Origin of the sequence: Photobacterium gaetbulicola (assembly GCF_003025515.1) — a bacterium.
In the GTDB taxonomy this organism is placed as follows: domain Bacteria; phylum Pseudomonadota; class Gammaproteobacteria; order Enterobacterales; family Vibrionaceae; genus Photobacterium; species Photobacterium gaetbulicola.
On record NZ_PYME01000002.1, the window covers coordinates 1 to 57,671 of the forward strand.

51 protein-coding genes and 1 pseudogene (1 of these 52 running past the window's edge) are annotated in these 57,671 nt (G+C 52.3%); 30 read left to right on the forward strand and 22 right to left on the reverse strand.

All coding sequences use genetic code 11. From position 1 onward, the window contains the following. Positions 1-124 precede the first annotated feature (124 nt). Both C9J03_RS27265 and C9J03_RS01575 read left to right on the forward strand, forming a co-directional pair. Positions 125-313: pseudogene (locus C9J03_RS27265) on the forward strand (hypothetical protein); the annotation flags it as partial. Further along, the gene (locus C9J03_RS01575) at positions 288-836 is read left to right on the forward strand and encodes a lipocalin family protein (RefSeq protein ID WP_044623847.1); all 549 of its coding nucleotides are present in this window, start codon (positions 288-290) and stop codon (positions 834-836) included. The pseudogene C9J03_RS27265 and the gene C9J03_RS01575, both read left to right, overlap by 26 nt. Before the next feature lie 84 nt (positions 837-920). Here C9J03_RS01575 and serC read toward each other — a convergent pair whose 3' ends face one another. Beyond that, positions 921-2,003, reverse strand: a complete 1,083-nt coding sequence (serC, locus tag C9J03_RS01580; protein ID WP_044623848.1) for a 3-phosphoserine/phosphohydroxythreonine transaminase — start codon at positions 2,001-2,003, stop codon at positions 921-923. A 197-nt stretch (positions 2,004-2,200) separates the two neighbouring features. Then, positions 2,201-4,831, reverse strand: coding sequence for a DNA topoisomerase (ATP-hydrolyzing) subunit A (gyrA, locus tag C9J03_RS01585; RefSeq protein WP_044623849.1), 2,631 nt, complete (start codon positions 4,829-4,831; stop codon positions 2,201-2,203). 490 nt (positions 4,832-5,321) lie between these two features. On the opposite strand from gyrA, the gene C9J03_RS26580 reads away from it, so the two are divergent. From C9J03_RS26580 to yfaE, 6 genes are all read left to right on the forward strand, one after another. Continuing rightward, positions 5,322-5,468 carry a hypothetical protein gene (locus C9J03_RS26580; protein ID WP_162845538.1) on the forward strand — a complete coding sequence of 49 codons (147 nt, stop codon included), beginning with the start codon at positions 5,322-5,324 and terminating at the stop codon, positions 5,466-5,468. 328 nt (positions 5,469-5,796) lie between these two features. Beyond that, positions 5,797-6,504: a bifunctional 2-polyprenyl-6-hydroxyphenol methylase/3-demethylubiquinol 3-O-methyltransferase UbiG gene (ubiG, locus tag C9J03_RS01590; RefSeq protein WP_044623850.1), complete on the forward strand. Its 708-nt coding sequence runs from the start codon at positions 5,797-5,799 to the stop codon at positions 6,502-6,504. A 235-nt stretch (positions 6,505-6,739) separates the two neighbouring features. After that, a complete protein-coding gene (locus C9J03_RS01595; protein WP_044623851.1) occupies positions 6,740-7,402 on the forward strand; it encodes an HAD family hydrolase in 663 nt (220 codons plus the stop codon). A gap of 398 nt (positions 7,403-7,800) precedes the next feature. After that, positions 7,801-10,068, forward strand: coding sequence for a class 1a ribonucleoside-diphosphate reductase subunit alpha (nrdA, locus tag C9J03_RS01600; RefSeq protein WP_044623852.1), 2,268 nt, complete (start codon positions 7,801-7,803; stop codon positions 10,066-10,068). Between the two features lie 48 nt (positions 10,069-10,116). After that, positions 10,117-11,250 (forward strand): class Ia ribonucleoside-diphosphate reductase subunit beta, encoded by a 1,134-nt coding sequence (nrdB, locus tag C9J03_RS01605; RefSeq protein WP_044623853.1) that lies wholly within the window; start codon positions 10,117-10,119, stop codon positions 11,248-11,250. Next, a complete protein-coding gene (gene yfaE, locus C9J03_RS01610) occupies positions 11,247-11,534 on the forward strand; it encodes a class I ribonucleotide reductase maintenance protein YfaE (protein WP_044623854.1) in 288 nt (95 codons plus the stop codon). Before nrdB ends, yfaE begins: the two co-directional genes overlap by 4 nt. Positions 11,535-11,605: 71 nt before the next feature. Here the strand turns inward: yfaE and C9J03_RS01615 are convergent, their stop codons facing one another. Next, on the reverse strand, positions 11,606-12,826 hold the full coding sequence (locus tag C9J03_RS01615) for a CinA family nicotinamide mononucleotide deamidase-related protein (protein ID WP_044623855.1): 1,221 nt from the start codon (positions 12,824-12,826) through the stop codon (positions 11,606-11,608). A gap of 542 nt (positions 12,827-13,368) precedes the next feature. On the opposite strand from C9J03_RS01615, the gene C9J03_RS01620 reads away from it, so the two are divergent. From C9J03_RS01620 to C9J03_RS01630, 3 genes are all read left to right on the forward strand, one after another. Continuing rightward, positions 13,369-14,574: an aromatic amino acid transport family protein gene (locus tag C9J03_RS01620; RefSeq protein WP_044623856.1), complete on the forward strand. Its 1,206-nt coding sequence runs from the start codon at positions 13,369-13,371 to the stop codon at positions 14,572-14,574. Positions 14,575-14,806: 232 nt separating this feature from the next. Continuing rightward, positions 14,807-15,724 (forward strand): DUF3943 domain-containing protein, encoded by a 918-nt coding sequence (locus C9J03_RS01625; protein WP_044623857.1) that lies wholly within the window; start codon positions 14,807-14,809, stop codon positions 15,722-15,724. Between the two features lie 184 nt (positions 15,725-15,908). Then, a complete protein-coding gene (locus C9J03_RS01630) occupies positions 15,909-17,903 on the forward strand; it encodes a putative bifunctional diguanylate cyclase/phosphodiesterase (protein ID WP_044623858.1) in 1,995 nt (664 codons plus the stop codon). Between the two features lie 100 nt (positions 17,904-18,003). Here C9J03_RS01630 and C9J03_RS01635 read toward each other — a convergent pair whose 3' ends face one another. The 3 genes from C9J03_RS01635 to cysB all read right to left on the reverse strand — a co-directional run bounded on the left by C9J03_RS01635 (position 18,004) and on the right by cysB (position 21,016). Continuing rightward, positions 18,004-18,732 (reverse strand): sulfite exporter TauE/SafE family protein, encoded by a 729-nt coding sequence (locus C9J03_RS01635; protein ID WP_044623859.1) that lies wholly within the window; start codon positions 18,730-18,732, stop codon positions 18,004-18,006. Further along, complete coding sequence (locus C9J03_RS01640) at positions 18,733-19,920, reverse strand: methyltransferase (RefSeq protein ID WP_044623860.1); 1,188 nt, start codon at positions 19,918-19,920, stop codon at positions 18,733-18,735. It abuts the gene before it with no gap. Between the two features lie 121 nt (positions 19,921-20,041). Beyond that, positions 20,042-21,016 (reverse strand): HTH-type transcriptional regulator CysB, encoded by a 975-nt coding sequence (cysB, locus tag C9J03_RS01645; RefSeq protein ID WP_044623861.1) that lies wholly within the window; start codon positions 21,014-21,016, stop codon positions 20,042-20,044. 318 nt (positions 21,017-21,334) lie between these two features. Between cysB and C9J03_RS01650 the strand changes: the two genes are divergently transcribed. Both C9J03_RS01650 and miaE read left to right on the forward strand, forming a co-directional pair. Further along, entirely contained in the window at positions 21,335-22,096 is a 762-nt protein-coding gene (locus C9J03_RS01650) for a hypothetical protein (protein ID WP_044624568.1), read from the forward strand. Between the two features lie 151 nt (positions 22,097-22,247). Further along, positions 22,248-23,036 carry a tRNA isopentenyl-2-thiomethyl-A-37 hydroxylase MiaE gene (miaE, locus tag C9J03_RS01655; protein WP_044623862.1) on the forward strand — a complete coding sequence of 263 codons (789 nt, stop codon included), beginning with the start codon at positions 22,248-22,250 and terminating at the stop codon, positions 23,034-23,036. 59 nt (positions 23,037-23,095) lie between these two features. Here miaE and topA read toward each other — a convergent pair whose 3' ends face one another. After that, a complete protein-coding gene (gene topA, locus C9J03_RS01660) occupies positions 23,096-25,741 on the reverse strand; it encodes a type I DNA topoisomerase (RefSeq protein ID WP_044623863.1) in 2,646 nt (881 codons plus the stop codon). A gap of 665 nt (positions 25,742-26,406) precedes the next feature. On the opposite strand from topA, the gene C9J03_RS01665 reads away from it, so the two are divergent. Beyond that, positions 26,407-26,655 carry a YciN family protein gene (locus C9J03_RS01665; RefSeq protein WP_039468105.1) on the forward strand — a complete coding sequence of 83 codons (249 nt, stop codon included), beginning with the start codon at positions 26,407-26,409 and terminating at the stop codon, positions 26,653-26,655. Between the two features lie 75 nt (positions 26,656-26,730). On the opposite strand, the gene C9J03_RS01670 is transcribed toward C9J03_RS01665, so the two are convergent. Together C9J03_RS01670 and sohB are read right to left on the reverse strand one after the other, a co-directional pair. After that, positions 26,731-27,147, reverse strand: a complete 417-nt coding sequence (locus C9J03_RS01670) for a DUF805 domain-containing protein (protein ID WP_044623864.1) — start codon at positions 27,145-27,147, stop codon at positions 26,731-26,733. 26 nt (positions 27,148-27,173) lie between these two features. Next, positions 27,174-28,235 carry a protease SohB gene (gene sohB / locus C9J03_RS01675; protein ID WP_044624569.1) on the reverse strand — a complete coding sequence of 354 codons (1,062 nt, stop codon included), beginning with the start codon at positions 28,233-28,235 and terminating at the stop codon, positions 27,174-27,176. A gap of 155 nt (positions 28,236-28,390) precedes the next feature. On the opposite strand from sohB, the gene C9J03_RS01680 reads away from it, so the two are divergent. Continuing rightward, the gene (locus tag C9J03_RS01680; protein WP_039458352.1) at positions 28,391-29,152 is read left to right on the forward strand and encodes a YciK family oxidoreductase; all 762 of its coding nucleotides are present in this window, start codon (positions 28,391-28,393) and stop codon (positions 29,150-29,152) included. A gap of 88 nt (positions 29,153-29,240) precedes the next feature. Here C9J03_RS01680 and rluB read toward each other — a convergent pair whose 3' ends face one another. The 3 genes from rluB to rnm form a co-directional block, all read right to left on the reverse strand. Further along, a complete protein-coding gene (gene rluB / locus C9J03_RS01685) occupies positions 29,241-30,311 on the reverse strand; it encodes a 23S rRNA pseudouridine(2605) synthase RluB (RefSeq protein WP_039458354.1) in 1,071 nt (356 codons plus the stop codon). A 167-nt stretch (positions 30,312-30,478) separates the two neighbouring features. Next, positions 30,479-31,099, reverse strand: a complete 621-nt coding sequence (locus C9J03_RS01690; RefSeq protein WP_039458357.1) for an L-threonylcarbamoyladenylate synthase — start codon at positions 31,097-31,099, stop codon at positions 30,479-30,481. Between the two features lie 23 nt (positions 31,100-31,122). Further along, positions 31,123-31,989 (reverse strand): RNase RNM, encoded by an 867-nt coding sequence (rnm, locus tag C9J03_RS01695; protein ID WP_044623865.1) that lies wholly within the window; start codon positions 31,987-31,989, stop codon positions 31,123-31,125. Positions 31,990-32,306: 317 nt separating this feature from the next. On the opposite strand from rnm, the gene C9J03_RS01700 reads away from it, so the two are divergent. The 12 genes from C9J03_RS01700 (at position 32,307) to gspS2 (ending at position 43,535) form a co-directional block, all read left to right on the forward strand. Beyond that, entirely contained in the window at positions 32,307-33,320 is a 1,014-nt protein-coding gene (locus C9J03_RS01700) for a bifunctional 3-deoxy-7-phosphoheptulonate synthase/chorismate mutase (RefSeq protein WP_044623866.1), read from the forward strand. Next, complete coding sequence (locus C9J03_RS01705) at positions 33,317-34,900, forward strand: anthranilate synthase component 1 (RefSeq protein WP_044623867.1); 1,584 nt, start codon at positions 33,317-33,319, stop codon at positions 34,898-34,900. Before C9J03_RS01700 ends, C9J03_RS01705 begins: the two co-directional genes overlap by 4 nt. 10 nt (positions 34,901-34,910) lie before the next feature. Further along, complete coding sequence (locus tag C9J03_RS01710; protein WP_044623868.1) at positions 34,911-35,510, forward strand: aminodeoxychorismate/anthranilate synthase component II; 600 nt, start codon at positions 34,911-34,913, stop codon at positions 35,508-35,510. Positions 35,511-35,556: 46 nt separating this feature from the next. Further along, positions 35,557-36,567 carry an anthranilate phosphoribosyltransferase gene (gene trpD / locus C9J03_RS01715; protein WP_044623869.1) on the forward strand — a complete coding sequence of 337 codons (1,011 nt, stop codon included), beginning with the start codon at positions 35,557-35,559 and terminating at the stop codon, positions 36,565-36,567. Positions 36,568-36,569: 2 nt separating this feature from the next. Beyond that, on the forward strand, positions 36,570-37,940 hold the full coding sequence (gene trpCF, locus C9J03_RS01720) for a bifunctional indole-3-glycerol-phosphate synthase TrpC/phosphoribosylanthranilate isomerase TrpF (protein WP_044623870.1): 1,371 nt from the start codon (positions 36,570-36,572) through the stop codon (positions 37,938-37,940). Between the two features lie 12 nt (positions 37,941-37,952). Continuing rightward, a complete protein-coding gene (gene trpB / locus C9J03_RS01725; RefSeq protein ID WP_039458377.1) occupies positions 37,953-39,143 on the forward strand; it encodes a tryptophan synthase subunit beta in 1,191 nt (396 codons plus the stop codon). Further along, positions 39,143-39,952: a tryptophan synthase subunit alpha gene (trpA, locus tag C9J03_RS01730; protein WP_044623871.1), complete on the forward strand. Its 810-nt coding sequence runs from the start codon at positions 39,143-39,145 to the stop codon at positions 39,950-39,952. The genes trpB and trpA overlap by 1 nt, the downstream gene beginning before the upstream one ends. Before the next feature lie 301 nt (positions 39,953-40,253). Further along, positions 40,254-41,528: a dicarboxylate/amino acid:cation symporter gene (locus C9J03_RS01735; protein ID WP_039458381.1), complete on the forward strand. Its 1,275-nt coding sequence runs from the start codon at positions 40,254-40,256 to the stop codon at positions 41,526-41,528. A gap of 111 nt (positions 41,529-41,639) precedes the next feature. Then, positions 41,640-42,179 (forward strand): septation protein A, encoded by a 540-nt coding sequence (locus tag C9J03_RS01740; protein WP_044624571.1) that lies wholly within the window; start codon positions 41,640-41,642, stop codon positions 42,177-42,179. Positions 42,180-42,193: 14 nt separating this feature from the next. Then, positions 42,194-42,589, forward strand: coding sequence for an acyl-CoA thioester hydrolase YciA (gene yciA / locus C9J03_RS01745; protein ID WP_039458384.1), 396 nt, complete (start codon positions 42,194-42,196; stop codon positions 42,587-42,589). Positions 42,590-42,821: 232 nt separating this feature from the next. After that, positions 42,822-43,121, forward strand: coding sequence for a YciI family protein (locus C9J03_RS01750; RefSeq protein ID WP_044623872.1), 300 nt, complete (start codon positions 42,822-42,824; stop codon positions 43,119-43,121). Positions 43,122-43,145: 24 nt separating this feature from the next. After that, positions 43,146-43,535 carry a type II secretion system pilot lipoprotein GspS-beta gene (gspS2, locus tag C9J03_RS01755; protein ID WP_039458388.1) on the forward strand — a complete coding sequence of 130 codons (390 nt, stop codon included), beginning with the start codon at positions 43,146-43,148 and terminating at the stop codon, positions 43,533-43,535. A gap of 208 nt (positions 43,536-43,743) precedes the next feature. Here gspS2 and C9J03_RS01760 read toward each other — a convergent pair whose 3' ends face one another. From C9J03_RS01760 to C9J03_RS01775, 3 genes are all read right to left on the reverse strand, one after another. After that, entirely contained in the window at positions 43,744-44,682 is a 939-nt protein-coding gene (locus tag C9J03_RS01760) for a class I SAM-dependent methyltransferase (RefSeq protein WP_044623873.1), read from the reverse strand. Between the two features lie 506 nt (positions 44,683-45,188). Next, on the reverse strand, positions 45,189-45,875 hold the full coding sequence (locus C9J03_RS01770; protein ID WP_044623874.1) for a TIGR01621 family pseudouridine synthase: 687 nt from the start codon (positions 45,873-45,875) through the stop codon (positions 45,189-45,191). A 174-nt stretch (positions 45,876-46,049) separates the two neighbouring features. Then, positions 46,050-47,483: a sodium-dependent transporter gene (locus C9J03_RS01775; protein WP_082060654.1), complete on the reverse strand. Its 1,434-nt coding sequence runs from the start codon at positions 47,481-47,483 to the stop codon at positions 46,050-46,052. 376 nt (positions 47,484-47,859) lie between these two features. Between C9J03_RS01775 and cls the strand changes: the two genes are divergently transcribed. Further along, positions 47,860-49,317, forward strand: a complete 1,458-nt coding sequence (gene cls / locus C9J03_RS01780) for a cardiolipin synthase (RefSeq protein WP_044623876.1) — start codon at positions 47,860-47,862, stop codon at positions 49,315-49,317. A gap of 173 nt (positions 49,318-49,490) precedes the next feature. Here the strand turns inward: cls and C9J03_RS01785 are convergent, their stop codons facing one another. The 5 genes from C9J03_RS01785 to C9J03_RS01805 all read right to left on the reverse strand — a co-directional run bounded on the left by C9J03_RS01785 (position 49,491) and on the right by C9J03_RS01805 (position 53,857). After that, positions 49,491-50,336 carry a nitrilase-related carbon-nitrogen hydrolase gene (locus tag C9J03_RS01785; RefSeq protein ID WP_044623877.1) on the reverse strand — a complete coding sequence of 282 codons (846 nt, stop codon included), beginning with the start codon at positions 50,334-50,336 and terminating at the stop codon, positions 49,491-49,493. Between the two features lie 72 nt (positions 50,337-50,408). Then, complete coding sequence (locus C9J03_RS01790; RefSeq protein ID WP_044623878.1) at positions 50,409-51,296, reverse strand: glycine betaine ABC transporter substrate-binding protein; 888 nt, start codon at positions 51,294-51,296, stop codon at positions 50,409-50,411. A gap of 20 nt (positions 51,297-51,316) precedes the next feature. Further along, positions 51,317-52,048 (reverse strand): ABC transporter permease, encoded by a 732-nt coding sequence (locus C9J03_RS01795; RefSeq protein ID WP_044623879.1) that lies wholly within the window; start codon positions 52,046-52,048, stop codon positions 51,317-51,319. A 3-nt stretch (positions 52,049-52,051) separates the two neighbouring features. After that, a complete protein-coding gene (locus C9J03_RS01800; protein ID WP_044623880.1) occupies positions 52,052-53,173 on the reverse strand; it encodes an ABC transporter ATP-binding protein in 1,122 nt (373 codons plus the stop codon). Between the two features lie 27 nt (positions 53,174-53,200). Then, positions 53,201-53,857 carry an ABC transporter permease gene (locus C9J03_RS01805; RefSeq protein ID WP_039458410.1) on the reverse strand — a complete coding sequence of 219 codons (657 nt, stop codon included), beginning with the start codon at positions 53,855-53,857 and terminating at the stop codon, positions 53,201-53,203. 407 nt (positions 53,858-54,264) lie between these two features. Here C9J03_RS01805 and C9J03_RS01810 point away from each other — a divergent pair, with 407 nt between their 5' ends. Continuing rightward, a complete protein-coding gene (locus C9J03_RS01810) occupies positions 54,265-54,762 on the forward strand; it encodes a putative pterin-binding protein (RefSeq protein WP_052260584.1) in 498 nt (165 codons plus the stop codon). A gap of 12 nt (positions 54,763-54,774) precedes the next feature. Continuing rightward, a complete protein-coding gene (locus tag C9J03_RS01815; RefSeq protein ID WP_044623881.1) occupies positions 54,775-55,923 on the forward strand; it encodes a GGDEF domain-containing protein in 1,149 nt (382 codons plus the stop codon). Positions 55,924-56,043: 120 nt separating this feature from the next. Here the strand turns inward: C9J03_RS01815 and yiaY are convergent, their stop codons facing one another. Together yiaY and C9J03_RS01825 are read right to left on the reverse strand one after the other, a co-directional pair. After that, complete coding sequence (gene yiaY, locus C9J03_RS01820) at positions 56,044-57,192, reverse strand: L-threonine dehydrogenase (RefSeq protein ID WP_044623882.1); 1,149 nt, start codon at positions 57,190-57,192, stop codon at positions 56,044-56,046. Between the two features lie 353 nt (positions 57,193-57,545). Next, positions 57,546-57,671 carry the 3' portion of a lytic polysaccharide monooxygenase gene (locus C9J03_RS01825; protein ID WP_052829818.1) on the reverse strand. It continues 1,383 nt past the right edge of the window, so only the last 126 of its 1,509 coding nucleotides appear in the window; its start codon lies beyond the right edge, outside the window; the stop codon is at positions 57,546-57,548.

Sequence of the window (57,671 nt, forward strand, 5' to 3'; positions counted from 1 at the left end):
AACCCCATGAAGCTGGAATACGTTTTTCGCTAAGTCGATACCGACAGTTGTCATCGTCATGCTCGTTCTCCTTTCCCGCAGTTACCGCCATAGTAGACGGCTGAGAGAGGGGCGACCATTCCATTATGATGGCCATGCTACGTTTAATGCAGGATACGGTTGTGGGCTGGTGATCGTTGAGCGAATTTGCGAACGTATGGGATGGGAGTTTACCCCCGTCGACGACAGCGCGAAATTCACCACCACATTGGTCTTCACTTCCCCACCTCAGGCAAGGAGCGAGGAACATGGTAAGCATTTTGGCGCGGTGTAATTTATCCAGGCTAACTTTAGCAGGGCTATGGGTGCTACTGTCGGGCTGTACCGGGATGCCGCCGTCGATCGAGCCCGTGTCACCGTTTGATGTACAGCGCTACCTCGGTACCTGGTACGAAATCGCGCGGCTCGACCATAGCTTCGAGCGTGGCCTCAGTAATGTCAGTGCCGTCTATAGCCGCAATGATGACGGCTCGATAACGGTACTCAACCGAGGGTTTGATACCGAAGAGCAGCAGTGGCAGCAAGCCGATGGCCGGGCGGTGTTTGTCGATGACGATAGCCAGGGCCACCTCAAGGTCTCTTTCTTCGGCCCCTTCTACAGCAGTTATGTGGTGTTCTTTCTCGAGCCGGACTACTCCGTTGCCCTCGTCAGCGGCTACAGCACTGACTATCTGTGGTTGCTAGCCAGAGAGCCCGTATTGGATCAGACACAGGTATCCCGTTACGTCGCGATTGCTGACAAGGCCGGGTTCGACACCGATAAACTGATCTATCCGAGGCAATCTCGCCATCCGTGATGACAAAAAGCACGCTGCAAATACAAACAAAGCCGCTATTCGCGGCTTTATTCGTCATTAGCGATAGCCCGTTAGACACGGCGACTAAGCATTCTCCAGCTCGAATTGCTTCATGAAATCGACCAATGTCTGAACACCTTCGATCGGCATCGCGTTGTAAATCGAGGCACGCATACCGCCGACTGCGCGGTGGCCCTTCAGCGCTTTCAAACCGGCGGCATCCGCTTGCTCCAGGAACAAGGCATCCAGTGCTGGATTCTTGAGCTGGAACGGTACATTCATCAATGAGCGATTGTCCGGGTGGACATCGTTGCGGTAGAAGTCCGACTGGTCGATGTAGTCATACAGTACATCGGCCTTGGCGATATTGCGCTGCGCCATGGCTTCCACACCACCGAGCTCCTTGAGCCACTTGAACACCTCGCCAGCCAGGTACCAAGCAAAGGTCGGCGGGGTATTGAACATCGACTCTTTGTCGACCTGCACGCTGTAATCCAAAATGCTCGGCAGGATAGATTTCGCCTTACCGAGCAAGTCATCACGCACAATCACGATGGTCAGGCCAGCAGGACCGATGTTTTTCTGCGCCCCGGCATAAATGACACCGTACTTCGACACATCGATAGGGCGAGACAGGATAGTCGACGACATATCCGCCACAATAGGCTTGTCCGTTACCGGCAGATCGCGGATTTCAATACCATCAATGGTTTCATTGGGGCAGAAATGGACAAAGGCAGCATCGCCAGACAGTGGCCACTCGGCCGCTGGCAGGATCGCTTTCTTGCCGTCGCGATCGCAGGTGATATCAACAATGTTCGGCTGGCAGTATTTCGCCGCTTCCTCGGCGGCGCTGTGCGCCCAGTAGCCTCCATCCATATAGTCGGCGCTATCTGCCTCACCCAACAAATTCATCGGTACCGCTGCAAACTGGGCACGAGCACCACCATGGCAGAACAAGACATGGTAGTTGTCAGGGATGGACAGCAGGTCGCGCAGGTCTTGCTCGGACTGTTTGGCCACCGCAATGAACTCCTTGCCGCGGTGGCTGATTTCCATCACCGAGGTACCAAGATCATTCCAATCAACAAGTTCTTGTTGGGCCTTTTTCAATACGTCTGCCGGGATCATCGCTGGGCCGGCGCAAAAGTTATAAACGTTGTCCATGGTGTAAGACGTGCTCCTGCTGGAAAAACATAAGGTTGTGGTCAAAGTTGTGACTTAGGTCTGTTTTACACCTTTATAGCGGTGCTGAAAAGAGGCTAAGGGAAATTAGTCTGGCTTTGCCTTGCCGGTGAGCTTCGGACATAAAAAAACGCAGCCTAGAGGCTGCGCTTTTGTCAGAGTAACTAACTACTTAGTTATTACTGCTCAGAAGAGTCGTCTGCTTCGCTGTCGGCAGCTGGCGTTTCGCCCTCTGCTGGTGCTTCACCTTCGACCAGTTCCGCATCTTCGATAAGCTCGTCTTCTTCCGGCTCGTCGATACGCTGCAGACCAACAACCTGCTCGTCTTCTGCGGTACGGATCAGGGTGACACCCTGAGTGTTACGGCCGACACGGCTCACCTCAGCCACGCGGGTACGAACCAGCGTACCACCGTTGGTGATCATCATGAACTCGTCGCCGTCTTCGACCTGAACAGCACCAACTACGCTACCGTTACGCTCAGAGACCTTGATAGAGACAACGCCCTGGGTCGCACGGCTCTTCGCTGGGTACTCTTCCAGCTCGGTACGCTTACCGTAGCCATTTTCGGTTACGGTTAGAACGTCGCCTTCGTTGTGCGGAACAATCAAGGAGACAACCTTGTCGCTTTCAGCCAGCTTGATACCGCGAACACCCGCCGCCGTACGGCCCATGCCACGCACCTGCTCTTCAGAGAAGCGAACAACCTTACCGGCTTTCGAGAACAGCATGATGTCATCGCTGCCTTCGGTGATATCCACACCGATCAGCGAGTCACCGTCACGAAGGTTAACGGCGATGATACCTGCGCTACGAGGACGGCTGAAGTCAGTCAGCGGGGTCTTCTTAACGGTACCGTCAGCAGTCGCCATAAAGATAAACTTGTCGGCTGCGTATTCCTTCACTGGTAGGATAGCGGTAATACGCTCACCTTCTTCCAGCGGCAGGATATTGACAATCGGCTTACCACGGGCGGTGCGGCTTGCCAGCGGCAGCTGGTACACCTTCAGCCAGTACATACGGCCGCGGCTTGAGAAGCATAGAATCGTGTCGTGGGTATTGGCCACCAGCAGACGCTCGATGAAGTCTTCATCCTTCATGCGCGTTGCCGCTTTACCTTTACCACCACGGCGCTGTGCTTCGTAGTCGCTCAGAACCTGGTACTTAACGTAACCTTCGTGAGAAAGGGTGACAACCACGTCTTCCTGGTTGATCAGATCTTCCAGATCGATGTCGTGGCTTGCTGCGGTGATTTCAGTACGGCGAACATCATTGAACTGCTCTTTAACCAGTTCAAGTTCTTCGCGGATCACTTCCATCAAACGCTCAGAGCTTGCAAGGATGTGCATTAGCTCAGCGATTTCTTCCAGCAGCGTTTTGTATTCGCCAAGGATTTTCTCGTGCTCTAGACCAGTCAGCTTGTGTAGACGAAGGTCCAGAATCGCTTGTGCTTGCTGTTCGGTCAAGTAGTACTGACCGTCGCGGATACCGTATTGCTCTTCCAGCCATTCTGGACGAGCGGCATCAGTGCCCGCACGCTCAAGCATCGCGGCAACGTTGCCAAGATCCCAACCGCGTGCAACCAGGCCAGCTTTCGCTTCTGCCGGGGTCGGCGCGTTTCTGATCAGCTCGATGATTTCATCGATGTTGGCCAGTGCCAGTGCCAAACCTTCAAGGATATGGGCACGTTCACGGGCTTTGCGTAGTTCGTAGATAGTACGGCGAGTCACCACTTCACGTCGGTGGTTCACGAAGCACTTCAACATCTCTTTCAGGTTGAAGGTCTTCGGCTGGCCGTTGTCCAGTGCCACCATGTTGATACCGAATGTGGTCTGCAACTGGGTCTGTGCGTAAAGGTTGTTCAGCACTACCTCACCCACAGCATCACGCTTACACTCGATAACAATGCGCATACCATCTTTATCAGATTCGTCGCGCAGGGCACTGATCCCTTCTACCTTCTTGTCTTTCACCAGCTCGGCGATCTTTTCGATCAGTCGGGCTTTGTTGACCTGGTATGGGATTTCAGTAACAACAATGGTCTCTTTGCCATTCTTGTCAGCTTCAATTTCCGCTTTCGAACGCAGGTAGATCTTGCCGCGGCCAGTCTTGTAGGCATCAACGATACCCTTGCGGCCACTGATCATCGCGGCAGTCGGGAAATCGGGACCCGGGATGTATTCCATCAGCTGATCAATGGTGATGTCTTCATCATTGATATAAGCCAAGCAACCATCGATCACTTCACCAAGGTTGTGAGGTGGAATATTCGTTGCCATACCAACGGCGATACCCGATGAACCGTTAACCAGCAGGTTCGGGATCTTCGTCGGCAGTACCGCAGGGATCTGCTCGGTACCGTCATAGTTAGGAACGTAATCTACCGTCTCTTTGTCCAGATCAGCCAACAGTTCATGGGCGATCTTGGCCATACGTACTTCGGTATAACGCATTGCCGCGGCAGAGTCGCCGTCAATCGAACCGAAGTTACCCTGACCATCTACCAGCATGTAACGAAGAGAGAAAGGTTGCGCCATACGTACGATGGTGTCGTAAACCGCGCTATCACCGTGCGGGTGATATTTACCGATTACGTCACCAACCACACGGGCAGATTTTTTGTATGCTTTATTCCAGTCATTGCCCAGTACGTTCATCGCGAACAAGACGCGACGGTGTACCGGCTTAAGGCCATCACGCACATCAGGAAGAGCACGACCCACGATAACTGACATCGCGTAGTCGAGATACGAGCCTTTCAGCTCTTCTTCAATGTTTACGGGCGTGATCTCTTTTGCAAGATCGCTCATGGAGCCAATATCCCTCAGGTAATTTCTGTCGTATACGTATACCAAACGGCATAGTTAGCGCTAAAACGGGCTGAGAGCCAGCCTAAGGCGATATCTATAACGTCTGGTACCATACGTGCAAGGTGCGAGAATATAGCATATTTCAGCCCAGATAGGCACACCTTTCACCATTATGTTGTGAGTAATTTAGCGGATTGGAAAAAAATCGAAAGCACTTATCTTAGTATTACCGTTCTGACAGCCTGTTTTTTGCTCAAAGCCTGTTTTTTATTACTTTTCTCACTTTTTATGCCAACCACACCAAATTGCAACCAATTGTAAATTATTGACCAAGATCGGAAATGCACCACTTCTCTATGACCCTGACCAAAAGCTGAACAAAAAACTGATCATTATCAATTTTGCTTCTATGCATTTAGGTACAATTAACCCGCAAGAACAAAATCTAAGATTTCAAAAATCACGAATTAGCAGTTAAGCGAGGTCAATTATGTTAGGCAGAGTAATCACCACATTAGGCATGTGTATCATCGGCGGCAAATATCTTCTTATGCTCATCATCGCAGGTATTGCAATGGCTACAGGCGGTGCACAGCCTGATATGATGCAGCTAGCCATGATAGAACCAGCTGAGTAATCCTTATGCAAACACGGAACGTTTACCAGGCTTAGAAGCGAAATGCGAAGTTAGCGCAAACAGCTCCTAAGCCTGAATTGTTTTAGGGACAGCAAAAGTTTTTTACTTCCCCCTTTTCAGCGCTGTTCTTCCTTCACCGCCCGGCTACCGCATTCTCTATTCTGTCGCTCTACTTTCTCCGGAGCGGCAGCGGCACATTAAGCCTGCCCTCCTCCACCCATTTTCAACAACACCACCATAACAAGACAATAAATTATTGCTAATACCTGCACCTTATAGAGGCTTAGGGTTATAATGCCGCTATCAGAAAGGAATATGGCAAAGATACATGACCAAGCAGTTGAATGTAGACCCAGCTGAAATCAGCAAATTCGAAGAAATGGCATCCCGTTGGTGGGATTTGGAAGGCGAATTCAAGCCGCTGCACCAGATCAACCCACTGCGTCTCAACTATGTGCTAGATAAAGCCGAAGGCCTGTTTGGCAAAAAAGTATTGGATGTCGGTTGCGGCGGTGGCATTTTGGCCGAGAGCATGGCGGTCGAAGGTGCCGAGGTTACCGGCCTTGATATGGGCAAGGAGCCATTGACCGTGGCCCGCCTGCATGCACTCGAAACCGGCACCAAACTCGAGTATGTCCAGCGCACAGCCGAAGAGCACGCCGAGCTGCACCCTGAGACCTATGATGTCGTGACCTGCATGGAGATGCTCGAGCACGTACCCGATCCGGCTTCGGTGATAGCCTCCTGCGCCAAAATGGTCAAGCCTGGCGGCCATGTTTTCTTCTCGACCCTCAACCGCAACTTTAAATCATACCTGTTTGCCATTGTCGGTGCCGAGCAATTACTCAAGCTGGTTCCCAAAGGAACGCACGATCACGAGAAATTTATCCGACCGTCTGAGCTGCTGGATATGATCGATGCCACCCCGCTACAAGACCGCCATATTACCGGTCTGCACTACAACCCGCTCACCGACCGTTACTGGCTCGGCAACAATGTCGACGTCAACTATATCGTCCATACCATCAAGCTGTAGCCATAGGTGATAGCCAATGCCCCTCGCTAGGGTATCTCGACCCTAGCGAGCTTGATGCTATTCCTGCGCCCTCCTTCCCATAGCCTCCCGCCAGTTTACCGTTGATAGCGCCGCATGCCTGGCATGGGATAATTATGACAATTAGCTGCTGGGATCGCTTTTTCGCCGGTCGCCATGTATATACTCATGGTAGATACATTAAAGCCCGCTGTTTTTGATACAAGGACATGTAGCTATGACAACCAAGAAAAAAGCGATTTTGTTCGACCTCGACGGCACCTTGCTTGATACCGCCCCGGATATGGCCGATGCCGCCAACCGGGTTCTCGCCGACTACAACCGGCCTCCGCTGTCAGAACAACAAATCCAAGCCAATACCAGCATGGGGGCCAAGGGGTTGCTGACCGCAGGGTTTGGAACGATTCCCGAGCACCTCGATTTTATGGCGCTCAGAGCGGAGTTCTTACGCTATTACCAAGAAAAAATCTGCGTCAACACCTCGCTCTACCATGGGGTAGCAGCCTTGCTGGAGCAACTGGAGGCGCGAGACGTTGCCTGGGGTATTATGACCAACAAGCCCGGTTTCCTGACCGATATGCTGCTGCCTTTCTTCCCTCCCTTGCTTCGTGCCCAAACTATTGTCTGCGGTGATACCCTCGCCGTCGCAAAGCCTCATCCTGAGCCGCTGCTCCACGCCAGCAAACTGTTGGGGATCGATCACCGAGACTGTATTTATATCGGTGACATCGAAAAAGACATGATCGCCGCCAAAGCCGCCAATATGACCGGTTATGTTGCCGGGTGGGGCTACATAGGCGACGAACACTCGCCATCAGACTGGCACGCCCGCGGTATATTGAATCACCCGAGTGATATCATCACCGTTATCTGCGACTGAAACGTGCTACTAACTAACCAAGAAATAACCAAAAAATATGAAGTTTGTCAGCACGTCCAACGCCTGCAAAAAATCAAGGATTTTTTTTTTGCAGGCGTTTTTGTTGGCCTTAAAAAATTTTGATTTTTGCTATGATATTGTCATACCTGCGCAAATCAGTTAGTAGGCACCAACTTAATTTTATGAATCCCCATGTTATCCACAGCCGGTTAAAAATTACCGTCTTGCATTACCCTGCCCTCACCACTATCTTGTAACACTACAAGCTCAACACCCCAATATGTAGTGTTTTAATCAGCAATCAGAAACCTAACAAAGATCACAATCTTTGCTAACCTTATTGCTAAAACTTACAAAAAAGCACTGCTACTGATGGAAATCTGGGAAAACGACCAAAAATGAATCAACAGCTCACTGTTACCAAGCGTGATGGACGCAAAGAAAGTATCGATCTAGACAAAATCCACCGAGTCATCACTTGGGCCGCCGAAGGCCTAGAAAACGTCTCGGTGTCTCAGGTCGAACTCAAATCTCACATTCAGTTCTATGAAGGGATCAAAACTGAAGATATCCACGAAACCATCATTAAAGCAGCAGCTGATCTGATCTCTGAAGAAACGCCGGACTACCAGTATCTGGCAGCCCGTCTGGCTATCTTCCACCTGCGCAAAAAAGCCTACGGCCAGTTCGAACCACCAAAGCTGTATGACCACGTCACCAAGCTTGTTGAAAAAGGCAAGTACGACAAGCATTTGTTGGAAGACTACAGCAAAGAAGAATTTGATCTGATGGATAACTACATCGATCACTGGCGTGATATGAACTTCTCTTACGCTGCCGTTAAGCAGTTGGAAGGTAAGTACCTGGTTCAGAACCGTGTAAGCGGTGAAATCTTCGAAAGTGCCCAGTTCCTGTACATGATGATCGCCGCTTGCCTGTTCGGCAAATACCCGCGCGACACCCGTATGGACTACATCAAGCGCTTCTACGATGCCGTCTCCCAGTTCAAGGTGTCACTCCCGACACCGATTATGTCGGGTGTTCGTACCCCAACTCGCCAGTTCAGCTCATGTGTTCTGATCGAGTGTGACGACAGCCTGGATTCGATCAACGCAACATCAAGCGCTATCGTGCGTTACGTGTCTCAGCGTGCCGGTATCGGCATCAACGCTGGCCGTATCCGAGCCCTGGGCTCAGAGATCCGAGGTGGTGAAGCTTTCCACACCGGTTGTATCCCGTTCTACAAGTACTTCCAGACTGCGGTTAAGTGCTGTTCTCAAGGTGGCGTACGTGGCGGTGCCGCCACGTTGTTCTACCCAATGTGGCACGGCGAAGTGGAGTCCCTGCTAGTACTGAAGAACAACCGTGGTGTTGAAGAAAACCGTGTCCGTCACATGGACTACGGCGTACAGATCAACAAACTGATGTACACCCGCCTGATCAAGGGCGAAAACATCAGCCTGTTCTCTCCATCTGACGTTCCGGGCCTATACGATGCCTTCTTCGCAGACCAAGACGAATTCGAGCGCCTGTACGTGAAATACGAGCAGGACAGCAGCATCAAGCGCAAGAGCATCAAGGCGATCGAGCTGTTCTCGCTACTGATGCAAGAGCGTGCTTCAACCGGCCGTATCTACGTACAGAACGTCGACCACTGTAATACTCACAGCCCGTTCGACCCAAGCGTGGCACCAATCCGCCAGTCTAACCTGTGTCTGGAAATTGCACTACCGACCAAGCCACTGAACAACGTGGAAGACGAAAACGGTGAAATTGCCCTGTGTACGCTATCTGCGTTCAACCTTGGCGCAATCGACTCACTGGACGACCTTGAAGAGTTGGCTGATTTGACCGTACGTGCGCTGGATGCACTGCTTGACTATCAGGATTACCCACTGCCTGCAGCTTACCGTTCAACGATGAACCGCCGTACTCTGGGTGTAGGCGTGATCAACTTCGCTTACTACCTGGCGAAGAACGGTGTTCGCTACTCTGACGGCAGCGCAAACAACCTGACCCACGAAGCGTTCGAAGCGATCCAGTACTACCTATTGAAAGCGTCTTTGGGGCTAGCGAAAGAGCAAGGTGCATGTCCGGCATTCAACGAGACTACCTACGCTCAGGGTATTCTGCCTATCGATACCTACAAGAAAGATATTGATAAAGTATGCACTGCCGAGCTACGTTACGACTGGGAAACGCTGCGTGAGGAGATCAAGACCCACGGCCTGCGAAACTCAACGCTGTCTGCACTGATGCCATCAGAGACATCTTCGCAGATCTCGAATGCCACCAACGGCATCGAACCACCACGTGGTTACGTATCGGTGAAAGCATCGAAAGACGGTATCCTAAAGCAAGTTGTGCCTGAGTACAGCAAGTACAAGGACAACTACGAGCTGCTATGGAATATCGGCAGCAACGACGGTTACCTGCAGCTGGTTGGTATCATGCAGAAATTCATCGACCAGGCGATTTCGGCAAACACCAACTACGACCCGAGCCAGCAGCCAGGCGGAAAAGTGCCGATGAAACTGTTGCTAAAAGACCTGCTAACAGCGTATAAACTCGGCGTGAAAACCTTGTACTACCACAACACCCGTGACGGCGCTTCTGATAGCCAGGGCGATGTGGGCGCAGACGACTGCACAAGCTGCAAGATTTAATGATTTGAAACGGTGGGAGCTTCGGCTCCCATTGATGTTGAGGATAAGATGGCATACAGCACTTTCTGTCAAACCAATAACGACCAACTAAAAGAGCCAATGTTCTTTGGCCAGCCTGTCAACGTTGCGCGTTACGACCAACAAAAATTTGAGATTTTCGAAAAGCTGATCGAAAAACAGCTTTCCTTCTTCTGGCGTCCAGAAGAAGTGGATGTGTCCGGCGACCGTATCGATTACAACAACCTGCCGGACCACGAGCGCCACATTTTTATCAGCAACCTGAAGTACCAGACGTTACTGGATTCAATCCAGGGCCGTAGCCCGAACGTCGCGCTGCTGCCGATTGTCTCTATCCCTGAGTTGGAAACCTGGATTGAGACCTGGTCTTTCTCCGAGACGATCCACTCGCGCTCATACACCCATATCATCCGTAATATCGTTAACGATCCGGCGGTTGTATTCGACGATATCGTCGGTAATGAGCATATCATCAAGCGTGCTGGCGATATTTCCAAGTACTACGATGCTCTGATCGCCGCAACCAACGATTACCACCGCTTGGGTGAAGGTAGCCACACCATCAATGGCGAAACCATCACGGTCAACCTGCGAGACATCAAGAGAAAACTCTACCTTTGCATGATGTCGGTGAATGCGCTGGAAGCGATCCGCTTCTATGTTAGCTTCGCCTGTTCGTTCGCGTTCGCCGAGCGTGAATTGATGGAAGGTAACGCGAAAATCATCAAGCTGATCGCCCGTGACGAAGCGCTTCACCTAACCGGTACCCAGCATATCCTGAACCTGCTGCGCACCGGCCAGGACGATCCTGAAATGGCGGAAATTGCCCAGGAGTGCAAGGAGGAGTGTTTTGCCATCTTCCGCGATGCTGCCGAGCAGGAAAAAGAGTGGGCTGAGTACCTGTTCAAAGACGGTTCGATGATCGGCCTGAACAAAGACATCCTGTGCCAGTATGTTGAGTACATTACCAACTTGCGTATGGCTGCTGTTGGCCTAGAGCACGCCTACCCTGGTGCGACACAGAACCCGATCCCTTGGATCAACTCTTGGCTGTCATCTGACAACGTCCAGGTTGCCCCTCAGGAAGCCGAGATCAGTTCTTACCTGGTTGGCCAGATCGACAATGATGTCAGCGCCGATGACCTAGGTGACTTCGAGCTATGAGCCGAGTCGCCATTCGCGTCAATGGTATTGAGGTTCACGGCAACAGCCGTGAGCCTCTGCTCACCCAATTGGAAAAAGCGGGTTTTCAGCCTGAATACCAATGCCGTAACGGTATGTGCGGCGCCTGCCGCTGCAAATTGCGATCCGGCGCGGTCGACCAGCAAGACTCGATGGCGTTTATCGCCCCCAACGAAGTACTGGCCTGTTGCTCAGTGCCCAAAAGCAATGTCGAGGTCGAGTTCGATTACCAACTGCAACAGCAAGCACGACAAGCCAACCTTTGATCCCCGCCTTAAGGGGGCTTATCTCCCAGACAACGGCCGTACCCGCCCAGCCGATACCCAATAGATAGCAATCAGTTTTTATTTTCTATCTGCGCGATACGCTGCAGTGATTCCGAATGGCCAAACACCGGTTTTCCTTCCAGCCAGCGACGGAGCATGTCGAGGCCGAGGGCAGCCAACACATGGCGGTGATCACGCTCGGCATAGCGGCGTTTGGTCGTCACTTGCTGCGCCCATTCCCCTTCGGGAGTCACCAATGCCACCACCACAGCACCGTCTTGCCCGGTCCCCACAGCCAAACCAATATCCGCTTGATTTTTCTCCCGAGCAGCCTGCGCCAGTGACAAAGCAGCCTCTAGCGGTAACTTGGCGGTATGCTCAGGAGCATCATCTCGCCCCAACACCCAGGACTGCGCGATTTGCTCTGCAAATCGTATGTCATCATGCAGCCAACTGGTCAGAAAACCGCCGGTATAGTGCTCGGCTAGCGCAAGCGAATACCCACTTTTTTCAATGAGCTCGCCAACCGCCCCCAGCAAAGGCTGGTTATGGCCAACCAGGTTATCACCTAGCCGGCTGGCAATGACTGCCACCAATGCCCCGGTTTGTCGGTGCTCTGGCGGACAGAACACCTTCACTTCAATAAACGGGATCGCTGAGCGGTAACCTAGCTCAAAGCCTTCTGGCAGCGCAATGGGTTGCAACGACTGGCCAATGACCGATTCCGACAAACCAAACGTGTACAGCCGAACACATTCCCTGGCACTGGTGGAATAACTTTCCTCCAGCCGCGGCAAGACTTGCTCATGGGTCATTTTCTTAAACTCGCTTGGCACGCCGGGGGTAAAGAAAACCCAGGCCCGGTTAATCTGCATCGCAAACCCGCAGGCAGTGCCGATAGGGTTATCCAAGACTTCCGCCCCCTCCGGCAGCATAGCCTGCTTGAGGTTGGTCTCGGGCATCTCGCGCCCCAAATTGGCATATTTCTGTTCCATTGCTTCGACCCACTCGTCGACCAACGCCAGCCCAACGTTGGCCGCAATAGCTGCGGCTTGAGCGGTCAAGTCATCGGTTGTCGGCCCCAAACCGCCATTGACAATCACCACATCGGCAGTGAGGCTGCAATGCTCAATTTCTGTCGCCAAAACCTCAAGCTGATCGCCCACCGTAGTCCGCCGCAACAGAGGGAAACCGCGCTGAAAGAACAGTGCCGACAACCAAGCGGCATTGGTGTCAGTAATATCGCCGTGAAGCACTTCTTCACCCGTACTTATCATTGCTACTTTCAGCATATCTGCTCCTGTGATATCACCGGCGGCAGCCTTGCTCACTGACCAAAGGTGCCACGTATCATTATTCTTACTTCACCCGACTTGCTATTACCGTAAAGGCTTTCCAACTGGCAACTCCAACGGATACTGCTTATTCAAGCATATCTCCTGCTATTTCAGCACGTTATTTTTCACCAAGATCATCCGATGCCGGACATTATCGCATCAAGACAGAATAAAACGCCACAACCGTAAACATTACATTACACCAAAAAACACAAAAGTTGACAGTCATATCCAATCGCTATATTGTTCACAACCAGAGGTAAGCCTTACCAAAAGGCTTTAAACCGCCATTTATTACTACTGGAATTGAATTAAGCCATGAAAAAACACCCAACAAGCACTTTCTATCGATAGCCGCAATGGCTAAGTAGTGTGTAAACAAAAAATGACACCTCATTGCCATTGTGGCCCTCTTGATGGATGAAAAGGGAGTAACCACAGGTGCAAACACCGCCTCCCGAGCACAAACCTATTGAATACTCGGAGCAATTAACCCCATGTCTATGAACAAGACTTTCGGCAGTATGCTGATCATCGCCGGTACAACCATCGGCGCAGGCATGCTAGCCCTTCCCCTGGCCTCGGCCGGACTTGGCTTTACCACTGCCACCTTGATCATGTTCGGTATTTGGTCATTGATGACCTACACCGCACTGTTAATGTTAGAAGTGCATCAGTACGCCGATCACCAAGCCACACTGAACTCACTGGCCCGCGATCTACTTGGCAAAAAAGGCCAGTTCCTGGCCAATTTTGCCGTATGCTTTCTGATGTACTCGCTGTGTGCGGCGTACATTGCCGGCGGAGGTGGTCAACTCAACGACAAACTCAATAACTGGGTAGGGTTGGAAGTCTCGGCACAGACCAGCACCGTATTTTTTACTCTGGTGATTGCCAGCATTGTGGCGATAGGTACTCACTCGGTCGATATGGTTAACCGAGTACTGTTTACCCTGAAGGTGATTGCCTTAGTGGTCATGCTTAGCTTGCTGGCGCCAAATGTCGAAGGCGGCTACCTGGTCAATATGCCGGTTGAAAAAGGCCTGATCATTTCGGCACTGCCCGTCATCTTTACCTCGTTTGGTTTTCACGGCAGTATTCCATCTATCGTGCGCTACATCGGCTTGGATATCAGAGCCCTAAAAAAAGTGATGATCATTGGCTCATCGCTACCATTACTGATTTACATTTTCTGGCAGCTCACAAGCCAAGGCGTACTTAGCCAGCAGGATCTGATGGCGAGCAACAGCCTAGGGGCATTCATCGCCACATTAAGTGAAATGCTACACAACCCGATGGTTAGCCAGTCTGTCTCAGTGTTCGCTGACTTGGCATTGGCGACTTCGTTCTTGGGTGTCAGCTTGGGTCTGTTTGATTTTGTCGCCGACAGCTTTAAGCACAACGATAAAAAGCATGGCCGGCTACAAACGGCAGCGATGACATTTGTCCCACCACTGGCTTTTGCTTTGTTCTACCCGCAAGGTTTTATCACGGCGCTAGGCTTTGCAGCTATCGCTCTGGTGATCTTGGCAATTTTCCTACCCGTGGCCATGGTCAGTGCCCAGCGTAAGCAGCTCAAAGCGGCAGATGGCTACCAGGTAGCCGGTGGTAAGCCCGCCCTACTTGCTGCAACCGGGGCCGGTATCCTCATTATTACCGCCCAGCTTCTGCAGATGGCAGGCGTGATCCCGGCAGTAGGATAACAGCTGTCCCAGCGGCAAGCGTCTTCGCTTGCCGCTCGCAGGCCTTACACCTGAAAATAAATTGAACAAAATAATTTATTCTGGCAATCATTCATATAAATTGGTGTTTTTTACAATTTTTTTGCACAAACTTGTGCGATTTTAATCCATAGCCACTAGGAATTTTTTATCATTTCAGTGATACTTCCCACACTTTTTATCCTATCCACCTTGATCTATTGCGGAGCGTATCTTGCGCACTTCACTTCTATCAACTCTAGCCTTGGGGATTGCCGTTAGCACCCCCGCATTCGCATGGAATGAGAATGCCGACTTGGGTGCTTACCAGCAGCACACCTTTTTAAACAGCTATGCGACCCAGCCAGCTCAGCAGCTGGGATTTGCCAACGAATACCAGTACGCAGCCATGGATCAAGGACTGACGCTGCAAGCTGCGCTCGCCGAACCGACGACCTACAATTTGCCGAAACATTTATCCGTCGCGCCGGAAAAAGATTGGGATTACCTACTGGAGCAGTCATACACCATTTTTGGTTTGAGCGTTGCAACCGTCGGGTTGATGACCCTGTTGCCCGAGAGTGTCACCAACTGGGACCCAGAAGATACCAACTTAAGTGGCTTGGGCAGAAAGTGGTGGGACAATGTTAAAGCCGGGCCCGTGTGGGACAAAGACGATCACTACCTGAACTACATCATGCACCCATACTTCGGCGGTGTTTACTACACGGCAGCCCGCCATTCCGGGTTTAACGAGTGGGAGTCATTCCTGTATTCGGCCACCATGTCGACGTTCTTCTGGGAGTACGGGGTGGAAGCCTTTGCCGAAGTCCCATCCATCCAGGATATCATTGTCACACCGCTATTCGGTGCGGCGGTGGGTGAGTGGATGTTCCAGACAGAAATGGAGATCACCGCCAATCGTGGCAAAGTCATGGGTTCAAAAACCATGGGCGACGTCAGCCTGTTCCTGCTCAACCCTGTTGGCCATATCCACTACTGGGTAACTGACTGGTGGCGAGGCGACGCCGATGTCAGCCTCACTTACACACCGTGGTTCGGCAATACCGAGGCCGCCAGCTTCGCCCTTGATGCCGGGGCTGCTTACGATCCGGTCTTCGTAGGCCTAGAACTAAAACTGGCCCTGCAGTAAGCAAAAATGACGGATAGCAAAAAAGTGCGACCTCTATCGCCTTTTTTGCTATTTTTCAAGAAATTACATATTTTATTTCATATTTCGTGAAGAAGTGTCACGATTTTATACCGCATGCATATTTAGAACGCCGTTTTTGATATAGCATCTGACAAATATCACAATAAATAACAAAGCCTTGGTGATGAACCAAAATTTTTCTCTGTTAGAGTTCCTGCAGATACCTGTATGGATTTTCGATATTCACCAAAAACGCATTCTCTGGGCAAACTCCGCCGCATTGCCATTGTGGGAAGCGAAAAGTACCGACGAACTCACGGCCCGTGATCTCAGCCTAGACATGTCCGAAGCAGTTGATGCCATACTGGATGGTTACCTCAGCCGTTTTCAGCAGGGTGAGAAAATCAAGACCTGGTGGTACTTCTCACCTAACGATGTCATTAAAAAAGCATTATGTTATTTTTCAGGCATGCCTGGTCCTGATGGCAATACTGTCATGCTGGTCGAGGTGATCGCTGAAGAAGCCAGCCTACGCCGTGAACTGGCGTTCTCAGGCAGCTCAAACCTCGCCTTGCTGTTCGATGAAAGCGGTCACCTGATCAGTGCCAACAACTCTTTTACCCACTCTTTTGGTGAAGATCTCAAAGATTTGGCCAGCTTTTTAGGTGATGCCCAACTAGCTGATAAATGGCTCGCGGCGGCCCGCCATGAAGGGATTCTCAAAGCCAAGCGCCTGTGCTGGACCGGAAAAAGCCACCACTGGCTCAATATCGACGGCAAGTGGCTCACTGATAAGCACCAGTTACTCCTGAGCTTGATCAACATCAGCCAAGAAAAAGAGCAACTCCACAAAGCCAAATACAATGCCGAGCATGATTTTCTGACCGGGCTCCTCAACCGCCGCGGTATCACCAACGCCATTGTCGAAAACCAGCACAGTCAGCATCCCTATAGCCTATTATTCCTCGATATAGATGGCTTCAAACTGGTCAATGATACCTACGGCCATGCCATTGGTGACAAACTGCTGCGGGCCATCGCCATCCGCTTGCAAGAAGAGGTGAAATTCAAGGGATTACTGGCGCGATTTGGCGGCGATGAATTTATCGTTCAAGCTGAGCACCGGAATATCGAGAACTCGGCAATGTTTGCCAAGCAGCTGATCAAAGCCCTTAACCGTCCTTTTCACCTCAAAGAGGTAGGCGAACTATCCATTGGTTGCAGCATCGGCACCTCAGACTACCCGTCTGATGCCAAGGATATCGAAACCTTGGTAACCCAGGCGGATATGGCTATGCACCGTGCCAAGCTGCGCGGGCGCAACCGCAGCCATCACTTCTCGCCCGATATGGCAGATGCTCTCTATCGCAAAATGACTCTGCGTCACCACCTGACACTGGCCCTGGAAGCAGACGCTTTCGAACTCTACTACCAGCCGATAGTTGATATTAAGTCGAAATCACTCAAAGGTTTCGAAGCCCTGATCCGCTGGCACGACGAGGAGCTGGGGCAAGTCTCCCCCGGCGAGTTCATCCCGTTGGCCGAAGAGACCGGCCAAATCGTCCCGCTGGGTAAATGGATTCTCAAAACGGCCTGTAAGCAACTGGCATTATGGCGGGAGAAATATGGCAAGGCGTTTATTATGAGCGTCAACCTTTCCCGCGCCCAGCTACAATCGAGTCTAGCCCCCACCATCGAAGGATTGCTCAATCGCTACCAGATCCCCCCTTCGCAGCTGGCCTTGGAGCTCACCGAGTCCACCATGCTGCAGGAGTACGATGAAGCCAAGCAATGCCTCGATGATCTGGCCTCTCTGGGCATAGAGCTTTATCTCGACGACTTCGGTACGGGCTACTCTTCCTTGTCGCAGCTGCAGGATTTGCCTATCAGTACCGTTAAGCTGGATCAGAGCTTTGTCCAGGGGGAACATAAAGGCAGCCAGGCCATTATTGAGGCGACCCAGGCTATCTGCGAAAAACTGGCGCTCAAAGTGGTGGCTGAAGGTGTCGAGACCGAAGCGCAACTGCGTTACTTGCAGCAGTGCCGCTTCGACTTCTGCCAAGGCTACTACCTTGGCCGCCCAATGCCAGCCCATGAGCATGAGGATCGCAATTTCTCATTGCTCAACACTATTCCGGAAGCCCCTCTACAAGAGCAAAAGCCAGAGGTGGTGCAGTAGTATTTCGCGCCTGCCAAATTAGTAATAAGGCCAGTCAGTGACTGGCCTTATTACTGTTTACCACCTTGTGCACAAGGATTGTCCAAGCCTTCCCGTGCCGCTAGACAAATTTCGGTGCCATTCCCTGCCAAATGGCAATCACCCCAGAGACCGAGCACAGCACCAGCAAGGCATAGCGCAGCCACTCGGCCCGGATCAAATGCTGGATCCGGTAGGCAAACAAACTGGCCAAGATAGGCGCAGGCATGATCATCATGCCGTATTTGAAATGCCACCAGCTAAAGTGCCCTGTCGCGGTCAGGGCGAGCAACGAAAGGATGCTGCTAAAGGTGAAATAGCCCGCCAGATTGGCCCTGAGCTTGCCGGCCTCGGCATGTTGCAGTACCAGAGCCATAGGCGGACCACCGATGGCCGTTGACGTCCCCATCAGACCCGAGGCAAACCCAGCCCAAAACAAAGCCTTCGGCGTTGGCCTGATCCTCACTTTGAGCAAACTGATCACCACCGCCAGTAAGACCCCAGCGCCGAGCACCAAGGCCAGCGACTCGGCAGTGATATACAGTAACAACCCCCCAGCAACAATCGTCCCCGGTACCCGGCCAACAAATGCCGCTCCCAACCCGCGAAACGACACCTGAGAGCGGTACTGCCACATGTTGATCAATGCCAGTACCAAGCCAACCAGGGTAATGGTGCCAGGCACAAACCGGGGCTCAAAGAAATACACAATGGGTGCGGCAACAATGGCCATACCGAACCCCACGGTACTTTGCACAAAGCACCCAGCCGCCAGGGCCATAGCGCAATAGACTAATGTGCTGGTATCCATTTAATCCTGTCGCTCCGCATGAATCATAATATTACGTGGGGTAGTTGGCTTGTCGCAGAAAGTTCCGACCGTCACTGTATAGCCCGCCTCTTCCATAAAGCATGCCCGGTCATAAACCAGCCACATCTCCAAAGGTCGGCGGAACAGCTGGCGCAGCAACTCCAACCGCTCGACCCAGTCAAAGCGCTGCTCACCGACACGCTGCCAATGGGCATAGTCAATCGTATCCGGCAGTACCACCCCTTTTTGCTCTGCAGCCCAACGGCAGAAAGCCTCAAAGCCCTCATTGAACAAGGCCTTCTGGACATTGGGGACCGGCAGGTAATCGTCTTGCCCGGTCACGCAGCGTTGCAGGCTGTCAAAGCCAAGTCGGAAACTCACCTCAACAAAGCGGAGATTTCGAACTCGGTTGCCCGCGGTCACCGTCTCCTGCAGCGGCAGCCGGAGATCATGCTTGCTCAGTATTAATTCGCTTTGTTGCGCCAGCGTCGACATCGGCTGGTAGGCTCGCGCCCGGATAAGGTGATAACAGCAAGGGGAAACACTGACTGCTTGCCCCCGGCACTCGGCCACGCGCTGCAACAACGAGACGTGCAGATCCCCACAGGCATGCAAAGCAACCGCATGCTGCTTGGATAAAATATATTTGCCGCTCTGCGGTGAAAACGCATCGCCATGGACGAAGGTCATCGGCAGCCCCAGCTTCCGGGCGGCTGCATCACCGCTGTCACACAGTGCCTGCTGCCATTCCAGGCTGGTTACCGGCGTGTTGTGCGTCGCGGCCAGCACCCTTCCGAGAAACCCTTTTCCGGCGCACCACTCCAGCCATGGCAGCGACAATGCCGGCAGTACGCCGTTGAACGCCTGCAGCTGCTGCCATTTGCGGCCCGGGATCCCAGCTTCGAGACCTCGGGGCGTAGCACGCTCGACCTGAGGCAGAGCCTCAAGCGTGGCCAATTGGTGCATCGCGGCAGCCTGCGGGATCCAACGGCTCAGTGCCCCCGCGAGCAAGCCGGCATCCTGCCGAAATAGGGCGAGTTGCTGTTCATCCAACCCCAGCAGCCATTGTGTTAATACGGGGTGACGCTGCTCCCATTCGGACTGCGACGTGGAAAAGGGCATAAACTGCCACCATTCACGGGTATCCGTCAGTAGGCGATCAAGTTGGGAAAAACGCGGGGCGTGCATGGTGTACTCTTGGGTTAATCAGACAGCCCGATATTGTAAACCTAAATAGAGCAAATGGGCAGAAAGAGACCCTTTCAAGATAAGAAACAAACAGGCTGCCGAATAGCAGCCTGAGAAGGGGCTACTTCACCGGCAGCGGCATGTTGGCGAACATGGCCTCGATTTCGGCATTGGTTTTCAGCGCCACCGCCTGATCGACCACTTCCCGAGTCAGGTGCGGGGCGAAGCGCTTGATGAAATCGTACATGTAGCTCCGCAGGAAAGTCCCTTTCTTGAAACCAATCTTGGTGGTGCTGGCTTCAAAGATGTGGCTGGCGTCAATCGCCACCAAGTCACTGTCTGTTGCCGGATCCATGGCCATGCTGGCTATCACCCCAACCCCAATACCCAGCCGCACGTAAGTTTTTATCACATCCGCGTCGGTTGCGGTGAATACGATTCGCGGGGTTAAGCCCGAGCGATTGAAGGCACTGTCAAGCTCCGAGCGCCCGGTAAACCCAAACACATAGGTGACCAGCGGGTATGCAGCCAGATCATGGATGGTGATCTCCGCTTTCTGAGCCAATGGGTGATCGGCCTTGACCACAATCGAGCGGTTCCAGTGGTAACAGGGCAGCATGATCATATCCTGATACAGGTGCAGCGCCTCTGTCGCGATGGCAAAATCGGTGGTGCCTTTGGAGACCGCCTCGGCCAGTTGGCTCGGTGTACCCTGATGCATGTGCAAGGTCACTTTGGGATAACGGGCAGTGAAGCCCTGGATCACCGGCGGCAGGGCATAACGTGCCTGGGTATGGGTGGTCGCGATATTTAACGTCCCAATTTCTGGATGGGTATGCTCACCCGCCACCGACTTAATGCTATCGACCCGGGCCAGGATATCACGGGCAATTTTGACAATTGACTCCCCTGCGGGTGTCACCTGGGTCAAATGCTTGCCGCTTCGCTCAAAAACCTGCACCCCCAGCTCATCTTCCAACAGCCGGACTTGCTTACTGATCCCGGGCTGGGAAGTGTACAAGCTCTCTGCCGTGGCAGAAACGTTCAGGTTATGGTTAACAACCTCTACGATATATTTAAGTTGCTGTAGTTTCATGGTCCTGCCTAATGATCGTCCGTTATCATCTGTACCCCAGCCTTGTAGTGATGCCCGGCGCAGTTCTGTGCGGGGTTATATAACATTATGTTATATAACTTATAGACCGAGTTTCCCAGCATCGTATGTCAAATTTTCAGCCGTTAAGCGACATTTCACACAAAAAGGCATGGTTCTCTACGCTCGCCCGTACGTTTGCGCCGAAAAACTCGCCGGCTCCCGGACAGATCTCCGAGAAAGCGATTTCGCCGCTATGACCCTTTATCGATATGGTGTATCTTATAGGGCTTGATGTAAGCACGGATGGTCTTCTACCCCATGAGCATGCCACTAATTATTGGCCTGGTAAGCCTGTTGCTGATCTTGATCGTTGGCTACAACATCATTATTCAGTACCGACAGAAACTCGAAAGCACAAAGCAACAGGAATTAGCAAAATTCATCGCCATTATTGATGCAACCGAAGAGTTGATCAGTAACGCTCACCACCTTCCCTACAGTAAGGATCTGCTGGTCTGCCTAAACAAGCGGGTGCTGTTCTCGCTTCAGGCCATGAAGGAAACGGACCCATCGGATAAGTCACTACCGCAGCGAATTACCAATGTCACCGAGCAAATCGGCCAGCTCCAAGCCAACTACTCTCAGGCAGATGTGGCTAGCTTCAAAGTGCCGAGTACCGACAAGCAAGCGCTTGGCATGCTTCAGCTTGTCAAGCGACTGAAAAATGTCATCAAGAGCGAGCACAGCAAAGGTCGGATGCCGACCCAGGCCTTTGTCACCGAGAATGCCCGACTCGAAGGTATCCAGCTGAGGATCAATATCGAGAACGTGATCAAGCGCGCCAATGATGCCCGCTTAAAAAGACAGCTAGGTACAGCCAAGCAGTTGCTGAAAAAAGGCATTGATGTGTTATCAAGCAAAAATGACGACTATGCCAACCAGGCCCGCGAGAAGCTGCAGAAGATGCTGCAAGACGTTGATAGCAGCCAAAACATGAGCCACGAGCAGCAGCGCCAGCAGATGATTGATAAGGAGCAAGACGAGCTTGATGTCCTGTTCCAGCCCAAGCGCAAATGGTAACGCTGTTTGCGATATGGCAAGCAGGCTGAGACGCGCTCCAGAGACCAGGCCACCGTTACGGTGGCCTTTGTTTTTTTGGCGATTGGCACTTTCATCCCCACCGTTGGTATACTGGCTGAATATCAACAACAAGACTCAACAAACCTAACCGATGAATACAAGCCAACAGATGATCGACACGCTGCTGGAACCGATCAAGCGGTTCCTGCACTGTGAGACCCCAGACGCCTGGATCGACCAAGCCAAACAGCCACAAAACCTCACCGCGCTGCTGGTTGACCACTGCAACTGCGAACTGAAAGCCAGCCAGACTGCCATGTTTTTGATCCGCAAGTATGCGGTCGACGCCGACAGCGGAAAAGCGTTGCTGGAATGGGCCAAGCCATACGAGGAGTTCGTCTATGGTATCGAGCGAGATACCCGCAACTTTCACGGCAAGAAAAACGGTCTGGCCGCCGAGCTGAAACCCAAGGCTGATTTCGCCCACGGCCAAGAGCTCATCGACAAGATGGTTCGCCTGATCAAAGAAGAGTTCCACCACTTTGAGCAGGTACTGGACATTATGGGCAACCGCGGTATCCCCTACTCCAGCCTACGTGCCGGCCGCTATGCCAAAGGCCTGATGAAGATTGTACGCACCCATGAGCCAGGAACCTTGATTGATAAGCTGATCATCGGCGCCTACATCGAAGCCCGCTCCTGCGAGCGTTTTGCCAAGCTGGCCCCGTACCTCGATGAGGAGCTGAAGAAGTTCTATGTGTCCCTGCTGCGCTCCGAGGCCCGCCATTACCAAGACTACCTCAAACTGGCCGAGCAAATCGCAGGCGTCGATATCAGCGAGCGAGTCAAAGCCATTGGCGCGCGCGAGGCGGAGCTCATCAACAGCCCCGACGACAGCTTCCGTTTCCACAGCGGTGTGCCGGCATTCGCTATCGCTTGAGGCGATTGGCCTATAGCCATAGACTAGAAAACAAAAAACCGCCTGTCGGCGGTTTTTTATTAATCCTCAGCTTTTTCTTTCTTCGGCTTCTTGCGCTTATCGGTAATTTCCCACTTACCGTCAATGTACAGCCCCGTCCAGCCAGATGGTTTACCATCAATTTCCGAGCGGATGTAGTTCTCTTTGGTCTTGCGGCTAAAGCGAACCACGGTCGGGCGGCCATCCGGATCTTCTGTTGGCGCCTCGGTCAAATACAGGAACTTCGGTGACAGGCGGTCTTTGAAACGAACCAGCTCCTCTACCAGCGGCGCACGGGTCTCACGCGATTTAGGGAAGGTACTGGCCGCCATGAACAAGCCGGAAGCGCCATCTCGCAATACGAAGTAAGCATCAGGATCCTGGCTACATGGCAACTCAGGCAGATGAACCGGATCTTCCTTCGGCGGTGCGATTTCACCGTTCTTCAAGATCTTACGGGTATTCTTACAGGTCTCGTTGGTACAACCCATGTACTTACCGAAGCGACCGTTCTTGAGCTCCATGTCCGAGCCACACTTGTCACACTCGATAACCGGGCCATCGTAGCCCTTGAGCTTGAACTCGCCTTTCTCAACCACGTAGCCATCACAGCTCGGGTTGTTACCACACACGTGCAGCTTACGCTCGGCATCGATCAGGTACGCGTCCATCGCCGTGCTACATTTCGGACAACGCTTCTTGGCACGCAGGGCGGCCGTTTCAACGTCTTCCTCCAACACATTGACGATACCGTCCTCGTCACCTAGGTTGATGGTCGTCTTGCAACGCTCCTTCGGCGGTAAGGCATAGCCGGAACAGCCAAGGAACACACCGGTCGAAGCGGTACGGATCCCCATCGGGCGCTCACAAGTCGGGCACTTGATATCGGTCAACACAATGTTGTTCGGCTTCATGCCACCTTCAGCCTCGTCCAGCTCGGCTTTTTCCAGCTCGGTGGTGAAGTCGCTGAAAAACTTGTCCAGCACCGACTTCCAGCTCGCTTCACCCTCGGCGATTTTATCGAGGTTGCCTTCCATCCGGGCGGTAAAGTCGTAGTCCATCAGGTCTGCGAAGCTCTCGTCAAGACGATCCGAGACAATCTCACCCATCTTCTCGGCGTAGAAACGACGCTGGTCAACACGCACATAGCCTCGGTCCTGAATCGTCGAGATAATGGACGCGTAGGTTGAAGGTCGGCCGATGCCTCGTTTTTCCAGCTCTTTAACCAGCGCGGCTTCGGTAAAGCGTGCTGGTGGCTTGGTGAAGTGCTGCTTCGGCTCCAGCGATTCCAGCTTGAGCGTGTCGCCCACATGAACCATAGGCAACGTAGTATCTTCATTCTTACCCGACGGACGCTGAACTTTAGTCCAACCGGCAAAACGCAGGGTGCGACCTTTCGCCTTCAGGGTAAAGTCGCCGGCTTCCACCGTAATCGTGGTGGAATCGTATTTCGCCGGTACCATCTGACAAGAAACGAACTGACGCCAGATCAAGTCGTACAACTTGATGGCATCCTGCTCCATGCCCTCGAGGTTTTCCGCTTTCACGTCAACGCTTGATGGACGGATCGCTTCGTGCGCTTCCTGGGCATTGCCCTTGCTACCGTATACGTTCGGCGAGGACGGTAGGTAGTTATCACCATACTCGCTAGCAATAAACTCTCGCGCCGCTTCAACGGCTTCCTTCGACAGGTTGGTCGAGTCGGTACGCATATAGGTAATGTAACCGGCCTCATAGAGGCGCTGGGCCAAGCCCATGGTGCGTTTAACGCCATAGCCTAAACGAGTACTCGCCGCCTGTTGCAGCGTCGAAGTGATGTAAGGTGCTGACGGCTTACTGCTGGTTGGTCGGTCTTCACGGTCTTTGACCTGGAAGGCCGCCTTTTCCAACAGGGCTTTTGCCGCCATGGTGTCAGCTTCGTTTTCCGGACGGAACGTCTTGCCCGCCTGCTGGGCCACCATCAAACGTAGGGCATCGCTGCCGGCGGTCTGGGTGTTGGCATGCATGTCCCAGTACTCTTCTGGGTCAAACGCCTTGATTTCGCGTTCACGCTCAACAATCAGCTTAACCGCGACCGACTGTACACGGCCCGCAGAAAGACCACGCGCGACCTTTTTCCACAACAGAGGGGAAACCATAAAGCCGACCACGCGGTCGAGGAAGCGGCGTGCCTGCTGCGCATTCACGCCATCCATGTTCAGCTCTCCCGGCTGCTCGAAAGCCTGCTGGATAGCATTTTTGGTGATCTCGTTGAAAACCACTCGCTTGTAGCGCTCATCATCGCCGCCGATGATCTCACGAAGGTGCCACGCAATAGCCTCCCCTTCGCGGTCCAAATCGGTTGCGAGATAAACATAGTCAGCATCTGCCGCTAGCTTCTGTAGTTCATTGACCACTTTCTCCTTGCCAGGAAGCACCTCATATTGGGCTTCCCAGTCATGGTAAGGGTCAACGCCCATTTTATTGATTAGCGCTTTTCGTTCTTTTTCTTTTTTAATGCGCGCTTTTTCTTCTGCGCTCAAGCCCTTGGTTGAAGTAGCCGCCGCTTTTTTTCCAGTGCTACGTGCACCGGTCGGCAAATCACGAACGTGACCGACGCTTGACTTAACAACGAAGTCCTTACCCAAGTACTTATTGATTGTCTTCGCCTTGGCTGGGGACTCCACAATAACGAGAGATTTACCCATAATAATTCTATTACGTCCTCGTGCTCACAAAACTTAAAATTAAAACAACTAGTTGCACGCTAAAAAAACTAGAGCTAGCACGGCAACGCTGGTACACCAAACTGATTAAGTAACTATTTAAATCTCGAAATCCAACCGGTTGAGGACTGCTCCGGATAACTAGTTACGTAATGTGATTGGTATTTACATATTGGGCTACAATCGGAGAAGGTCAACTGCTTTTTAACAAATTGGACCCGTTTGGTTGTCCCTTCCCCACTTGTTAACAGCTGGTTACGCCATTCAATATCAGGAAAAAAGCGTGCCGACAAGACGTGCTGCAACGCGATATTCCCCTCATTTATTCCGCAATGCTAAAAACAACTGCCACAATGGGCGCTAATCATTACCACCTCAGCAACACTTTGACTATAAAAAACCGCGATTTTTTGCCGTTGCTCACAGATTTTCGGTAATTCAAACAGTTAATGCCTATTCTTTGTACCTTGCCGCTTTCTCGCCCACTTTATTTCAAGATATAGCCAGTCTCCGATAAAAATCAACAACGCCAAAAAAATGGCAGCGCCACTTGCGGACAAAATTTGTCATCACCCGACAACTCCAATACACTTAGCGACCTCGGCCGGAGACATTGCCGGCACCTGCTGTGAGATGAGAGAGACACAATGAGCACCAAACAAACCATTTCAACTGATGACCTGCTAATGATTGCCAACCAGCAAATTCAAGATCATGAAGCCTACATCGACGGTATGCGTGCCACTTCCGTTGAAGAGCGTGGCGGGGTACTGATTTTCAAAGGCGAGTTCTTCCTCGATGACAAGGGCCTGCCAACCGAAAAGACCACGGCAGTCTTCAACATGTTCAAATACCTCGCCCACCAGCTATCGCCAAAATTCACCCTGGGCAAATAATCCCGCACGGCGTTCATGGCGAATAAACAGCCCCGCTAAGGCGGGGCTGTTGACTGTCCGATGCCAAGAAAATGATCACATATCGATGGTCATGGTTTCTTTGCTGTCCTTGGACTGATCATCAGGACTCGGCGGCGGGGCTCCCCGCCCCTTAGGATCAGCACCATACTGGTTCGGCCCCGGCGTCCCATCCAAAATGCCCAATTCGACAATGACAAAGATCGGGCCGATAAGAGGCATGAAGGTCAGAATGATCCACCACGCACTCTTATTGCGATCATGCAGGCGTTTGACATTCAGTGCCACCGAAGCCCAGAACACAAACACCAAGACCACAATCGACAAAATATTCAGCAATGGGTTGCCCGCATTTTCCGGCGTCGAATAAAGAAACACCGGCAGCGATACCAACAGCACCGGGATACTGTAGATCCAGTAATCGCGACGGCGCATCCGTCCTTGAAATGAGAACAAGGCCCACTTTTGATCCATCGTAACCTCTTTATACAGCTGGATGTTTAAACAATAGGACGCTGGCCGCGACTGATCCATTTCAGCAGCAAGTTATCAGCGGCATCACCGGTGGCACCAGCCAGCTTTTCAGCCAGTTTTTTACGCTGAACGTAGCGAACCTGCAGGACTTCACGCTCCTGGCAAGAGCGGCTGATGTAATCATCGCTGGTACCAATTTCATCCACTAGACCAAGCTCAAGCGCCTGCTTGCCGAACCAGTGCTCACCGGTCGCAACCTTGACGAGATCCAGCTCCGGGCGGTGCTCAGACACGAAGGCCTTGAACAGGCCGTGGGTTTCTTCGATCTCGCTCTGGAATTTCTCACGGGCCTTGTCGGTATTTTCACCGAACATGGTCAGGGTGCGCTTGAACTCACCCGCGGTAATTTGCTCAAACTCAATATCGTTTTTCTTCAGTACCTTATTGAAGTTTGGCAACTGGGCAATCACGCCGATAGAGCCGACGACCGCAAACGGGGCTGAGATAATTTTATCGGCAACACAGGCCATCATATAGCCGCCGCTGGCTGCGACTTTATCGACAGAAATGGTTAGCTTGATACCCGCGGCTTTGAGACGGTCAAGCTGGGAAGACGCCAAACCGTAGCCGTGGACCATACCGCCGCCCGTTTCGAGGCGCAGCAACACTTCATCACCTTCCATTGCCACAGCAAGGATCGCCGTCACTTCCTCACGCAGTGAAGCCACTTCACGGGCATCAATGCTGCCATGGAAGTCCAGCACAAACAGCCGGGGCTCACGAGAGTGCGACAAGTCACCTTGTTTGGCCGCTTGCTTGACTTCGTTCTGTCGTGCCTTGTGCTTTTCCTTGTCCGCTTTCTTTTCCGCCTTGTCACGCGCCTTGAGCAAAGGCTTATCAAACAAGTGAGACTCCAGTTGATGCACGGTGTGCTTGTACTGCTCAGTCAAGTCAGTGACTTCTAGCTCACCTTTCTGGTTCCCATGATGGCCTTTCACTGTTTTAGCCACCACCAGAATCGCGATGAAGGCAATAACCACCGTGGCAATCTTGGCTAGGAACAATCCATAATCAAACAAAAAATCCAATGTCGAGTCCTCATTTTTTGACATTCAGCCATTGTAACCAAGTTGTCACCCATATCGCTATCGCAATATAGCTAAACAGCGTCAAGATGCGCGTTTAAGCGGGAATAATTTGGGTATACAATGGGCTGACGAAAAAACCAATAAGGAAGTACACAGTGGATTATCAAATCGCTGAAAACTCACTGAAAGATAGAGTTATTCTGGTAACCGGAGCGGGTGATGGAATTGGCCGCCAGGCAGCCATCAGCTATGCCGCCCATGGCGCAACCGTTATCCTGCTCGGCCGCACGGTTGCCAAGCTAGAAGCCGTTTATGACGAGATTGAGTCTCTGGGCTACCCGCAGCCAGCGATTATCCCGATGGATATGATGGGCGCCACCAAGCAGAACTACCTCGACATGGCAGACACTATCGAGGGACAATTCGGCCGCTTGGACGGGGTGCTGCACAATGCTTCGCTACTGGGTGTGCTCAGCCCGTTTGACCAACTTGGCGAAGATACCTACGACGACGTGATGCAGGTCAACGTCAAAGCCCAGTTCCTGTTGACCCAAGCGATAATGCCACTGGTGAAAAAAGCCGAAGACGGCCGCATTGTCTTCACCTCATCGACGGTGGGCCACCAGGGCCGCTCGTTCTGGGGGGCTTATTCGATGTCGAAATTTGCCACCGAGGGCATGATGCAGATCCTGGCCGATGAAATGGCCAACACCAATGTCCGAGTCAACGCCATCAACCCAGGCGGTACCCGTACCGGTATGCGCGCCAAAGCCTTCCCGGCCGAAGACCCATCACTGCTGAAGACCCCGGAAGAGATCATGCCATTGTATCTTTATCTGATGGGCCCGGAGAGCAAAGACGTCAACGGCGAGTGCATTGACGCCCAGCCAAAGCGCAAACCTGGCGCTGCTAGCTAGTAGGCTTCCCTGCCTCAGATAACAAAAAAGCAGCCACTGGCTGCTTTTTTCATTCTTGATCCCAAGCGGGCTTCATTTTATGTACGCGCTATTTACGGGTACGAGGCTTGGCCGGCTTGTTCTTCAGTGGGTTACGACGGTTCGCGGCGTTACCTGACGGCTTGCGACGAGAAGCGTTGTTACCCTCTTCACCTTGGTGACGGCGGTTCGAGGTGTTGCCAGCAGGCTTACGACGTGGTGCCTGATTGCTGTCTTCACCTTGGTTACGGCTCGATGAGCGGCGCTGATCCTGACGGCCACGGCGACCGCGACCGGTATCTTCGTTCAGGCGCTCTTCATGACGGCGCACGGCACGGCGGATCTGACGAACACCGCGTTTACGCTTCTGGCCTTCAACCGTCAACATGGTCTCGGTTTCAGCTGGCAGCTCAACTTTCTCACGCAGGTAGTTTACCTCGTTAAGTTCAAGCTCCATCCAACCGCCACGAGGCAAGTCTTTAGTCAAGAAGATATCACCGTAGCGAACACGCTTCAGGCGGCTTACCGTTACGCCCTGTGAATCCCACAAACGACGAACCTCGCGGTTACGACCTTCAGTGATCACCACGTAGAAGGTATGGTTCATACCCTCACCACCGGCGTAAACCACGTCTTCGAAACGTGCCATGCCGTCTTCCAGCTCAACACCCTTAACCAGGTTGCGCACCATCTCTTCGGTCACTTCACCGAATACACGCACCATGTACTCACGCTCAACGCAGCGGCTTGGGTGCATCAGGCGATTAGCCAGCTCACCATCAGTGGTGAACAGCAGCAGACCCGCGGTGTTGGCATCAAGACGGCCAACCGATACCCAACGACCGCCATTGAGGCGAGGCAGACGATCAAATACCGTGCGACGGCCTTCTGGATCGTGGCGGGTACACAGTTCACCTTCAGGTTTGTTGTACGCCAATACTCGGCAAACTTCTTCTGAAGACGATACCAACTGGATTTTGTGGCCATCAATGCGGACATTGACTGACAGATCTTCCAGTCGGTCACCAAGCTTGGCTACCTTACCGTCGATACTGACTCGACCCTGCTGGATCATTAATTCGATTTCTCGGCGAGACCCCTGGCCAGAACGTGCCAGTACCTTCTGTAATTTTTCACTCATTAGACAAACCTTTGTCGCCTTCACAGGCGTCGAAATATCATCGTGCTTTAAGCCATCTTAAAGCGATGGCGGATTATGCCAAAAGCTTAGCTGAGATACCACAGAAAACACCTTGTTAGCCCGGTATTTCCCCTCACACCCCAACCCGATAGCCAACCTTGCGCATATCACTCAAACGGCGACGGATCACCGGCACCAACGCGGGCGATTTCAATATCGTCATTACTGAAGTCGATCACCGTGGTCGGCTGCTCACCAAGATAACCACCGTTGATGATCAAATCCACCGCATGCTCAAGCTGGTCGCGGATCTCATCCGGATCGGATTCCGTGTTTTCGTTGCCCGGCAGGATCAAAGAGGTCGACATCATCGGCTCACCCAGCGCTTCGAGCAGAGCCAGCGCAATGGCATTGTCCGGTACACGGATACCTATGGTCTTCCGCTTCGGATTCATCAGGCGGCGCGGCACTTCCTTGGTCCCTTTGAAAATAAAGGTGTAGGCACCCGGGGTGTTATTGCGGAGCAAGCGGTACGCGGCGTTATCCACACGGGCATACAGCGAAAGCTCAGACAAATCGCGGCACAGCAAGGTAAAATTATGCTTATCGTTCAAGCGACGGATCTGGCAGATCCGCTCCAGTGCCGATTTATTTTCCAGCTGACAGCCAAGCGCATAGCCCGAATCGGTCGGGTAGACGATCACCCCACCATTGCGAATAATGGCTACCGCCTGATTAATCAAGCGGACCTGTGGTGTTTCAGGGTGAACATAAAAAAACTGACTCATTCTTCCTCCATCGGGAGTGCAACCTAGTCGCGCACTTCCTCTTCAATGCGTTTCTTCTCAACGCTCCAGTCCTGCCAGACTTCAGTCGCGCCCTTGGGTAACCACAAGTTGCGGCCAAGTTCGGTCCATGGCGAGGCATAATGGAAATCAGAGCCCTGCGAAGCGAGTAATTGGTAATCGATTGAATAGTCGCCAAGCAAGCGCCTTTCCTGAGGTGACTGCTGCGGCTGCGCCACTTCCATCGCATCCCCATTGGCTTCGACAAAAGCGGTAAGTAAGCGTTTTTGCCATTTTGCGGTCATATTGTAACGGCCGGGGTGGGCAAGCACTGCCTGGCCGCCAGCTTGGTGAATGGCTTCCACCGCCTCAGCCATCGAGCACCAGTTAGGTGGCACATAGCCAGGGTTGTTGCGGGTCAGGAACTTCTTGAAGACCGCCTGCATGTTCTTGGCATAACCCTGCTCAACAATCCATTGGGCAAAATGGGCACGGGTAAGCGTCGCCCCATTGGCTATGGCCTTGGCCCCTTCCAGTGCCCCCGGCATCCGGTTCTTTTCCAACCGCTCCCCCATCAAGGCGGCACGGTCGGCACGGCGCTGCGCCTGCGCTTCAATCATCTGGACAATCGCTGGGTGCTCGGGATCAATATTCAACCCGACAATGTGAATATCAAAATTTCGCCAAAGTGTCGATATTTCAATGCCTTTGATGAGAGTTAAAGGCAGATTTTCTGCTTCAATCAATTGCTCGGCAGCCGCCAAACCCGCCACCGTATCGTGATCGGTGATCGCCAGCACATCGACCCGGCGCTCGACAGCGCGCAACACAAGTTCTTCTGGCGACAGCCGACCATCCGATGCGGTGGTGTGGCTGTGTAAATCAAACAACATAAATTATCTTCTTGACTTTACTCTATCGAACTAGTTTACTAGTACGCAGTTACCCAGTGCTACACGGGTGATCCAGTATATTCACTGAGAGCCGGTATAACACTGAAAGGATATTTACATGGTACAGCAAATTCACCGTCAGCTCTGCGCTTTCTCATCTTGGTGGTGGCACTTCCCAACGCGGGTGGTGTGATTGGCTGTGCCTCAAACAGATTACACAAACCCGCCATGACGCGGGTTTTTTTATACCCAATTCTGCCAAAAAACAAATTTTACCGGTGCGCCCCGAGAGAGCAGCGCCTTGAAAGGAAAAGATTATGATCATCGTTCTCAAGCCAAATGCCACCGAGCAACACGCCAAAGAAATCCTTGCCCGTATCGAAGGCGCAGGCCTAAAACCGCTGTACATGCCAGGCGTGGAACGCATCGTCCTGGGGGCATTGGGTGATGAGCGCGTTCTCCAACAATTGCACCTTGATGCTTACCCTTGTGTCGAGAACGTCAAGCCAATCCTCACCAAGTACAAAATGGTCAGCCGTGAAGTACAGGCTCACGATACAGTGGTTCGCTTCGGTAATGCCTCCGTCGGCGGCGACAAGTTTGCGGTGATTGCCGGCCCTTGCTCGGTTGAATCTGAAGAGCAACTTTTGAGCGTGGCCGAAGTAGTGAAAAAGCACGGCGCCGTGGCGCTTCGCGGCGGCGCTTACAAGCCGCGTACCAGCCCATATGATTTCCAGGGCATGGGGGTAGAAGGGTTGAAGCTTCTGAAAAAAGCCAACGAGCAGCTGGGTATTCCGACAGTCTCTGAGGTGATGGAAGTCAGCCAGATGGATTCAATGTGTGAATACATCGACTGCCTTCAGATTGGCGCACGCAATATGCAGAACTACGCGCTGCTAAAAGCGGTAGGTGAAAGCAAAAAACCGGTCTTGCTCAAACGCGGACTTTCAGCCACTATCGAGGAGCTGTTACTCGCGGCGGAATACATCTACGATGCAGGCAACCCAAATATCATCCTGTGTGAGCGAGGGATCCGTACCTACGAGACAGCAACACGTAACACATTGGATTTGAACGCTGTGGCTTACCTCAAGCAACGCACCCACCTGCCGGTGGTCGTAGACCCTAGCCATGGTACGGGCGTGCGTGAGTTGGTGATCCCACTATCACGCGCCGCCGCCGCGGTTGGTGCCGATGGCATTATCGTCGAATCGCACCTTAACCCGTGTGAAGCCTTGTCGGACGGCCACCAGGCCTTGACCGGTCCAATGTTTGAACAGTTGATGCAAGAGTTGAAACCGTTTGTAGAAGCGGCAGGGAGAACGCTGTGAATACCAACCCCCTAGGCGTCGGCGAGCTGGAACTGCTCAGCCTCGATGTCCCCTATGTTGCGGATCCGACGGAGCTGTATTACTCCGTCTGTGGCGACCGCCCATACAACCTATTGCTGGAGTCGGCCGAGATCGACTCCAAACAAGATCTCAAGAGCCTGATGCTCATCGACGCGGCGGTGCGTATTGTCTGCCGCGGCAAAGTGGTCACCCTGGAAGCCTTGACCGATAACGGCCTCAATGTACTGCAGACCCTGGAGGGCAAGATGCCCGCCGATATCACCGCAGAACGTCAAGGTCGCCAACTCGCGTTGAGGTTCCCATCGGCAGAACGCGCTCTGGATGAAGACAGCCGTCTGCGCCAGACTTCCTCGTTTGATGCATTACGCATGATCCAGCACGCCTTCAATATTGCTGGTCACCCGCGTGAAGCGCTATTTATTGGCGGCCTATTCGCCTACGACGTGGTTGACGGTTTCGAGCCGTTGCCAGGTGTCAAACAGGACAACCGCTGCCCGGACTACCTATTCTACATTGCCGAAACGCTGCTAGTGATTGACCACCAGCGCCGCAAAGGCAAATTGCAGGCCACCCTGTTCGGGGGTGACGAGTACACCTCGAGCTATTTCGAACTCAGCCGCCGCCTGCAGCACATCAAGGAGGCCTGCCTCGAGCCGATGCCGCTGCCAGCCGCACAGCTCCTTGATGAGTGCGAACCAGTTGCCAGCGTGAGTGACGAAGACTTCTGTCAGCAGGTATTGGACCTCAAACAACATGTCATCAATGGAGATGTGTTCCAGGTGGTGCCGTCGCGACAGTTTACCCTGCCGTGCCCGTCTCCACTTAATGCTTATAAAGAGCTTAAAATCGGCAACCCGAGCCCGTACATGTTCTACCTGCAAGATGCCGACTTCACCCTGTTCGGCGCGTCGCCGGAAAGTGCGCTTAAATACTGCACCGAGAGCAACCAGATCGAGATCTACCCGATTGCCGGTACCCGTCGTCGCGGCAAGAACCCGGATGGTTCAATCAATCTGGATCTCGATGGTCGAATCGAGCTTGAGCTGCGCTGCGACATGAAGGAGAACGCCGAGCACATGATGCTGGTTGATTTGGCCCGTAACGATGTTGCTCGTATCAGCGAGCCGGGTAGCCGCTATGTCGCAGATTTACTTGCCGTCGACCGCTATAGCCATGTGATGCACCTGGTATCCCGTGTTGTCGGCCAGCTGCGCGGCGATCTGGATGCCTTGCACGCTTATCAGGCCTGTATGAACATGGGCACCCTGACTGGCGCACCAAAAATCCGTGCCATGCAGCTTATCCGTGAGGTCGAACAGCGCCGTCGGGGCAGTTATGGCGGTGCAGTCGGCTATCTGACGGGCCACGGTGATATGGATACCTGTATCGTGATCCGCTCGGCCTATGTCGAAGATGATGTTGCCAGCGTACAAGCCGGTGCCGGTGTGGTTTACGACTCTGTCCCTCAGGCAGAAGCCGATGAAACCCGTGGTAAGGCGCAAGCGGTGATCACCGCTATTCGCAAGGCACACAGTGCCCCTGACCGTCAATCGCACTAAGGAGTCGCTGATGTCCCTACCCCATATTGTATTGCTTGATAACTTTGACTCCTTTACCTACAACTTGGTTGACCAGTTCCGCTCGCTGGGCTGCGAGGTAACGATTTACCGCAACAGCCTGACCGTCGAGCAAATGGAACAAGCACTAGCTGAGAAAAACAATCCGGTACTGGTGTTGTCACCGGGCCCGGGTGCCCCTGCCGATGCGGGCTGTATGCCTGAGCTAATCAAACAGGTTCGCGGCAAAATCCCGATGATTGGCATCTGCCTCGGCCACCAGGCCATTGTCGAAGCCTATGGCGGCAAAGTGTCGGGCGCAGGCGAAATCGTCCATGGCAAATCGGCCATGATGAGCCACAGCGGCCATAGCGTCTTTGGCGATCTGCCCAGCCCGCTGTCGATTGCCCGTTACCACTCGCTGGTTGCCGAAACGGTACCCGAGAGCCTGAATATTATTGCCGATGTTGACGGCCTGGTCATGGCGGTGACCAATGATGAGGATCGGGTGTGCGGTTACCAATTCCACCCGGAATCTATCCTCACCACCCAAGGTGCCCAGCTACTGACCAATACGCTGGCGTGGGTCACGTCGCCAACGACCAACCAATAATGAGCGAACCAAGAATCAGCCGGTATAGACAACAAGGATTTTTATTATGGATGCGACCATCTACACCATTGCCAACAAGCTTTACGATCAACAGGCACTGAGCCAAGAAGAGAGCCAGACCCTGTTCGATGCCATCATCAAGGGTGAAGTCGAACCCGTACTGCTGTCTGCGGTACTGACAGCATTGAAAATCAAAGGCGAAACCCCGGCTGAAATCGCCGGTGCCGCCAAAGCATTGCTGGCCAATGCCAACCCGTTCCCGAGCCCAGAGTACGACTTTGCCGACATCGTCGGTACCGGTGGCGACGGTGCCAATACCATCAATATCTCGACCACCGCGGCTTTCGTCGCTGCCGCCTGTGGCGTGAAGGTCGCCAAGCACGGTAACCGCGGTGTCTCAAGCAAGTCAGGCTCTTCAGACTTGCTAGATAAATTCGGTATCAACCTGGCAATGAAGCCAGAAACGGCCCGTGAAGCCCTTGATGACCTGGGTGTCTGCTTCCTGTTCGCTCCTGAATACCATGGTGGCGTACGCCATGCGATGCCGGTTCGCCAAACGCTGAAAACCCGTACCATCTTCAACGTGCTGGGACCGCTGATTAACCCGGCTCGTCCTAACATCGAGCTAATGGGGGTCTACGACGCTTCGCTGGTTCGCCCGATTGCCGAGACCATGGCAGCGATGGGCATGAAGCGTGCTGCGGTTGTCCACGGCAGTGGCCTGGACGAAGTGGCAATCCATGGCGAAACCACGGTGGCTGAAATCATCAATGGTGAAATCACCGAGTACACCTTGACGCCTGCTGACTTTGGCCTTGAAAGCCACCCGCTCGAAGCGATCAAGGGTGGTGAGCCAGAAGAAAACCGTGCCATTATTACCAATATCCTGACCGGTAAAGGCACCGATGCCCAGATGGCCGCCGTGGCTGTCAACGTGGCCCTGCTGCTTCGCCTGTTCGGCCAGGAAGATCTCAAAGCCAATGCCGAGAAGGCCATCAATATCATGAAGTCTGGCAAAGCCTTTGAGCTTGTCGGCCAACTTGCAGCACGAGGTTAAGCATGGAAACAGTTCTAGCCAAAATTGTCGCCGACAAACGTATTTGGGTTGAAGCGCGCAAAGCCGAGCAGCCATTGGCATCGTTCAAAGACAGCCTAGTACCGAGCGACCGTCGCTTCTACGAGGCGCTATCGGGCGATCAGGCGGCGTTTATTCTGGAATGCAAAAAAGCCTCACCGTCCAAAGGCTTGATCCGTCAGGATTTCGACCTCGACATGATTGCCCGGGTATACAACGGCCATGCCAGCGCCATTTCGGTACTGACCGACGAGAAGTATTTCCAGGGCAGCTTTGACTTCCTGCCCGTGGTCCGCGACCAAGTGACCCAACCGGTCTTGTGCAAGGACTTCATGATTGATACCTATCAGGTCTATCTTGCTCGCCACTACCATGCCGATGCCATCTTGCTGATGCTGTCAGTATTGAACGATGATGAATACCGTGAACTGGCCGAGGTTGCCGAGCAGCTCAACCTGGGGATCCTGACCGAAGTCAGCAACGAGGCGGAGCTTGAGCGCGCTATCGCCCTCAAGGCCAAGGTGGTGGGGATCAACAACCGTAACCTGCGCGATCTCAGCATTGATCTCAACCGTACTAAAGAGCTAGCCCCACGCCTGCCGGAAGGCACGATTGTGATTTCCGAGTCGGGGATCTACAACCACCAGCAGGTGCGCGAACTGGCGGCTTATGCCAACGGCTTTTTGATCGGCAGTTCACTGATGGCCGAAGACAACCTTGAACTGGCCGTCCGACGGGTACTACTGGGCGACAACAAAGTCTGCGGCTTGACCCATGCCGACGATGCAGCCGCCGCCTACCAGAGCGGGGCGGTGTACGGCGGCCTGATCTTCGTCTCCTCCTCCCCTCGGGCTGTCGATATCGAGCAGGCGCGGATGATCATGAGTGGTGCGCCGCTGAAATACGTCGGTGTTTTCCGCAACGCTGATCCCCAAGCCGTTGCCAAAGCCGCCAAAGCCCTGTCGCTGGCTGCGGTCCAGCTGCACGGCGACGAGGATCACGACTATATTGCCGCCCTGAAGGGACAATTGCCTACAGAGTGCGAGATCTGGAAAGCCCACGGCGTTACCGACCACGCACCAGAGCTGGAAAAATGGCAGGTCGACCGCCACCTGCTCGATAGCAAAGTCGGCAGCCAGTCTGGCGGCACCGGCGTCGCATTTGACTGGAGCCTGATCCCTGACGAGCAAAAGCAAATCACCATGCTGGCCGGAGGCCTCACCCCAGACAATGTCTGTGAAGCGGCCAGCCTTGGCTGCCGGGGGCTGGATTTGAATTCCGGGGTAGAAAGCGAGCCCGGCCAAAAAGACCCAACAAAATTGAAAGCGGCTTTCGCGGCTATTAGAAAGTATTAAGGAAAATAAACCATGAGTAAGATAAGTGCCTACTTCGGCGAGTTCGGTGGTCAATATGTACCGCAGATCCTCGTCCCAGCGTTGGACCAGCTAGAAGCCGCCTTTGTGGAAGCCCAGCAAGATCCAGCCTTCCAAAAAGAGTTTATCGATCTGCTGAAAGATTACGCAGGCCGCCCAACGGCCCTGACCTTGTGCCAGAACCTGACCAAGGGCACCAAGACCAAACTTTACCTCAAGCGAGAAGACTTGCTCCACGGCGGTGCCCACAAGACCAACCAAGTCCTTGGCCAAGCGCTGTTGGCCAAGCGCATGGGCAAAGAGGAAATCATCGCCGAGACCGGGGCCGGCCAGCATGGTGTGGCAACCGCATTGGCTTGTGCTCTACTTGGCCTCAAGTGCCGCGTCTACATGGGGGCCAAAGACGTTGAGCGCCAGAGCCCGAACGTATTCCGGATGAAACTGATGGGTGCCGAAGTGATCCCTGTCCATTCAGGCTCAGCAACGCTGAAGGATGCCTGTAACGAAGCCATGCGTGACTGGACGGCCACTTACGACAAAGCGCATTACCTATTGGGTACGGCGGCGGGCCCGCATCCTTTCCCGACTATCGTGCGTGAATTCCAGCACATCATCGGCGAAGAAACCAAAGCGCAAATCCTTGAAAAAGAAGGCCGTCTACCCGATGCCGTTATCGCCTGTGTCGGCGGAGGCTCGAATGCTATTGGTATGTTCTCCGATTTCATTGACGAAGAAAGTGTTGGCCTGATTGGTGTCGAACCTGCCGGTAAAGGTCTGGATACCGACATGCACGGCGCGCCGCTAAAACACGGCAAGCTGGGGATCTTCTTTGGTATGAAAGCCCCGCTAATGCAGGACGAGCATGGCCAGGTCGAGGAGTCTTATTCGGTATCTGCCGGTCTGGACTTTCCATCAGTCGGCCCACAGCATGCCCACCTCAATGCGATTGGCCGCGCGACATACGAGGCAGTAACCGACGATGAAGCGCTGGAGGCTTTCCAGGAGCTTGCTCGCAGCGAAGGGATCATCCCGGCCCTTGAGTCAGCGCACGCACTGGCCCACGCCTTAAAGATGATTAAAGCCAACCCTGAAAAAGAACAGCTGCTGGTCGTTAACCTATCTGGCCGTGGCGACAAAGATATTTTCACTGTACACGATATTCTAGATGCAAAAGGAGTGCTGTAATGGATCGTTACCAAGCCCAATTTGACCGCCTGGCGGCGAAAAACGAAGGCGCCTTTGTTCCTTTTGTGACTATCGGTGATCCGAATCCGGAGCAATCACTGAAGATCATTGAAACCCTGGTCGAAGCCGGAGCCGATGCCCTTGAGCTGGGGATCCCGTTCTCCGACCCGCTGGCGGATGGCCCGACCATCCAAGGCGCAACCATCCGTGCCATGGAATCTGGCACCACCCCAGCAGTCTGTTTTGATTTGCTGAGCCAGATCCGAGCCAAGTACCCAGAGATGCCAATTGGCCTTTTAATGTACGCCAATTTGGTATTCACCAATGGGATCGAAAACTTCTACCAGCAATGCGCCGAAGCCGGTGTCGATTCGGTACTGGTTGCCGATGTACCGCTGAAAGAGTCCGAAGAGTTCCGGGCTGCGGCGGCAAAGTACGGTATTCACCCTATTTTCATCGCCCCACCCAATGCCGATGAGGAAACGTTGAAAACCGTATCTGAGTTCGGTGGTGGTTACACCTACCTGCTATCACGTGCCGGCGTAACAGGTACCGAGACCAAAGCGGGAGCCCCTATCAATCACCTGCTCGAGAGCCTGAAAGCGCACAATGCGCCACCCGCTCTACTCGGTTTTGGCATTTCCGAGCCACGGCAGGTTGCCGAGGCGATCGAAGCAGGCGCGGCTGGGGCGATCTCCGGCTCTGCGGTGGTGAAGGTGATTGAAAACAACCTTGATGATAATGACGCCATGCTGAGCAACATGTACAGCTTTATCAGCAACATGAAGGCTGCAACCCGCAAGGGCTAATCTCTTTTCCGATGACGCAAAAGCCGTCCCCGGTCACCCTGTGGACGGCTTTTTTTATTTCCCTGCCGCTTTTTGGTTCAAGATCAAAGATCTCTTTGCCCTTCCCCCATACAGTAACCAACTTGTTAACACCCAGTAGCAACAAATTGCAAGATTGAAAGACAATAATGCTACTCTGGTAAAAGAATGATTGATCAACGTGATATTTCCGTGTAAAAACACACGCACAGAATATTGGATTAACAATTAGTACAATTACAAAACAAATATCCGATATTTTTGCGAACAATATCAAACACAACTGAGGTATCTAACCGTGTTAAAAGAAAAAGGACTGTTTGGCAATATCGGCGTTCAAGTCGTCATAGCCATGTGTGTGGGAACCCTCGTCGGTGCGATGATGGGTCAGTCTGCAAGTATGTTTGCCCCGCTAGGCAGCATCTTCATCCACCTGATCAAAATGTTGGTGATCCCACTGGTTGCCGTGGCCATTATCTCCGGTGCCGCCGGGCTTGGCAGCAGCCAATCCGCCGGGAAAGTCGGCCTCTCGACATTGGGCTTTTTCGGCCTGACCTCCGCCGTGGCTGTTGCCTTGGCCCTGTTTATGGGCGTAGTGTTCCAGCCGGGTGTCGGCGTCGACATGACAGGCGTCGAGGGGATGTTCTCCAACGTCTATGCCGACAAGGGTGAAATGCCGACATTCTGGGCAACCGTACTCGGTATGATCCCAACCAACGTATTCCAGTCACTGAACGAAGCGAATATCCTGCAAATTTTGGTTTTCTGCCTCTTCTTTGGTATTGCGGTTTCTAAGCTGGAAAAAGAACGTCGTGATCCATTGATCAATGGCGTGAATGCCATTGTTGATGCCATGGTATGGATGATCAACGTGGTGATGAAGGTTGCACCTCTAGGCGTATTCGGCCTGATGGCAGATGCCGTAGGTACCTTTGGCTTCAGTGCCTTGATGGTCGTCTTCAAGCTATTTGTGGTCTACGTCGTGGCTATCCTGATCTACGGCTTTATCTTCTACCCAGCCATGATCAAAGCATTCAGCAAAACCTCGCCGCTTAAGTTCCTGTCGGCCATGAAAAAACCCCAAGCCGTTGCCCTGTCTACCGCTTCCTCCATGGCCACCCTGCCGGTCACGATGGAAGTGTGTGAGGAAGAGTTGGGCGTGAAAAACTCAACCGCTTCGTTTGTACTGCCGCTTGGCGCAACCATCAACATGAGTGGTAATGCGATTTACTACGGTTTGGTTGCTATCTTCTTTGCCCAGATGTTCAACGTTGAACTGGGTATGGGTGCCTATATCGCCATCATCGTCACCTCGACGCTGGGTGCTGTCGGCCAGGCCGGTGTTCCGGGGCCCTCTTTCTTGGTGGTGGCGGTATTGCTTGCAGCCGGTATTCCAATTGAAGGCCTTCCGCTGCTGTTTGCCCTAGACCGTATCTTCGACATGATCCGTACTGCGCTCAATATTACCGGTGATGCCGCTTGTGCCGTGATTGTCGACAACATGATCAACGACGGGCCGCAGGAGACACCGGAGCCGGAATCCAGCCATCATGCCTAACGTTGCGCTAACCTAATGGTAAAAACACCAAAGGCTGTAGGGTTAATACCTGCAGCCTTTTGCTTACTGGTGTACTATGTAGCCAAGTAGCAAACATGTGTGATTCTTGAAATGAAGCAACTAATTGATTTTATTCCTCTGGTCGTATTCTTTATTCTCTATAAAACTCATGATATCTATGTCGCGACCGGGGCATTGATTATCGCCACGGCGATTCAGGTGGCTGTCACCTGGATGCTGTATAAGAAGGTCGAGAAAATGCAGTTGGTGACGTTTGTCATGGTTGCCGTGTTTGGCGGGCTAACCCTTTTCATGCACGATGACAACTTCATCAAGTGGAAAGTCACCATTGTTTACGGCATTTTTGCTGTTGGCTTGGCCATCAGCCAGTACCTAGGCAAGCCATTGATAAAAGGCATGTTAGGCAATGAGCTCAGCCTTCCGGACAACGTCTGGAACCGAATAAACAGCGCCTGGGCACTGTTTTTCGTTGTATGTGCCGTCGTGAATGTCTATATTGCCTTCCGCCTGCCACTGGACGTGTGGGTTAATTTCAAAGTCTTCGGGCTATTGATTCTGACTTTGATCTTCACCCTTGCCACCGGCGGCTATATTTACCACCATATGCCAAAAGAACCTGATTCAGAATAGTACAGAGTCGCATCATGACATCAGAAAATAATATTCCTCGCGGGCAGTTACTGCTTCGCACTCTTGCAATGCCAGCCGATACAAACGCCAACGGCGATATCTTTGGTGGCTGGATTATGTCTCAACTTGACCTCGCTGGTGCCATCTTGGCGAAAGAAATTTCAGGTGGCCGTGTCGTAACTGTGTCTGTAGATAGCATTGCTTTCAAGGCGCCTGTCAGCGTGGGGGACGTTGTATGCTGCTACGGCGAATGCTGCCGGATCGGTAACTCTTCGATGAGCGTTGCGCTAGAGGTATGGGTCAAGCCTGTTGCCATTGATGCTGTCGGTGAACGCTACCGCGTATGTGAAGCAACATTCAACTATGTTGCCATTGACAGCAACGGCCGCCCTCGTCCAGTTAAAAAGTAAGCTCACAGTGCCAATCTTTATAAGTCATTGAATTATGAAATTTGCGTTATAAATTTTGCTCACAGACTTATGTAGACTGGTATGCAACACCATCGAGTTCCGCAAAAAAGCCCTAACATAATGCTAGGGCTTTTTTTTTCATTTATGATAGGAAAAATTTATCACTCATTGTCACCTCACCTTCCGTTTCACCAGCGTATTGTGGGGCCGGCAGTTACATGGAGAGAGCTACATGTGGTACGTTATTTTTTCCCAGGATGTCGAAAACAGCCTTGAGCGCCGCCTTGGCGTGCGTGAAAAACATCTAGCACGCTTGAAAGACTTGCAAGAGCAGGGTCGCCTGCTGGTCGCCGGACCGATGCCGGCAATCGACAGCGAGAATCCTGGTGAGGCAGGCTTTACCGGCTCGACCGTGATCGCCGAATTTAACTCTATTGACGACGCCCAGGCATGGGCCGATGCCGACCCGTATATTGAAGCCGGTGTCTACGAAAAGGTTATCGTCAAGCCGTTCAAGAAAGTACTCCCATAATCCGTCATATGAGATAACAACGTTATGCTAAAACGCACCCTCGTTTTATTAGGCGCTGTCTTGTTGGCTGGCTGCGCGTCAAACTCCGAGCAGCAGGCAATCATGGATCTGGCAAAAGCCCGCGCCATGGCCATAAACAACAAGGCGCCATACGAGAAGATCGACCAATATCAGATCATGAAAGCCCAGGCGCGGGAAAACATTGTCGAGATCACCATTTTATATGGTGGTGGTGGTAAGACGCCGCCAACGCGGGCCGCCAAGAGTGCTGCGCTCAACTATTGCAACAGTGCAGAGTTAAGCCCGATGGTGAGCGAGGGTGTGAACTACAATATCGTAATTATGGATATGCGTGGCCGCCCGATGGTGACGCAGCCGATCACTGCTGAGGTTTGTAGTCAATTAGCGAATTAGTAACGGGCGATTGGCGTTTTTTACCCGCAATCAACCCAACCAACTGAAGCTTTATACAGCTGGATAAAATTTCAAAACTTAGCCTTCAGGGAAGAAGGCTTAGAGCTACATGGACGTACTCGTGCGCTTTTGAAATTTTCATCCTGATGATTTAAAGCCCTCGAAAAAACGCCAGCTTTGCTGGCGTTTTTCTTTTGGAACTGGGGAATTACCCGCGCTCAAACAGCAGTACTTTCAGACCACCTTCCGGGTCGATATCCTTGAACTCCGGCGGATTTTCCAAGCGGTGCTGATAGGCAAGCTCCGGCGCTTCGGCAGCCATTCCCTCAATCAAGAAGGATGATGACACACCCGGGTCATTCACGCAGGCCAATACTTGGCCATTCTCGGTCAGCAATTCCGGCAAGCGGCGCAAGATTTTCTGATAATCCTTAGTCAAGGCAAAACTGCCTTTTTGGAACGATGGCGGATCGATGATGATCAGATCATACGGCCCAAGCTTGCGTACCTTACCCCACGATTTAAACAGTTCATGGCCAAGGAAACTCACCTTCGACAGGTCGTGCTTATTCAGGTGGTGGTTGTCCCGACCACGGCTCAAGGCTGCCTTGGCCATATCCAAGTTGACCACATGCTCTGCCCCACCAGCAATTGCAGCAACAGAGAAACCACAGGTGTAAGCGAACAAATTCAATACTCGCTTGCCTTCGGCATGACGCATTACCCAATCACGGCCGTAGCGCATATCTAGGAACAGGCCGTTATTTTGCTTGCGGCCAAGATCCAACTTAAACGTAAGGCCATTCTCTACCACATCCTGGTACTCTCGGCTTTCGCCCCAAAGCACTTCCATTGGTGAGCCTTGACGGTCACGGTGCTGCAAAAGCAGAGAAGTCGCACCGGATTGTTGCCAAACTGGCGTACCGGCCAAGGTTTCAAGTATACGGTGCAGCTGTACCAAAAACTCTTCTGATGGCTCTTTGAACAATGAAACCAGCACCTGGCCACTTAGCCAATCCACAGTCAACTGTTCAAGCCCCGGCCAACAGCGGCCACGGCCATGGAATAACCGACGCACTTCATTTGGCGGTGTCGCCAGCTCTGCCATTAGGTGTTGCTCAAGGTTTTTTACTGCACTCGGTTCCATAGTTCTACTGCTTTGGGAAATTCAGGGGCGGTAGTATACCAAACACCGTCGCGGCAAAGATAATATTAAGCCACGAGCTTAAGGTTTTCTTGTTCGGGTTGACGATAGCTGGCGAGGTGGACGTATTCGGCCTGAAGGCGGACTTGGCGTTGGCGGCGAGTGCGGTGTTTGACTAATTTGCGTTGTCGACGAAATGACGCCAGCCCCCAAAAACGTGATTGATTCTTTTTTTTCTTTAATCGCATACGAAGCGACACGGAGCGGGTAAGGCGCATATTGAATCTCAGTCTAGGTAAATCCTAGACCGATATTATAAGGGAAACTTTTCTGTAATGTAATTTCAAACGGTTAAAATAACAGCAGCTAGTCGCGAATTAACAATGAAAAACACAAGGCTTGTACAAGTTATTATCATTAAGCTCTATTTTTCCACATAACTTCGCGAAAAACCGGTTACTTGATAACCAACTGCCCCACGGAAAACCTTGCATAGACGCTATTTGCTATTATCTTTTTCCTGGCAATACGGGCCATGCCAGCGCCCAAGGCGTAGCCCACTCGGCCAATACCAGCTGAGTCTCTGCCAGGTGCCAAAGTTCACCCTGCTCCGGAGGACAAATAAACTGCCACTGGTACCCAGCATACTCGAAGCACAATGCGTAAGCATGCAGATAACCACGATCCGCAAGCTCATTGCCATAGATAGTATCACCGGAGATCCCGGAGCCGACACTGCGCAGTGCCACGCGGATCTGATGGGTCTTGCCGGTATGCGGTTTGCACAGAAACAGCCGGCGCCCCTGGCCGGCCGCAGCCGAAAAGAACTGGGTGATCGCCGGATTCTCGCGGCTGTTTTCCAGTTTCCAGCTACTCCGGCGAGAACGGGTCATATCACCGATCACCACCCCTTGCTTCTTCTTCGGTTTCTTGCTGCCAATCGCCACGTAGAACTTCTCAACGTCACGCTCAGCAAAATTCGCTGACAGCTTGGCGGCGGCCTCGCGGTTGCGGCCAAGCAATAAGATCCCCGAGGTCATCTTATCCAGGCGATGGATCAGGTAGAGCTGCGCATCCCCACTTTGCTTTGCCACTTCTTGCAACAGCATCACCTCACCATCGTCTTTATGTACAGAGACGTCGGGATGTTTGTTGATCACAAGAAAGTCTGGATGGGTGTGGAGAATATCGAACATAACTCACTCTTCGTTGTTTGGCGCTTCGCGGATTGGCTCTTGATTGACAGCTTTAGCCGATAAGGAGTGCGAAGTATACCGCTATTCGGCAGTATTTCCACACCGCCCCAACCGAGCAATAAAAAGCGGGAGCCGATGGCTCCCGCAGTTAATCATTGACGCTATAGACAGAAGTTACAGCTTCTTGGAAATCAAGGCACCGATACCGATGATGGCAAGGCCCATCACCATAATCTCACCTTTACCGCTGTCAAAGCCCGCTTTCACACCTGCGATAGCAACGATAGCGATAGCAAATGGGATCACGTATTTAACTAGGTTGTACCATAGGCCAAACAGTGGGAATTTAATTTCACCGTCGTTGGTGATTTCTTTCTCTAGCTCACTGCGGTTCAAGCGCCAGCCGGCAAAAATACATACCAACATACCGCCTACCGCTAGGAAAATCTTGTCTGTAAGCAGGTCGAAGATATCAAATGCACCTGTCTCGAACAGTGTTGGGCCCAAGCCGCCAAGCGATAGCGAAGCGAACACACACAGGAACGCCATTAGAGCACTTGCCGAGAACACTGCTGTTGAACGCTTCATGCCTTTTTCGTCAATCAGGTATGACACAACCACTTCAAGTAGCGATACAGAAGAAGTCAGTGCCGCTACACTTAGGCCGATGAAGAACAGTAGCGCAAGCAAGAGGCCAACAATGCCGCCCATTTCAGCAAATAGCTGAGGAACAACAACGAAGATCAGGCCAGGACCAGCAGCTGGCTCCATGCTGAAGGCGAACATGGCAGGGAACATCGCCACACCTGCAAGGATTGCAACAGCGGTATCCATCGCCGTTACCATTGCCGTGGTTTGTACTAGGTTCTCTTTCTTCTTCAGGTAACTACCGTATGTGATCATACAGCCCATACCCAAGCTGAGTGAGAAGAAGGCCTGACCAAGCGCAGCCAGTACCACTGTGCTGTCCACTTTCGAGAAGTCTGGTTTGAATAGGAACTCAAGACCTGCCGTTGCCCCTGGAAGGCTCAGGCCTTTAACTGCTACCAGAATAAGGATGGCAAACAATAGAGGCATCAGGATCTTACCGGCTTTCTCGATACCGCCTGAAATACCCTTGATAACCACCAGAATGTTGAACACCAGGTATAGACCCATCCAGAACAGCGGCTGGATTGGGTTAGAGATGAAGCCACCGAAGCTATCACCGATTGCTTCTGGTGTGCTTAGTAGACCTGTTGCAATTTTATAGATGTACGCGATTGCCCAGCCACCAACGACCGGGTAGAAGCCCATGATCAGTAGGCCACTGACAACACCGATAACACCGACGAACGACCAACGGCGATCAGTTGATTTGAAAGCACCTACAGCGGAAAGGCCCGTTTTACGCCCCACGGCAAATTCAGTCAGCATCACGCTGAAACCGATAACGATCACGAACAATAGGTAAATAGCTACGAAAGCACCACCACCACTCTCACCAGCTGTGTATGGGAACTTCCAGATGTTACCAAGACCTACTGCGGATCCTGCCGCGGCCATAACGAAGCCTAATTTTGAACCCCAGCTATCGCGGGGTTGTGTGGTTGTATTAGTAGTAGCCACGTTCTCTCCAAGGTTCTGTTGTGTTTGCTAGAGTTTGCTTACGTAGGCGTATAAAATTGTTGTGTAAACGTAAATGTAAACCTACATGTACACTTATAAGGTTCTCAATAACGCTCTACATATGGCAAGTAAAACAGGTTGCGATTAGAATGTGAAGCCCGCGCATCTACTTTTTGATCATTTACTGCTTTTCGGCCTCATTTCTTTCTTTTTTGCTTATTTTTTGCACTCTCACTGCGTGCAAATTTTACATTACTCATACAATTCAGTGATTTCTCCTTATCAAACATAGCACATAAATGGCAGAAAATTTCGCTGGTATTCCTCTAGTTTCAATGCAAAATAGAGTAATACATCCAACTCATTAAAAATAAAGATGGAACAGTTTTATCAAGTCCTGGCTTGGGCAAGCGTCTTCTTCTATTGGCTGATAATTGCTGCCGTAACCATGCGCATTGTCTTTAAGCGCAGAGTGGTCGGCGTCTCCCTCGCCTGGCTCATGATTATCTATATCATCCCAATTGGCGGGGTGATCGCATATCTATTATTCGGTGAACTCAATTTAGGCAAGAAGCGCGCCCAGCGTGCCGAGGTCATGTTCGAGCCCTTTGCCGACTGGTTCCAGCGACTCAATGACTGCCCCGGCCACCAGCCGGAACTGATGAGCGAACATGCCCGCCCTATCAGTGATTTATGCGAAAATCGCCTGGGTATCCCGGCACTGAGCGGCAATATCCTGTCACTACAGGATTCGCCGCAGACCATCCTGCGCTCCCTCATCGATGACATTCACCAGGCCAACAACTCCATTCAAATGGAATTTTACATCTGGCACCCCGGCGGGCTGGCCGACGAAGTGGCGACCGCGCTGATCATGGCAGCCAAGCGTGGGGTCGACGTCAGAATATTACTCGATGCTGCAGGCAGCATGCGTTTCTTCCGCTCCCATTGGCCAAAATTGATGCGTCATGCTGGTATCGAAATCGTCGAAGCATTATCTGTTACCCCATTTAGGATGTTCCTGCGCCGGATGGACTTGCGCCAGCATCGCAAAATCGTCGTCATCGACGAGAAAATCGGTTATACCGGCTCGATGAACCTGGTCGATCCGGCCTATTTCAAAACGGATGCCGGCGTCGGCCAGTGGATCGATGTCATGGTCAGGGTTACGGGGCCATCCGTCGCGGTCCTTAACGGCATCCAGGCCTGGGACTGGGAAGTGGAAACCGGGGAGCGCTTCTTGCCTAAATTGCCAGAGTGTACGTTGCCAAGCTCAGTAGAAGCCTCCGATATGATCCAGGTGATCCCATCCGGACCGGGAATGCCCGATGAAATCATCCACCAAGCTCTGTTGCTAAGCATTTACCAAGCCAAGGAGAGCGTGGTCATCACCACGCCCTATTTTGTACCGAGCGAGAATTTGCTGCACGCGATGAAAGGGGCTGCCCACCGTGGCGTCACCGTAGATATCATCATTCCCGATAAGAATGACTCCATCATGGTGGAATGGGCCAGCCGCTCTTTCTTTTCCGAGCTACTTGCCGCCGGAGTTCGCATCCACCGCTTTCATGGCGGGTTGCTGCACACCAAGTCGGTAGTGATTGACAATACCCACTGCCTGATCGGTACGGTCAACTTGGATATGCGCAGCCTGTGGTTGAACTTCGAAGTCACCCTGGCAGTGGATAACGCCGAGTTCACCAAGCAGCTGAACTGGCTGCAAAAGGAATATATGAGTGACGCGAGTGTGGTCGACAGAAGAGAATGGGAAAAGCGGCGGGTCAGCAACAAACTGATTGAACAGTTCTTTTATATGTTTAGCCCGTTGTTGTAGAACTTACCGACTAACCGATATCATCAAACTGTATCAAATTTCAATTTGGCAGAATGAATTTTCAAAACGCATAAACACATCCATGTCGCTCCACCCTGGAGCGACAGCCCGTGCCTTCCCTGGCGGGTAGGTTTTGAAAACCCAAACTGCCAAATCTACAAATCAAATCAGGTTTACTTTCCCACCCGCTTTGCCAGCAAATCCAGCACCAAGCGGCTGTCTGCATCGCGGATAGTCGGTAACTGGAATCGTGCCTCGCGGGTATCTTTGAGAGCGACTTTGGCACTAATCAACGCTTCCTCACCACCGGCTTCTGCCAGGCAGTTACCGAATGCATCAAGAATTCGTGAGCCACCCCAGAAACGGCTGTTGCCTTCAAGTGCGCAGCTGTTTGCCATCAGCAATGGCACACCATAGGTCATCGAGATAAAGTCGGTATTGGTTTTCCAGCCCTGTGGGTTGGAAAATTCATCGGACACAATATCTGCCGCCGAGTTGACCGGGGCCAGCATCAGGGCAGGCTTATCCAGCATAGCAAGATGCGGTAACGCTGGGTTCCATAAATCTGCACAGATCAAGGTATGCATTGGCCAACCTGCAATCGGCTCGCAGGGCGCAAGGTCTTGGCCTTTGCTGTACCATTTGGCTTCTTCCAAGCCACCATAGTTCGGCAGGTTAAGCTTGCGGTGGACATGGACAAGCTGGCCGTTTTTCACCATCGCCTGGGCATTGTAGAACTCACCGGCACTGTCTTCTTCGACAAACCCGACACTGACGACCATATCACCGGCTGCCGCGGCCAATTCGTCAAACAACGGATGGCTGACCGGCATGGCGACATCCAGCGTTTGTTCTCGCAGGCTGTAGCCAGTCAGCGACAGCTCCGGGAACAGCAGCAGCTCAATGCCACGTTCACGGGCCTGTTCAATGTAGTTCAGGTGTTGTTGCAGGTTGGCCTCGACATCAGCCAGTCGCGGGGCGATCTGGGCAATACCAACATGTAATACTTGTTTTGTCATGATAAAACCTTAAAAGGCCAGCTGACGCTGGCCTTTGAATTAATATCGGCGCGAGAAAACTGTATCGTGTGATTACAGCAGGCCGTTTTGCTCCAGAAATTGGCGAGATACACGCTCGATAGACAAACCATCTACGTCGACCAAGGCATTCAGGGTGGACATGGTTTCATCGTTCATCAGCGCAGACAGCTTGTTGAGCTGATTCGCCAACTCTGGGTTGGTATCCAGTGCGTCGGTACGTACAACCGGCGTCAGGGCGTAGTTTGGAAAGTGCTGGCGGTCATCTTTCAGTACATAGAAACCAAATGCCTTCACACGGCCATCGGTGGCAAACACCATGGTGACGTCAACCACTTCCTGAGCCAAAGCTTGGTATACCAGACCCGAGTTCATCTTGCGCAGATTACGGCGTGGCATATCGAACTCATAGGCTTCAAGCAGTGACTTCAAGCCGTCCGGGCGGGCCGAGAACTCAACGTTACTTGCCATCTGTGCATCTTTGCCATCTTCTGATTGCAGCCAGTCCATCATGTCGGTGATCGATTCGATGCCCTTCTCTTTGGCAAAGTCTTTGCGCATTGCCAGCGCATAGGTGTTGTTCGCCTGAGACGGGTTGAGCCAAATCAAACCGACTTTTTCATCCAGTGCTTTAACCCGTAGGTAAGTCTCCTCGGGCGTCAGCTTTTCAACGACCTTATTGAAGGTGACCAAACCGGTACCTGTGTACTCCCAGTAAAGGTCAATCTGGCCATTGAGCTGTGCGGTACGCAGCACGGTTGAACCCATACCGTCACGCTGGTCGACATCATAACCCAGGCCCGCAAGATACTGCGCGGTCATCGAAGACATGATCAGCTGCTCAGTATAGCCCTTGCCGCCAACGACCAGTTTGCCGGCTGCTTGTGCCGAAACCGAGACCATCATTACCACGGTAGCCAATAAAGCGATTACGCGTTTCATCTTTGTTTTACTCCGTGCCATTACTTACGGTTAGGGTTGACACCCTTGCTCACAATCAGGAAGGTCACAACCCCCAGGACCATATCCATGATCAGTGCCAATACCGCAGTGGGGATCGCCCCTGCCAGCATCATCGGCGTATCATACAGGTCGATACCGGCGAAGATCAGCTCACCCAAACCGGTACCACCAATCTGAAACGCCAGGGGCACGGTGCCGATATTGATGGCAAAAGCAGTGCGGATACCGGCCATGATGACGTACATCGCGTTTGGCAGCTCGACTTTCACTAGCTGCTGTATCGGCGTCAGGCCAATACCCGTTGCCGCCTCTTTCAGGTGTGCAGGCACAGAAAGCAGACCGGTATAGGTATTGCGCAAAATCGGCAGCACCGAGGCAAAGGCCAAGGCAAAGATCGCCGGCTTGTCACCGATACCCAAGAAGCTCATCGACAGTGCCAGTACCGCCAGCGTCGGAACCGTGGTGCCGATGTTGAAGATCTGCATCACCACATCGGCAGCTTTACGACAAGACGGGCGACTTAGGATAATCCCTACCGGCACACCAATCAGGATCGCGATAGAACCTGAGATCAACGTCAGCTTGATATGGTGACCCGACAGATACAGGATTTCATCCCAGTAGTAGACAAACTGCTCGACAAAACCCGAAGACTGCACCCAGATCCCAAGCAGGAATACAGTCACCAGCAGTAGCGCATTAAAGTAAGGGCTTAAGTTAATCGACTTCATCCCTTACCCCTTTTTACGGAAACTGGCTCCCAGGTGGTGTGTAATACCACGCTGTGAAATTTCGCCACACAATTGGCCCTGCTCGTCGACTACCGCCAACCAGCTGATGTCATGGGCAAACATCTTGGAGACTACCGCACGCAGGTCCTGCTCCTGGTTCATCAGGATAGGCAGGCCATCGTAGTGGTCGCTACACAGGCCGCGCTGGCTCATCGCTACCGACTTGGTGATCATGCCGATTGGCTGGTTCTGGTTGTTCACCATCACAATCATGCCGTGGCCGTAATCATTCATGCGCTGCAGGGCAATATCCAGCGTGTCATTCGGTGATACGGTCGGTACCTGGCGTTCCATCACTTCACCGGCAGTCGACAACTGCAGGCGCTTCAGGGTTCGGTCTGTGCCCACGAAATCGGCCACAAAGTCAGTGGCAGGGTGAGCCAGAAGCTGGTCTGGGCTTGAGTATTGCTCAAGCTGGCCATCGCGGAAGATAGCGACTTTATTAGCCATCTTCACCGCTTCATCAATATCGTGGGATACGAACATGATGGTCTTCTTCAGCTCTTTGTTCATCTTCAGGAACTCTTCCTGAATCACTTCGCGGTTGATCGGGTCGATTGCACCAAAAGGTTCATCCATCAAAAGTACCGGTGCATCGGCCGCCAGCGCACGGATCACACCGACACGCTGCTGCTGGCCACCCGATAGTTCATTCGGGTAGCGCTTCATGAAGGTATTCGGATCCAAAGCCACCATGTCCAGTAGGTCTTTGGCACGCTGGGTGCAGCGCTTGGCATCCCAGCCCATCAGTTTCGGGATCAAACTGATATTCTCTTCGATGGTCAGGTTTGGGAACAGACCGATCTGCTGGATCACATAACCGATATTACGGCGCAGCGTCACCGTATCAATATCGGTCGTATCTTCACCGTTGATCAGTACACGGCCAGAGGTTGGCGTGACCAGGCGGTTGATCATTTTCAGCGTGGTGGTTTTACCACAGCCAGACGGGCCCAGCAGGACACAGATTTCGCCGGTCGGTACTTCCATATTGATATGATCGGCAGCAGTCACCACACCCTGTGGTGTTTCAAAAACTTTTGTCAGGTTCTCAAGTTGAATCATGAAAACGCCCTCTTAAATTCGTAAAACTTAGCCGTGAACGACGACACCTTTCGGGGTGAATTTCTTTTGAATTTTCGCCAATACCGTATCGGCAAAGATTGCCAACAGGCTCACAGCTACAGCACCAACTATCAGTTGGCGCGGATCAGACTGGCTGATCCCTCGAGCAATAAACGTCCCCAAGCCACCAGCACCGATGTAGGTGGCGATCGCCATCACGCCGATATTCATCACCACGGCGGTGCGCACACCGGCCATGATCACCGGGATTGCCAGTGGAATTTCCACCAGGCGCAGGCGTTGCATGTTGGTCAGGCCGATGCCCCTTGCTGCTTCGCGCAGGGCTGGGTCAACGTTGTTAATTGCGGTGTAGGTATTACGAATAATTGGCAACTGCGAATACAGCAAAACCGCAATCACTGCAGGCAGATAACCAATACCCTGGCCGATAATCGACAGCACAGGGATCATGATCCCGAACAAGGCAATAGAAGGGATCGTAATGATAATGGACGCAACGTATAGCACCACATTGGCGACACGCTGATTCTGGGTAATTGCGATACCAATAGGTACCCCGGTCATCATGGCTAGGCCAACGGCCAGGCTCACCAACGACAGATGCTCTACAGTGCGAGAGACAATCACATCCCAGTTGTCCAGAACGAAATTGAAAATTTCCAATTTGCACTCCTGGATTTACGAGTTGAACACAGATTGTTTAATGAGTGTTTCCGCTTAGGCGCCGGAAACATTGATACAACCACAAGGTTGTCAAAACAGGGGCTCCGCCCTGATAGACATGGTTTTCACCATAAGCATCGCCTGCTAGGCCAAAAGTCATACAAGCGACAAAGGAAGGGGGATTCTAGTGAGTTAGCCTGAACAGCTCAAGTTTTTTCAGAAATTATTTTGATCTCACCACTTAACGCCGTACAAAAAAAACACAAAGCAATGCTAAGTAAATGATTTTATAAGAAGCTTAAAAATCAAATTTACAATGAACACGTTCTATTTTGTTTTCATTTCTTTGCCTCAATTTATCAAGAAGCAACTACAATTAATTCAAGATGAATATTGGAGGAGATCCAATGCTGCGAGCACGCTCAAAACTAATGCTTTTTTATCTTATCAGTTCCTTATCTCTCTTCACCGCATTTGCCGCATGGGGCCAAGGCATACCGCTGGCTATTTCAGGCAAAAGCCTGACGGGGGAAAAGTTGTCGCTCGAGCTTGAACGCAGCCAACTTGAGCAGCTTCCCCAAACCTCTCTGTCGACTAACCTGCCATGGCTCGAGCAGAGTGCGACCTTTCAAGGGGTCCGGCTGCTGACATTGCTTGAGCATCTCAACCTGTCGGTCTCTAAGCTCAAACTGCTGGCCCTCAACGACTATTCGGTAGTGGTCAGCCATGATTACATTAAGCAATACAATCCATTACTGGCCATCAGGCAAGATGGCCAATACCTAAAAGTGCGTGATTACGGTCCGTACTGGATCATTATTTCATTGAATGAACACCCCGACGCCGCAGCAACCGAGCACCTGGCAAACATGGTCTGGCAACTCGCTCACATCGAAGCGCATTAACCGAGTCGCGTTATGGATAAATGTCGTAGCCGTAAAATCACCACCCAGCTCGCCTTTATTACACCGCTGCTTTTCATCAGTATCCTGATGGCCGTGACCGCGCTCAAACGCAATTCAGATGTTATCGCCAACAGCCAGAATGAAGTGGCATGGTATGTGCTCCAGCTCAACAAGGAATACGCCGAATTCCACCACCAACTCCACCGCTACAGCGTCGGCACCAGTGATCATAACGATATGATGCTGCAGTATGAGATCTTGTGGAGCCGATTCAAGACCATCCTCACCAATACCCATATCAGCCATATCTACCACTTTGACGGTGCCTACCACCAAATCAGCAAGCAGTTTGCCTATATCCAGTCCATCGAATCGCAGCTACTTGCGCTCCAGCCGGGGGAGCCGGAATCGGACTTGATCAAGCAAGTGAAAGACAACTACGAAAATCTCGTGATTTTCCTCAGCCACAAATTCCGGCTGTCGAGCGGCGATCTACTTAAAAAAGTGAAAGCAACCCATGCAATGAAAATGCTCATTTATTTCTTGCTCTGCGCAATTGTCCTGCTTGGCGGGATTTTGCTATGGTCGTTATGGCTAGAGTCGAAGTCGATGCGCAAACTGGCGATGAGCGATACCCTGACCGGTATTCATAGCCGGTTGTGGCTCAACCACCAGCTCAATGAGTTAATCGAGGCCAAGCAGCCCTTTCGGTTCTACCTGATTGATCTGGACGGGTTCAAGACGGTTAACGACACCCTGGGTCACCATGCAGGGGATACCCTGCTGAAAACCGTCGCAAACCGGTTGGCGGCACTAAGCGGGGAACACTACCACGTCGCCCGTATGGGCGGGGATGAATTTGCGGTTATCGAATCGCTCTCTGTGCAACACGAAATCAATATCAGCCAAAAACTGCTCAACAGCTTCCAGCAGCCGGCAATGTTGAATGGCAAGCCTTTCGCGATTTCTGCCAGTATCGGCAGCAGCGAATACCCTCTCAATGCATCAAGTATGAGTGAAGTACTGCAACAAGCTGATTTCGCCATGTATGAAGTCAAGCAACGGGGAAAGAATGGGATCCTGGATTATCAGCAATCCGCTCCCTCTGCCGACCCCAGCACGGCTGCTTCTAACGTTAAACCATTCTCGAAAAGTGTGTAAGACTCTGGCCCCTTGGCAGAAAAAAGCGCCCGCTTGATAACGGGCGCAAACATCAATAGTGCAGTGGATAGCGCCTGCTTGCCTTTCATCAGCTTTGGCTAAACAGGCACGCTAAACGGCTTACATCGCCGCGGCAAAGATGGCTGAGATCTCCTCGTGGCTGGCTTGTTTCGGGTTGGTGAAACCACATGCATCTTTCAGGGCATTGTCCGCAAGCACAGCAATATCTTCGGCCTTAGCACCCAGCACCTCCAGGCCCGCCGGGATGCCGACATCTTTGGATAGTGCCTGGATCGCCTCAAGCGCCGCTTCTGCACCTTGCTCAGGCGTCAATCCTTCGGTCTTCACTCCCATCGCCTTGGCAACATCGGTCAGGCGCTCAGGACAAACCTGCGCATTGTAGCGCTGAACATGCGGCAGCAATACGGCATTACAAACACCGTGCGGCAGATCGTAGAAACCACCAAGCTGGTGTGCCATGGCATGAACGTACCCTAGTGAAGCATTGTTGAAGGCCATACCGGCCATAAACTGCGCATAGGCCATTTGCTCGCGCGCTTCGATATTCTGGCCGTCTTTCACTGCGGTGCGCAGGTGAGCCTGGATCAGCTCGATAGCTTTGATTGCAACGGCATCAGTAATCGGGGTTGCCGCCGTAGACACATAAGCTTCAATGGCATGGGTCAGTGCATCCATACCGGTTGCCGCCGTCAGGGAGGCCGGTTTGGCAAGCATCAGCTCAGGATCATTGACTGACATCAGCGGGGTGGTGTTCTTATCAACAATAGCCATTTTGATGTGGCGGACTTCATCGGTAATGATACAGAAGCGGGTCATTTCACTCGCAGTACCGGCAGTGGTGTTGATCGCGACCAGCGGCAGCTGCGGTTTGGCTGATTGGTCGACCCCTTCGTAATCAGCAATCTCACCACCATTGGCAGCGACAAGGGCGATCCCCTTGGCACAGTCGTGCGGAGAACCACCGCCCAGCGAAATCACAAAGTCACATTCACCTTCCTTCAGCAATGCCAGACCGGCTTCAACATTGCCAATTGTCGGGTTTGGTTGTGTACCATCAAAAACAATAGAATCAATATCACGCTGTGCCAGCAAATCGGCAACCTGCTTGACCATACCAATTTGGCTAAGCACTTTATCGGTCACAATCAGGGCTTTTTTAAAACCGTGAGCTTTCACCGAATCAGCGGCTTCAGTCAGGCAGCCCGCGCCCATCAGGTTTACCGCAGGGATGAAAAATGCGCTACTCATGATAAATTCTCCATAATTATCAAAAACTAATTACCATAAACCGCTTGTAAACCAAAGAACCACTTAATGTTCAGGCGGGCTAGACGTAACCAGTCTCTGTGTGTGCGAATAAAAGCTACCACCAAAAAAGTGTGCAACAATTTGATCTGAGACAAGTTATAAATTCCCGGCAAAAAATGATCGGGGGGATTTTGAGCAAGATCACCAAATCAACAGGTTACACACCAACATTGTCCACAAGGAGAAACACTACTTTTCGATTTATCACTAAGCAGTAGAAGCGTTTGTGAGCTAGCGCTCATAAAAAAACGCTGGCTTGTGCCAGCGTTTTTCCGATCTCACCACTTGATTAGCTATTGCTTGATCCAGGCATCTTGCCAAGCTGAGCCATACCCCGGCTCATAGTGATACGGCGAGTCAATGTTACACCATCCCCCTTCAGGGAATGGACGGCACTGGTAGGTATTGCCATCGCGGCC

Coding starts and splice junctions, on each gene's coding strand:
- C9J03_RS01575 (WP_044623847.1), top strand. CDS start 288: ATGGTAAGCATTTTGGCGCGGTGTAATTTATCCAGGCTAACTTTAGCA.
- serC (WP_044623848.1), bottom strand. CDS start 2,003: ATGGACAACGTTTATAACTTTTGCGCCGGCCCAGCGATGATCCCGGCA.
- gyrA (WP_044623849.1), bottom strand. CDS start 4,831: ATGAGCGATCTTGCAAAAGAGATCACGCCCGTAAACATTGAAGAAGAG.
- C9J03_RS26580 (WP_162845538.1), top strand. CDS start 5,322: ATGTTAGGCAGAGTAATCACCACATTAGGCATGTGTATCATCGGCGGC.
- ubiG (WP_044623850.1), top strand. CDS start 5,797: ATGACCAAGCAGTTGAATGTAGACCCAGCTGAAATCAGCAAATTCGAA.
- C9J03_RS01595 (WP_044623851.1), top strand. CDS start 6,740: ATGACAACCAAGAAAAAAGCGATTTTGTTCGACCTCGACGGCACCTTG.
- nrdA (WP_044623852.1), top strand. CDS start 7,801: ATGAATCAACAGCTCACTGTTACCAAGCGTGATGGACGCAAAGAAAGT.
- nrdB (WP_044623853.1), top strand. CDS start 10,117: ATGGCATACAGCACTTTCTGTCAAACCAATAACGACCAACTAAAAGAG.
- yfaE (WP_044623854.1), top strand. CDS start 11,247: ATGAGCCGAGTCGCCATTCGCGTCAATGGTATTGAGGTTCACGGCAAC.
- C9J03_RS01615 (WP_044623855.1), bottom strand. CDS start 12,826: ATGCTGAAAGTAGCAATGATAAGTACGGGTGAAGAAGTGCTTCACGGC.
- C9J03_RS01620 (WP_044623856.1), top strand. CDS start 13,369: ATGTCTATGAACAAGACTTTCGGCAGTATGCTGATCATCGCCGGTACA.
- C9J03_RS01630 (WP_044623858.1), top strand. CDS start 15,909: ATGAACCAAAATTTTTCTCTGTTAGAGTTCCTGCAGATACCTGTATGG.
- C9J03_RS01635 (WP_044623859.1), bottom strand. CDS start 18,732: ATGGATACCAGCACATTAGTCTATTGCGCTATGGCCCTGGCGGCTGGG.
- C9J03_RS01640 (WP_044623860.1), bottom strand. CDS start 19,920: ATGCACGCCCCGCGTTTTTCCCAACTTGATCGCCTACTGACGGATACC.
- cysB (WP_044623861.1), bottom strand. CDS start 21,016: ATGAAACTACAGCAACTTAAATATATCGTAGAGGTTGTTAACCATAAC.
- C9J03_RS01650 (WP_044624568.1), top strand. CDS start 21,335: ATGAGCATGCCACTAATTATTGGCCTGGTAAGCCTGTTGCTGATCTTG.
- miaE (WP_044623862.1), top strand. CDS start 22,248: ATGAATACAAGCCAACAGATGATCGACACGCTGCTGGAACCGATCAAG.
- topA (WP_044623863.1), bottom strand. CDS start 25,741: ATGGGTAAATCTCTCGTTATTGTGGAGTCCCCAGCCAAGGCGAAGACA.
- C9J03_RS01665 (WP_039468105.1), top strand. CDS start 26,407: ATGAGCACCAAACAAACCATTTCAACTGATGACCTGCTAATGATTGCC.
- C9J03_RS01670 (WP_044623864.1), bottom strand. CDS start 27,147: ATGGATCAAAAGTGGGCCTTGTTCTCATTTCAAGGACGGATGCGCCGT.
- rluB (WP_039458354.1), bottom strand. CDS start 30,311: ATGAGTGAAAAATTACAGAAGGTACTGGCACGTTCTGGCCAGGGGTCT.
- C9J03_RS01690 (WP_039458357.1), bottom strand. CDS start 31,099: ATGAGTCAGTTTTTTTATGTTCACCCTGAAACACCACAGGTCCGCTTG.
- rnm (WP_044623865.1), bottom strand. CDS start 31,989: ATGTTGTTTGATTTACACAGCCACACCACCGCATCGGATGGTCGGCTG.
- C9J03_RS01700 (WP_044623866.1), top strand. CDS start 32,307: ATGATCATCGTTCTCAAGCCAAATGCCACCGAGCAACACGCCAAAGAA.
- C9J03_RS01710 (WP_044623868.1), top strand. CDS start 34,911: ATGTCCCTACCCCATATTGTATTGCTTGATAACTTTGACTCCTTTACC.
- trpD (WP_044623869.1), top strand. CDS start 35,557: ATGGATGCGACCATCTACACCATTGCCAACAAGCTTTACGATCAACAG.
- trpCF (WP_044623870.1), top strand. CDS start 36,570: ATGGAAACAGTTCTAGCCAAAATTGTCGCCGACAAACGTATTTGGGTT.
- trpB (WP_039458377.1), top strand. CDS start 37,953: ATGAGTAAGATAAGTGCCTACTTCGGCGAGTTCGGTGGTCAATATGTA.
- trpA (WP_044623871.1), top strand. CDS start 39,143: ATGGATCGTTACCAAGCCCAATTTGACCGCCTGGCGGCGAAAAACGAA.
- C9J03_RS01740 (WP_044624571.1), top strand. CDS start 41,640: ATGAAGCAACTAATTGATTTTATTCCTCTGGTCGTATTCTTTATTCTC.
- yciA (WP_039458384.1), top strand. CDS start 42,194: ATGACATCAGAAAATAATATTCCTCGCGGGCAGTTACTGCTTCGCACT.
- C9J03_RS01750 (WP_044623872.1), top strand. CDS start 42,822: ATGTGGTACGTTATTTTTTCCCAGGATGTCGAAAACAGCCTTGAGCGC.
- gspS2 (WP_039458388.1), top strand. CDS start 43,146: ATGCTAAAACGCACCCTCGTTTTATTAGGCGCTGTCTTGTTGGCTGGC.
- C9J03_RS01760 (WP_044623873.1), bottom strand. CDS start 44,682: ATGGAACCGAGTGCAGTAAAAAACCTTGAGCAACACCTAATGGCAGAG.
- C9J03_RS01770 (WP_044623874.1), bottom strand. CDS start 45,875: ATGTTCGATATTCTCCACACCCATCCAGACTTTCTTGTGATCAACAAA.
- cls (WP_044623876.1), top strand. CDS start 47,860: ATGGAACAGTTTTATCAAGTCCTGGCTTGGGCAAGCGTCTTCTTCTAT.
- C9J03_RS01785 (WP_044623877.1), bottom strand. CDS start 50,336: ATGACAAAACAAGTATTACATGTTGGTATTGCCCAGATCGCCCCGCGA.
- C9J03_RS01790 (WP_044623878.1), bottom strand. CDS start 51,296: ATGAAACGCGTAATCGCTTTATTGGCTACCGTGGTAATGATGGTCTCG.
- C9J03_RS01795 (WP_044623879.1), bottom strand. CDS start 52,048: ATGAAGTCGATTAACTTAAGCCCTTACTTTAATGCGCTACTGCTGGTG.
- C9J03_RS01800 (WP_044623880.1), bottom strand. CDS start 53,173: ATGATTCAACTTGAGAACCTGACAAAAGTTTTTGAAACACCACAGGGT.
- C9J03_RS01810 (WP_052260584.1), top strand. CDS start 54,265: ATGCTGCGAGCACGCTCAAAACTAATGCTTTTTTATCTTATCAGTTCC.
- C9J03_RS01815 (WP_044623881.1), top strand. CDS start 54,775: ATGGATAAATGTCGTAGCCGTAAAATCACCACCCAGCTCGCCTTTATT.
- yiaY (WP_044623882.1), bottom strand. CDS start 57,192: ATGAGTAGCGCATTTTTCATCCCTGCGGTAAACCTGATGGGCGCGGGC.